This is a genomic window from Pseudomonas sp. KNUC1026 (genome assembly GCF_021650705.1).
Classification (GTDB): domain Bacteria; phylum Pseudomonadota; class Gammaproteobacteria; order Pseudomonadales; family Pseudomonadaceae; genus Aquipseudomonas.
In genome coordinates, this window is sequence record NZ_CP087138.1 from 3379846 (window position 1) to 3436531 (window position 56686).

The 56686-nt window shown below is 63.1% G+C and carries 52 protein-coding genes, 1 other RNA gene and 9 pseudogenes (1 of these 62 cut by a window edge); 15 read left to right on the forward strand and 47 right to left on the reverse strand.

What is annotated here, in order from left to right; genetic code table 11:
• The 10 genes and pseudogenes from murD to rsmI all read right to left on the reverse strand — a co-directional run.
• A protein-coding gene (gene murD / locus LN139_RS15715; RefSeq protein ID WP_236355146.1) for a UDP-N-acetylmuramoyl-L-alanine--D-glutamate ligase crosses the window boundary here: on the reverse strand, nt 1–571 show its 5' end (the start). It extends 776 nt beyond the left edge of the window; the window shows 571 of its 1347 coding nt (coding positions 1–571); the start codon lies at nt 569–571; the stop codon falls past the left edge of the window.
• 5 nt (nt 572–576) lie between these two features.
• Entirely contained in the window at nt 577–1659 is a 1083-nt protein-coding gene (mraY, locus tag LN139_RS15720) for a phospho-N-acetylmuramoyl-pentapeptide-transferase (RefSeq protein WP_442964328.1), read from the reverse strand.
• Between the two features lie 10 nt (nt 1660–1669).
• Nucleotides 1670–3025 (reverse strand): annotated as a pseudogene (locus LN139_RS15730) (UDP-N-acetylmuramoyl-tripeptide--D-alanyl-D-alanine ligase); the annotation flags it as partial.
• Nucleotides 3018–4480, reverse strand: a pseudogene (locus LN139_RS15735) (UDP-N-acetylmuramoyl-L-alanyl-D-glutamate--2,6-diaminopimelate ligase). The pseudogenes LN139_RS15730 and LN139_RS15735, both read right to left, overlap by 8 nt.
• Nucleotides 4480–6222: a peptidoglycan D,D-transpeptidase FtsI family protein gene (locus LN139_RS15740; protein ID WP_236355147.1), complete on the reverse strand. Its 1743-nt coding sequence runs from the start codon at nt 6220–6222 to the stop codon at nt 4480–4482. The pseudogene LN139_RS15735 and the gene LN139_RS15740 overlap by 1 nt, the downstream one beginning before the upstream one ends.
• The gene (gene ftsL / locus LN139_RS15745; RefSeq protein ID WP_236355148.1) at nt 6219–6512 is read right to left on the reverse strand and encodes a cell division protein FtsL; all 294 of its coding nucleotides are present in this window, start codon (nt 6510–6512) and stop codon (nt 6219–6221) included. Before ftsL ends, LN139_RS15740 begins: the two co-directional genes overlap by 4 nt.
• Nucleotides 6509–7456, reverse strand: coding sequence for a 16S rRNA (cytosine(1402)-N(4))-methyltransferase RsmH (rsmH, locus tag LN139_RS15750; protein ID WP_236355149.1), 948 nt, complete (start codon nt 7454–7456; stop codon nt 6509–6511). The genes ftsL and rsmH overlap by 4 nt, the downstream gene beginning before the upstream one ends.
• Entirely contained in the window at nt 7453–7908 is a 456-nt protein-coding gene (gene mraZ, locus LN139_RS15755; protein ID WP_236360459.1) for a division/cell wall cluster transcriptional repressor MraZ, read from the reverse strand. Before mraZ ends, rsmH begins: the two co-directional genes overlap by 4 nt.
• 309 nt (nt 7909–8217) lie before the next feature.
• An RNA gene (gene rnpB, locus LN139_RS15760) (RNase P RNA component class A) lies at nt 8218–8577 on the reverse strand.
• Nucleotides 8578–8633: 56 nt separating this feature from the next.
• Nucleotides 8634–9500 carry a 16S rRNA (cytidine(1402)-2'-O)-methyltransferase gene (gene rsmI, locus LN139_RS15765; protein WP_236355150.1) on the reverse strand — a complete coding sequence of 289 codons (867 nt, stop codon included), beginning with the start codon at nt 9498–9500 and terminating at the stop codon, nt 8634–8636.
• 139 nt (nt 9501–9639) lie between these two features.
• On the opposite strand from rsmI, the gene LN139_RS15770 reads away from it, so the two are divergent.
• The 5 genes from LN139_RS15770 (at nt 9640) to LN139_RS15790 (ending at nt 14637) form a co-directional block, all read left to right on the forward strand.
• Entirely contained in the window at nt 9640–11412 is a 1773-nt protein-coding gene (locus LN139_RS15770; RefSeq protein WP_236355151.1) for a penicillin-binding protein activator, read from the forward strand.
• Nucleotides 11409–11783 carry a YraN family protein gene (locus LN139_RS15775; RefSeq protein ID WP_236355152.1) on the forward strand — a complete coding sequence of 125 codons (375 nt, stop codon included), beginning with the start codon at nt 11409–11411 and terminating at the stop codon, nt 11781–11783. The genes LN139_RS15770 and LN139_RS15775 overlap by 4 nt, the downstream gene beginning before the upstream one ends.
• A 95-nt stretch (nt 11784–11878) precedes the next feature.
• Nucleotides 11879–12472, forward strand: coding sequence for a phosphoheptose isomerase (locus LN139_RS15780; RefSeq protein ID WP_236355153.1), 594 nt, complete (start codon nt 11879–11881; stop codon nt 12470–12472).
• The gene (locus LN139_RS15785; RefSeq protein WP_236355154.1) at nt 12469–13047 is read left to right on the forward strand and encodes a BON domain-containing protein; all 579 of its coding nucleotides are present in this window, start codon (nt 12469–12471) and stop codon (nt 13045–13047) included. Before LN139_RS15780 ends, LN139_RS15785 begins: the two co-directional genes overlap by 4 nt.
• A gap of 288 nt (nt 13048–13335) precedes the next feature.
• Complete coding sequence (locus LN139_RS15790; RefSeq protein WP_236355155.1) at nt 13336–14637, forward strand: helix-turn-helix domain-containing protein; 1302 nt, start codon at nt 13336–13338, stop codon at nt 14635–14637.
• A 68-nt stretch (nt 14638–14705) separates the two neighbouring features.
• Here LN139_RS15790 and LN139_RS15795 read toward each other — a convergent pair whose 3' ends face one another.
• The 6 genes and pseudogenes from LN139_RS15795 to rplM all read right to left on the reverse strand — a co-directional run bounded on the left by LN139_RS15795 (nt 14706) and on the right by rplM (nt 19000).
• Nucleotides 14706–15338, reverse strand: a complete 633-nt coding sequence (locus LN139_RS15795; protein ID WP_236355156.1) for a nitroreductase family protein — start codon at nt 15336–15338, stop codon at nt 14706–14708.
• A 98-nt stretch (nt 15339–15436) separates the two neighbouring features.
• A complete protein-coding gene (locus LN139_RS15800) occupies nt 15437–16420 on the reverse strand; it encodes a sterol desaturase family protein (protein WP_236355157.1) in 984 nt (327 codons plus the stop codon).
• Nucleotides 16421–16926: 506 nt separating this feature from the next.
• On the reverse strand, nt 16927–17355 hold the full coding sequence (locus LN139_RS15805; RefSeq protein WP_236355158.1) for a ClpXP protease specificity-enhancing factor: 429 nt from the start codon (nt 17353–17355) through the stop codon (nt 16927–16929).
• Nucleotides 17356–17369: 14 nt separating this feature from the next.
• Nucleotides 17370–17987, reverse strand: coding sequence for a glutathione S-transferase N-terminal domain-containing protein (locus LN139_RS15810; protein WP_236355159.1), 618 nt, complete (start codon nt 17985–17987; stop codon nt 17370–17372).
• Nucleotides 17988–18163: 176 nt separating this feature from the next.
• Entirely contained in the window at nt 18164–18556 is a 393-nt protein-coding gene (gene rpsI, locus LN139_RS15815) for a 30S ribosomal protein S9 (RefSeq protein WP_097088885.1), read from the reverse strand.
• 14 nt (nt 18557–18570) lie between these two features.
• A pseudogene (gene rplM / locus LN139_RS15820) lies at nt 18571–19000 on the reverse strand (50S ribosomal protein L13).
• 296 nt (nt 19001–19296) lie between these two features.
• On the opposite strand from rplM, the pseudogene LN139_RS15825 reads away from it, so the two are divergent.
• Nucleotides 19297–20294: pseudogene (locus LN139_RS15825) on the forward strand (GlxA family transcriptional regulator).
• Nucleotides 20295–20306: 12 nt separating this feature from the next.
• Here the strand turns inward: LN139_RS15825 and zapE are convergent.
• From zapE to LN139_RS15840, 3 pseudogenes are all read right to left on the reverse strand, one after another.
• Nucleotides 20307–21393 (reverse strand): annotated as a pseudogene (zapE, locus tag LN139_RS15830) (cell division protein ZapE); the annotation flags it as partial.
• A 92-nt stretch (nt 21394–21485) separates the two neighbouring features.
• A pseudogene (locus LN139_RS15835) lies at nt 21486–22832 on the reverse strand (tryptophan--tRNA ligase).
• A 15-nt stretch (nt 22833–22847) separates the two neighbouring features.
• Nucleotides 22848–23484, reverse strand: a pseudogene (locus LN139_RS15840) (alpha/beta hydrolase).
• Between the two features lie 149 nt (nt 23485–23633).
• Here LN139_RS15840 and LN139_RS15845 point away from each other — a divergent pair.
• On the forward strand, nt 23634–24074 hold the full coding sequence (locus LN139_RS15845) for a YhcB family protein (RefSeq protein WP_236355161.1): 441 nt from the start codon (nt 23634–23636) through the stop codon (nt 24072–24074).
• A 113-nt stretch (nt 24075–24187) separates the two neighbouring features.
• Here LN139_RS15845 and cysN read toward each other — a convergent pair whose 3' ends face one another.
• The 4 genes from cysN to LN139_RS15865 form a co-directional block, all read right to left on the reverse strand.
• Nucleotides 24188–26089 carry a sulfate adenylyltransferase subunit CysN gene (cysN, locus tag LN139_RS15850; protein WP_236355162.1) on the reverse strand — a complete coding sequence of 634 codons (1902 nt, stop codon included), beginning with the start codon at nt 26087–26089 and terminating at the stop codon, nt 24188–24190.
• Between the two features lie 52 nt (nt 26090–26141).
• Nucleotides 26142–26483: a four helix bundle protein gene (locus tag LN139_RS15855; RefSeq protein WP_236355163.1), complete on the reverse strand. Its 342-nt coding sequence runs from the start codon at nt 26481–26483 to the stop codon at nt 26142–26144.
• A gap of 96 nt (nt 26484–26579) precedes the next feature.
• Nucleotides 26580–27497 (reverse strand): sulfate adenylyltransferase subunit CysD, encoded by a 918-nt coding sequence (gene cysD / locus LN139_RS15860; RefSeq protein ID WP_097088872.1) that lies wholly within the window; start codon nt 27495–27497, stop codon nt 26580–26582.
• Between the two features lie 139 nt (nt 27498–27636).
• Nucleotides 27637–28395, reverse strand: coding sequence for a Nif3-like dinuclear metal center hexameric protein (locus tag LN139_RS15865; RefSeq protein ID WP_236355164.1), 759 nt, complete (start codon nt 28393–28395; stop codon nt 27637–27639).
• Nucleotides 28396–28501: 106 nt separating this feature from the next.
• On the opposite strand from LN139_RS15865, the gene algW reads away from it, so the two are divergent.
• On the forward strand, nt 28502–29698 hold the full coding sequence (algW, locus tag LN139_RS15870) for a Do family serine endopeptidase AlgW (RefSeq protein WP_236355165.1): 1197 nt from the start codon (nt 28502–28504) through the stop codon (nt 29696–29698).
• Between the two features lie 31 nt (nt 29699–29729).
• Here the strand turns inward: algW and pdxJ are convergent, their stop codons facing one another.
• The 11 genes from pdxJ to rpoE form a co-directional block, all read right to left on the reverse strand.
• The gene (gene pdxJ, locus LN139_RS15875; RefSeq protein WP_236355166.1) at nt 29730–30479 is read right to left on the reverse strand and encodes a pyridoxine 5'-phosphate synthase; all 750 of its coding nucleotides are present in this window, start codon (nt 30477–30479) and stop codon (nt 29730–29732) included.
• Between the two features lie 33 nt (nt 30480–30512).
• Nucleotides 30513–31196 carry a DNA repair protein RecO gene (gene recO, locus LN139_RS15880; RefSeq protein WP_236355167.1) on the reverse strand — a complete coding sequence of 228 codons (684 nt, stop codon included), beginning with the start codon at nt 31194–31196 and terminating at the stop codon, nt 30513–30515.
• 12 nt (nt 31197–31208) lie between these two features.
• Nucleotides 31209–32105: a GTPase Era gene (gene era, locus LN139_RS15885; RefSeq protein ID WP_236355168.1), complete on the reverse strand. Its 897-nt coding sequence runs from the start codon at nt 32103–32105 to the stop codon at nt 31209–31211.
• Nucleotides 32098–32790, reverse strand: coding sequence for a ribonuclease III (gene rnc / locus LN139_RS15890; RefSeq protein WP_236355169.1), 693 nt, complete (start codon nt 32788–32790; stop codon nt 32098–32100). The genes era and rnc overlap by 8 nt, the downstream gene beginning before the upstream one ends.
• A complete protein-coding gene (locus tag LN139_RS15895) occupies nt 32787–33164 on the reverse strand; it encodes a DUF4845 domain-containing protein (RefSeq protein WP_236355170.1) in 378 nt (125 codons plus the stop codon). The genes rnc and LN139_RS15895 overlap by 4 nt, the downstream gene beginning before the upstream one ends.
• Before the next feature lie 28 nt (nt 33165–33192).
• Nucleotides 33193–34047 (reverse strand): signal peptidase I, encoded by an 855-nt coding sequence (lepB, locus tag LN139_RS15900; protein WP_236355171.1) that lies wholly within the window; start codon nt 34045–34047, stop codon nt 33193–33195.
• Between the two features lie 9 nt (nt 34048–34056).
• Nucleotides 34057–35853, reverse strand: a complete 1797-nt coding sequence (gene lepA, locus LN139_RS15905) for a translation elongation factor 4 (RefSeq protein WP_236355172.1) — start codon at nt 35851–35853, stop codon at nt 34057–34059.
• Between the two features lie 162 nt (nt 35854–36015).
• A complete protein-coding gene (locus tag LN139_RS15910; protein WP_236355173.1) occupies nt 36016–37434 on the reverse strand; it encodes a DegQ family serine endoprotease in 1419 nt (472 codons plus the stop codon).
• Between the two features lie 178 nt (nt 37435–37612).
• On the reverse strand, nt 37613–38578 hold the full coding sequence (locus LN139_RS15915; RefSeq protein ID WP_236355174.1) for a MucB/RseB C-terminal domain-containing protein: 966 nt from the start codon (nt 38576–38578) through the stop codon (nt 37613–37615).
• A gap of 9 nt (nt 38579–38587) precedes the next feature.
• Complete coding sequence (locus tag LN139_RS15920; protein ID WP_236355175.1) at nt 38588–39181, reverse strand: sigma-E factor negative regulatory protein; 594 nt, start codon at nt 39179–39181, stop codon at nt 38588–38590.
• 31 nt (nt 39182–39212) lie between these two features.
• Complete coding sequence (rpoE, locus tag LN139_RS15925; RefSeq protein WP_003252049.1) at nt 39213–39794, reverse strand: RNA polymerase sigma factor RpoE; 582 nt, start codon at nt 39792–39794, stop codon at nt 39213–39215.
• A gap of 530 nt (nt 39795–40324) precedes the next feature.
• On the opposite strand from rpoE, the gene nadB reads away from it, so the two are divergent.
• Nucleotides 40325–41929 (forward strand): L-aspartate oxidase, encoded by a 1605-nt coding sequence (gene nadB, locus LN139_RS15930; protein WP_236355176.1) that lies wholly within the window; start codon nt 40325–40327, stop codon nt 41927–41929.
• A 3-nt stretch (nt 41930–41932) separates the two neighbouring features.
• Here nadB and LN139_RS15935 read toward each other — a convergent pair whose 3' ends face one another.
• The 4 genes from LN139_RS15935 to LN139_RS15950 all read right to left on the reverse strand — a co-directional run bounded on the left by LN139_RS15935 (nt 41933) and on the right by LN139_RS15950 (nt 44322).
• On the reverse strand, nt 41933–42637 hold the full coding sequence (locus LN139_RS15935) for an SDR family oxidoreductase (RefSeq protein ID WP_236355177.1): 705 nt from the start codon (nt 42635–42637) through the stop codon (nt 41933–41935).
• Between the two features lie 87 nt (nt 42638–42724).
• Nucleotides 42725–43633 (reverse strand): LysR substrate-binding domain-containing protein, encoded by a 909-nt coding sequence (locus LN139_RS15940; protein WP_236355178.1) that lies wholly within the window; start codon nt 43631–43633, stop codon nt 42725–42727.
• Nucleotides 43626–44084, reverse strand: coding sequence for a protein YgfX (locus tag LN139_RS15945; protein ID WP_236355179.1), 459 nt, complete (start codon nt 44082–44084; stop codon nt 43626–43628). Before LN139_RS15945 ends, LN139_RS15940 begins: the two co-directional genes overlap by 8 nt.
• Complete coding sequence (locus LN139_RS15950) at nt 44068–44322, reverse strand: FAD assembly factor SdhE (protein WP_236355180.1); 255 nt, start codon at nt 44320–44322, stop codon at nt 44068–44070. The genes LN139_RS15945 and LN139_RS15950 overlap by 17 nt, the downstream gene beginning before the upstream one ends.
• Nucleotides 44323–44479: 157 nt before the next feature.
• Between LN139_RS15950 and ygfZ the strand changes: the two genes are divergently transcribed.
• Both ygfZ and LN139_RS15960 read left to right on the forward strand, forming a co-directional pair.
• Nucleotides 44480–45421, forward strand: coding sequence for a CAF17-like 4Fe-4S cluster assembly/insertion protein YgfZ (ygfZ, locus tag LN139_RS15955; RefSeq protein WP_236355181.1), 942 nt, complete (start codon nt 44480–44482; stop codon nt 45419–45421).
• Between the two features lie 41 nt (nt 45422–45462).
• Complete coding sequence (locus LN139_RS15960) at nt 45463–46278, forward strand: HDOD domain-containing protein (RefSeq protein WP_442964329.1); 816 nt, start codon at nt 45463–45465, stop codon at nt 46276–46278.
• Here LN139_RS15960 and LN139_RS15965 read toward each other — a convergent pair whose 3' ends face one another.
• Both LN139_RS15965 and LN139_RS15970 read right to left on the reverse strand, forming a co-directional pair.
• Complete coding sequence (locus LN139_RS15965) at nt 46279–47652, reverse strand: sensor histidine kinase (RefSeq protein ID WP_236355182.1); 1374 nt, start codon at nt 47650–47652, stop codon at nt 46279–46281.
• Nucleotides 47645–48313, reverse strand: a complete 669-nt coding sequence (locus LN139_RS15970) for a response regulator (protein WP_236355183.1) — start codon at nt 48311–48313, stop codon at nt 47645–47647. The genes LN139_RS15965 and LN139_RS15970 overlap by 8 nt, the downstream gene beginning before the upstream one ends.
• Before the next feature lie 193 nt (nt 48314–48506).
• Between LN139_RS15970 and LN139_RS15975 the strand changes: the two genes are divergently transcribed.
• The 4 genes and pseudogenes from LN139_RS15975 to LN139_RS15990 all read left to right on the forward strand — a co-directional run bounded on the left by LN139_RS15975 (nt 48507) and on the right by LN139_RS15990 (nt 52544).
• Nucleotides 48507–49493 carry a Bug family tripartite tricarboxylate transporter substrate binding protein gene (locus LN139_RS15975; RefSeq protein WP_236355184.1) on the forward strand — a complete coding sequence of 329 codons (987 nt, stop codon included), beginning with the start codon at nt 48507–48509 and terminating at the stop codon, nt 49491–49493.
• A gap of 48 nt (nt 49494–49541) precedes the next feature.
• Entirely contained in the window at nt 49542–50000 is a 459-nt protein-coding gene (locus tag LN139_RS15980) for a tripartite tricarboxylate transporter TctB family protein (RefSeq protein WP_236355185.1), read from the forward strand.
• A 2-nt stretch (nt 50001–50002) separates the two neighbouring features.
• Nucleotides 50003–51517, forward strand: coding sequence for a tripartite tricarboxylate transporter permease (locus LN139_RS15985; RefSeq protein WP_236355186.1), 1515 nt, complete (start codon nt 50003–50005; stop codon nt 51515–51517).
• Nucleotides 51510–52544 (forward strand): annotated as a pseudogene (locus LN139_RS15990) (AbrB family transcriptional regulator). The gene LN139_RS15985 and the pseudogene LN139_RS15990 overlap by 8 nt, the downstream one beginning before the upstream one ends.
• Here LN139_RS15990 and ung read toward each other — a convergent pair.
• The 7 genes and pseudogenes from ung to adk form a co-directional block, all read right to left on the reverse strand.
• Nucleotides 52523–53233 (reverse strand): uracil-DNA glycosylase, encoded by a 711-nt coding sequence (gene ung, locus LN139_RS15995; RefSeq protein ID WP_236355187.1) that lies wholly within the window; start codon nt 53231–53233, stop codon nt 52523–52525. The pseudogene LN139_RS15990 and the gene ung overlap by 22 nt on opposite strands.
• Before the next feature lie 69 nt (nt 53234–53302).
• Complete coding sequence (locus LN139_RS16000; RefSeq protein WP_236355188.1) at nt 53303–53752, reverse strand: hypothetical protein; 450 nt, start codon at nt 53750–53752, stop codon at nt 53303–53305.
• A gap of 162 nt (nt 53753–53914) precedes the next feature.
• Nucleotides 53915–54184: a DUF72 domain-containing protein gene (locus LN139_RS25225; protein ID WP_442964445.1), complete on the reverse strand. Its 270-nt coding sequence runs from the start codon at nt 54182–54184 to the stop codon at nt 53915–53917.
• The gene (locus tag LN139_RS25780; RefSeq protein WP_442964330.1) at nt 54097–54774 is read right to left on the reverse strand and encodes a DUF72 domain-containing protein; all 678 of its coding nucleotides are present in this window, start codon (nt 54772–54774) and stop codon (nt 54097–54099) included. Before LN139_RS25780 ends, LN139_RS25225 begins: the two co-directional genes overlap by 88 nt.
• Entirely contained in the window at nt 54771–55103 is a 333-nt protein-coding gene (locus tag LN139_RS16010) for a hypothetical protein (RefSeq protein ID WP_236355189.1), read from the reverse strand. Before LN139_RS16010 ends, LN139_RS25780 begins: the two co-directional genes overlap by 4 nt.
• A 181-nt stretch (nt 55104–55284) precedes the next feature.
• Nucleotides 55285–55949 (reverse strand): annotated as a pseudogene (tsaB, locus tag LN139_RS16015) (tRNA (adenosine(37)-N6)-threonylcarbamoyltransferase complex dimerization subunit type 1 TsaB).
• A gap of 84 nt (nt 55950–56033) precedes the next feature.
• Nucleotides 56034–56681 (reverse strand): adenylate kinase, encoded by a 648-nt coding sequence (adk, locus tag LN139_RS16020; RefSeq protein ID WP_236355190.1) that lies wholly within the window; start codon nt 56679–56681, stop codon nt 56034–56036.
• Between the last annotated feature and the right edge of the window lie 5 nt (nt 56682–56686).

Consider the following 56686-nt stretch of genomic DNA (forward strand, 5'->3'; position numbering starts at 1 on the left):
GGTCCATGTGGTCTTCACTGACATTCAGCACAGTGGCGACTTCAGCATTGAGCTGGTGAGTGGTTTCGAGCTGGAAGCTGGACAGCTCCATCACGTACAGCTCAATGTCGTCGGCCAGCAGATCCAGCGCCGGCGTACCCAGGTTGCCACCGACGGCAACACGTTTGCCCGCCGCAACGGCCATGTCGCCAACCAGAGTCGTGACAGTGCTCTTGGCGTTGGAACCGGTGATAGCCACGATCGGCGCCTTGGCATGGCGCGCGAACAGGTCGATGTCGCCAGACATCACCACACCCCGTGCTGCCGCTTCCTGCAAGGCAGGAGTAGCCAGGGCCAGGCCCGGGCTGACATACAGCTCGCTGGCCCTGCAGAGGAATTCGACATCCAGGGCGCCGCAGCGCACTTCCACCTGTGGATAGTCACGGCGCAGCGTCTCGAGCTCCGGCGGGTTCTCGCGGGTGTCGGCCACGGCAAAGCGCACGCCCTGGTTCGCCAGGAAACGAACCAGGGACATGCCGCTCTTGCCGAGGCCGACAACGATGCGGAACTGGTCAGAAGCGATCAGGGACACGATGCCTACCTCAGCTTCAACGTGGCAAGGCCGATCAGCACCAGCACCACGGTGATGATCCAGAAACGGACGATCACACGCGGCTCGGGCCAGCCTTTGAGTTCGAAATGGTGGTGGATCGGCGCCATGCGAAACACGCGGCGGCCGGTCAATTTGAACGAAGCGACCTGGATCACGACCGACAGGGTTTCCATCACGAACACGCCGCCCATGATGAACAGCACGATTTCCTGGCGAACGATCACAGCGATGGTGCCCAGGGCCGCGCCCAGCGCCAGCGCGCCGACATCGCCCATGAACACCTGTGCGGGGTAGGTGTTGAACCACAGAAACCCGAGGCCGGCGCCGATCAGCGCGCCACAGAACACGATCAGCTCACCTGCCCCGGGCACGTAGGGAATCAGCAGGTATTCGGCGAATTTCACGTTACCCGACAGGTAGCAGAAGATGCCCAGCGCGCCGCCCACCATCACCGTCGGCATGATCGCCAGGCCGTCGAGGCCATCGGTGAGGTTGACCGCGTTGCTGGAGCCGACGATCACCAGGTACGCCAGGATCATGAAACCGGCGCCCAACGGGATGCTGGCGTCCTTGAGCATGGGGATGATCAAAGTGGTGTCGATCGGGTTGTTGGCGGTCTTGTACAGAAAGATCGCAGCGCCCAGGCCGAATACCGACTGCCAGAAGTATTTCCAGCGGCTCGGCAGGCCGCGCGAGTTTTTCTCGATCACCTTGCGGTAGTCGTCGACCCAGCCGATGGCCCCGAACAGGAAGGTCACCACCAGCACCACCCACACGAAGCGGTTGGACAGGTCAGCCCACAGCAGCGTGCTGATGCCGATGGCCGAAAGAATCAGCGCGCCGCCCATGGTCGGGGTGCCGGATTTGGACAGGTGCGACTGCGGCCCGTCGTTGCGCACCGCCTGGCCGATCTGGCGAATTTGCAGGGTACGGATCATCCACGGCCCCAGCCACAGTGCCAGGATCAACGCGGTCAGCACACCCAGAATCCCGCGCAGGGTCAGGTACTGGAAGACCGCGAAGCCCTTGTAGAACTGTTGAAGGAATTCGGCCAACAGCAACAACATCAGTGTTTCTCCCGCCGGCACCGCACAAGCCCGCCACGATGTTTTCCATCGCAGCGCTGCGCGAGCCTTTGATCAATAGAGTGGTTTGGCTGCCAAGCTCGGCCTTCAGGGCCTCGATCAGCGCAGCCTGATTATCGTAATGGCGGGCTTGCGGGCCGAACGCGGCAACGGCGTTGGCCATCAATGGGCCGACTGCGTAGAGCGCGTCGACTTTCCCTTGGGCATAGGCGCCGACCTGGCGATGGCCTTCGGCCGCCCAGTCGCCCAGTTCGCCGATATCTCCGAGCACGAGGACCGTGCGGCCGGAAAAGCCGGCGAGTATATCAACCGCTGCACAGACCGAGGAGGGGTTGGCGTTGTAGCTGTCGTCGATCACCCGAGCGCCTTCGGCGGTGAGTTGGGCAACGGTGCGGCCCTTGACCGGCTGCACGGCGTTCAGCCCGCGAGCGATGATTGCCAGCGGCACGCCCATGGCGCTGGCGGCAGCTGCTGCCGCTGCTGCGTTGAGCACGTTATGGCGGCCCAGCAGGTTCAGTTGCACCTGAGCCTCGCCTTGCGCGCATACCAGGGTAAAGGCTGGGCAACCGCGCTCGTCTGCATGGATGTCGATGGCGCGGAAGTCCGCTTCCGGGTTCTCCAGCGAAAAGCTCAGAACAGTGTGGCTGCCGGCGCGAGCGCGCCAGGTGCCGAATGCCTTGTCGTCAAGGTTGAGCACGGCAGTACCGCCCTGCCCCAACCCTTCGAGAATCTCGCCCTTGGCTTCGATGATCTTGTCCGGGCCGCCGAACTCGCCCACATGGGCAGTGCCGGCGTTGTTGATCAGCACCACCTGCGGTTGAGCCAGGCCCACGGTGTAGCGGATTTCGCCGAGGCGCGAGGCGCCCAGCTCGATCACGGCCGCCTGATGCTCGGGCGCAAGCTCCAGCAAGGTCAGCGGCGCGCCCAGATCGTTGTTCAGATTGCCGCGCGTTGCCAGTGTCGGGCCTTGCTCACGCAGGATAGCGGCGAGCATCTCCTTGACAGTGGTCTTGCCACTGGAACCCGTGATAGCAGCGACCGGCCCTTTGAACGCGCTGCGGTTGATCGCGCCCAATTGGCCAAGAGCCAGGCGGGTATCGGCCACCACGAGCTGCGGCAGTGGAGCGCCGGGCACTTCTTTCTGTACCAGTGCGGCAACCGCACCCTTGGCTGCAACATCGGCCAGGTAATCATGGCCATCGAAGCGCGGCCCGGTCAGGGCGACGAACAACTGGCCGGCGCCAATGGCACGGCTGTCGATGCTGACGCCACTGAACTGCGCGTCGGCATCGACCAGGCGGCCTTGCAAGGGGCCGGCGACCTCACTCAGGGCAAGGGCTTCAAGCATGATCGGCCTCCCACGCTGCCAGTGCCTGGCGCGCCTGCTGCACATCGGAAAGGGGTGGCGCACGTTGTCGATTTCCTGGTAGTCCTCGTGGCCCTTGCCGGCGATTACCAGCAGGTCGCCCGCCGACGCGTGGCCAATGGCCTGGGCGATGGCTTCGCCGCGGCCCGGCACGAATGCCACGGCGCCAGCGTCGGTGAAGCCGGCGCGGATATCGTCGAAAATGCCTTGGGACGACTCGGTGCGCGGGTTGTCGTCGGTTACCACTACCCGGTCAGCCAGGCGCTCGGCGATGGCGGCCATTTCCGGGCGCTTGCCGCGGTCGCGATCACCGCCGCAACCGAACACGCACACCAATTGGCCCTGCGCATGTGGGCGCAGCGCTTCAAGAATCTTTTCCAGAGCATCGGGGGTATGGGAGTAGTCCACCACCACACGTGGCAAGCCATTGCCACCGAGCTGCTGAACACGCCCTTCCGGGCCGCGGAAATTGGCCACGACGCGCAGGACTTCATCCAGCGGATGGCCCAGCGCAATGAGCACACCGACCGCTGCCAGCACGTTGCTCAGGTTGAAGCGCCCAAGCAATGGGCTGCGCAGGGTGTGCTGGCCATAAGGGGTGACCAGCAGCGCCTTGACGCCGTGGTCGCCGAAATCGGCGTTGCGGCACATCAGCGTGGCGCTTTCGTGCTCCAGGCTGTAGGTAATCAGTCTGGATTCATGCGCCCGGCCGGCCAGCTCACGGCCGAACGCGTCATCCAGGTTGATCACACGGTGCGCCAGCTCAGGGCGCGCGAACAGTTGCGCCTTGGCTTCGCCGTAAGCCTGTAGCGTGCCGTGGTAGTCGAGGTGATCGCGGGTCAGGTTGGTGAACACTGCCACGTCGAACGGCAACGCTGCCACACGGTGCTGATCCAGTGCGTGTGAAGACACCTCCATCGCCACCGCACGAGCGCCGGCCTTGCGCAGGTCCGCCAGGTAAGCCTGTACCGTGACCGCATCGGGAGTGGTGAGCTTGCCGCCCTTGATTGCACCGACAAAACCACAGCCCAGGGTGCCCAGCGTGCCACAGCGGGTGCCGAGTGCATCCAGCCCCTGCGCGATCAGCTGGGTGATGGTGGTCTTGCCATTGGTGCCGGTCACCCCGATCAGGTCGAGGTGGCGGCCAGGTTCGTTATAAAAGCTGCCAGCGATGGCCGACAACTGCGCTGCCAGCCCCTTGACCGGGATCAGCGGCACGTTGGTCAGCGGCAGCACGGTTGCGCCTTCGCTTTCATAGGCGACGGCAGCCGCGCCATGGGCGAGCGCTTCTTCTATATGGTTACGGCCATCGACGCGCGCACCGGGCACGGCCAGGAACAGGTCGCCAGGGCGCACCTGGCGGCTGTCGAGGGTCAGCTCACGGATCAGAGGATCCTGGCTCGCCTGGGTGAACAGGTGGGTCAATTGCTGGCTCATCAGCCACGCCCTCCCTTGGCAGCGGGTGCAGGGGTGTTCACCGCTTGCTGAGGCGGAACCGGCTGCAGGTTGTCCGGCGGCACGTTCATCAGGCGCAGCGTGCCGGACATCACTTTGCTGAACACCGGCGCCGAAACCAGGCCACCGAAATAACCGCCCGCACTGGGCTCATCGATCACGATCACGATGGCGTAGCGCGGATCACTCATCGGGCCAAAGCCCGCGAACAGCGAGCGATAGGCGTTTTCGGTGTAACCGCGCGAGCCGACGGTCGCCTTGCGCGCGGTACCGCTCTTGCCCGCTACGTGGTAGCCCGGCACCTGAGCGCGATAGACGCCGCGAGGCGCTTCGATCACCTGTTGCAGCATGCCTTGAATGGTGTCGGCGACCTTTTCCGGAATCACCTGCGTGCTGGCCGGGTCCTTGTCGACCTTGAGGATCGAGAGCGGCACAAGGCGGCCGTGGTTGGCCAACGTCGCGTAGGCATGTACCAGTTGCAGCGCAGTGACCGAGAGGCCATAGCCATAGGACAAGGTCGCGGTTTCGGCCTTGTGCCATTCGCGGTGGTTGGGCAGGTTGCCCACACGCTCACCGGGGAAGCCCAGGCCCGAATACTGGCCGAGGCCAACCGCTGCCATCACGCGATAGATGTTTTCACCGCCCACGTCGAACGCCACCTTGCTCATGCCGACGTTGGAGGAGTTGATCAGGATGCCGGTCAGGTCGAGCACCGGGCCTTCGGTCTTGGAAACGTCCTTGATGGTGTAGCGGCCCAGCTGCAGCGAACCGGGGTACACCTCGACCTTGTCCGAAGGCTTCCAGCGGCCGGTTTCCAGCGCAGCGCTCATCGACAGCGGCTTCATGGTCGAGCCAGGCTCGAACACGTCGATGATGGCGCGGTTGCGCATGGCTGCCGGCACCATGGTCCGGCGGTTGTTGGGGTTGTAGGTGGGCATGTTCACCATCGCCAGCACCTCGCCAGACTTCACGTCCATGATCACCAGGCTACCGGCCTTGGCCTGGTTTTCCTGGATCGCCTTGCGCAGCTCGCGAGTGGCGAGGTACTGCAGGCGCAGATCAATGGACAAGGCCAGGGTTTTCCCGGCCTTGGCGTTCTTGGTGACCTGCACGTCGCGGATCAGGTGGCCACGCCGGTCCTTGATGACCTGGCGCCGGCCCGGCACGCCGGCAAGCCAATCTTCATAGGCCAGTTCCACGCCTTCGCGGCCATGGTCGTCCAGGTCGGTGAAGCCGACCATGTGCGCGGTGGTGTCGCCAGCAGGATAGAAACGGCGAAATTCCTCGATGCTGTAGACACCGGGGATTTTCAGGTCCATTACCGACTGGCCTTGCTCGGGCGTCAGGCCACGCACCAGATAGATGAACTCCTTGCCGGCATTGGCTTCGAGCCGCTCACTCAGCTGGGCAGGGTTCTGCCCAAGCGCACGAGCCAGATCAGGCCAGCGATTCTTGTCGCCCTGCATTTCCTTGGGGTTTGCCCACAGGGTGCTGACAGGGGTACTGACCGCCAAAGGCTCGCCGTTGCGATCAGTGACCAGGCCGCGGTGAGCCGGGATGGGAATGTGGCGCAGGCTGCGAGCATCGCCCTGCCCTTTGAGGAAATCGTGGTCGATCAGTTGCAGGTTGACGATCTGCGCGCTGATCGCAAGCACCATCACACCCAACAGGCCCAGGACGATGCGAAACCGCCAGGGATAAAGTGCGCCTTCAAGCTTCATCATGGCGACACCATCCGGATTTCGGCAGCGTCAGGCACACGCATCTTGAGCTGGTCGGTCGCCAGGGTCTCGATGCGGCTGTTGGCGGTCCAGGTGCTTTGCTCCAGGATCAACCGGCCCCATTCGGCCTGGGCCTTGTCGCGGTCGTTGAGCTGGGTATAGAGGGTGTTCAGCAACTGGCGATTGAGGTGTGCGCTGTAGGCCACCGCTATGGACGATGCCAATACGCCAATGAACAGCAACAGCATCAGCCCGCTGCCGCCGGGTAGAGGCTTGTCGAAGCGCTTGCTCATCGCAGCTTCTCCGCGACGCGCATCACCGCGCTGCGCGCACGGGGATTGGCGGCCAGCTCCGTGTCGGAGGCGAACCGGGCCTTGCCCAACGTACGCAGCACCGGCTCGAAAGGCACGACACGCACCGGCAGATTGCGGGGCAGATTGTCGGCCTCGCCCTTTTCCTGGCGGCGCATGAACAGCTTGACGATACGGTCTTCCAGCGAATGGAAGCTGATCACCACCAGCCGCCCGCCGACCTCAAGGGCATCGAGCGCAGCCTGAAGGCCGGCCTCCAGATCACCCAGCTCGTTGTTCACATGAATGCGCAGCCCTTGAAAGGCACGGGTTGCGGGGTGTTTGTTCTTTTCCCAGGCAGGGTTGGCATCCTTGAGCACCTGTGCGAGGTCGGCGGTGCGTTCGAAAGGCTGCACTTCCCGGCGCTGCACGACCGCGCGCGCCATGCGCTTGGCGAAGCGCTCTTCGCCGTACTCCTTGAATACACGGGCGATTTCGTCTTCGCCGGCGGTGGCGATGAACTGTGCGGCGCTCACACCCTCGGAAGGGTTCATGCGCATGTCCAATGGGCCGTCATTCAGGAAGCTGAAGCCACGTAATGGATCGTCGAGCTGCGGCGACGAGACGCCAAGATCGAGCAGGATGCCGCTGACCTTGCCGCCCAGCTCCAGCTCCGCTGCAACTGCAGCCAACTCGGCGAAACTGCGCTGCACAATGACGAAGCGGCCATCTTCGGCCGCCAGCGCTTGCCCGGTGGCAATGGCCTGAGGGTCTTTGTCGAACCCGACCAGCCGCCCCTCGGGCCCGAGCTGCGCCAGCACCGCGCGGCTATGGCCGCCACGGCCGAAGGTACCGTCCATATAGCAGCCGCCCGCATGCACGGCCAAGGCCTCTACGGCCTCGCCCAACAGGACAGTGACATGGGTAAAGCTGCTATCGGTGTTCACAGGATCAGATCACGCAAGTCGTCGGGTATGCCACCCGGTTGTTGAATCGCCTCGAGGTCGGCCGCGGAAACTGCGTTCCATGCATCCTCGTCCCACAGTTGAAACTTGTTCAGTTGCCCCACGAGCATGGCCCGTTTGTCGAGCCTGGCGTGCTCACGCAAGCGCGGTGGCACCAGGAAACGGCCACTGCCGTCGAGTTCCAGGTCCACCGCGTTGCCGATCAACAAACGCTGCAGGCGCTTGACGTCGTCACGCAAGGACGGAAGCGCTCGCAGTTTGGTCTCGATGATTTCCCACTCATCGAGTGGGTACACGTTGAGGCAGGGGTCGACGGTATCGATGGTGATGATCAACTGCCCGGAACTGCGCGAATTGAGCTCGTCACGATACCGGCTCGGCATGGCTAGCCGCCCCTTGGCATCGAGACTGATCGCATTCGCTCCGCGAAACACTGTTGATTTACCCCGTTCGAGTTCCCGTTGCGCCCATTTTTCCCACTTCGTGCCACTTTCCGCCACTGGCGCACACTATAGGAACCCACTCCCTGCAACGTCAAGGCGCGCACAAGGGGAAAACCCTTATAGATCGGTGATTTAGCGTGCAAAAAAGAGATAAACGGTCGGTAACGGAGGGCTATTGACTCGCGCAAGCTTCGCAAGTCAATGAATTCCGGGGGAAACTTAAAGTAATACGTGAGGTTCAAGAATGTTTCGGAATTAAAACGAATGTTTCTGCTACCGATCGAGCAGAAGAGGAAGGAGGTGAAGAGTCGATCTGTAAGCCGGGTTCTGTCGAGGACAGTCATTCCTCTACGGTGGCCATCACTGGACACCTTTAGCAACCTACCCGGTTCCGGCGCGGGCCACGCCTAATGGAACCCTATTTGGTCTTGCTCCGAGTGGGGTTTACCTTGACCACGGACTGTTGCCAGCCGTGCGGTGCGCTCTTACCGCACCTTTTCACCCTTACCGGCGCCGAAGCGCTTAGGCGGTTATTTTCTGTGGCACTTTCCGTAGGCTCACGCCCCCAGGTGTTACCTGGCACTCTGCCCTGCGGAGCCCGGACTTTCCTCCCCCGCCTGTTGCGGAACAAAAGGCGGCAGCGACTGTCCGATCGACTCTTCAGGGCGCAAGGTTACGGGAATGCTCGCCGTCGTTCAACCGCAACCGCCGGATTGTCAGCTTTTGCGCTCGAGCCCTGCCTGGTACAGAGCGTTCTTGCGCACCCCGGTAATGCTCGCTGCCAATGCAGCTGCACGCTTGAGCGGCATCTCCTGCAACAGCAGGTCAAGCACACGCAGCGCCTCGGCACTCACTGCCTCTTCACCCTCCGGCGCGGTGTGGCCACCTACCAGCACTACGCATTCCCCTCGCTGCTGATTGCTGTCTGCTTCGACGAAAGCACACAGTTCCGACAAAGGCAGGCCCTTGAGGGTTTCGAAGGTTTTCGTGAGCTCACGGGCAAGCACTGCCGGGCGGTCGGCACCGAACACATCGGCCATGTCCTTGAGCGACTCCAGAATGCGATGCGGCGCTTCATAGAAAATAAGCGTGCGCGGCTCTTCTACCAACGCCTGCAGGCGAGTACGCCGCCCGACGGCCTTGGCTGGCAGGAACCCTTCGAAAATGAATCGATCCGACGGCAGCCCCGCAGCCGACAGCGCAGCGATGACTGCACACGCGCCGGGCACAGGCACCACCTTGATACCCGCCTCACGCGCCTGTCGCACCAGGTGATAGCCAGGGTCGGAAATGAGCGGGGTACCCGCGTCGGAGACCAGCGCCACGTCGTCACCCGCCGACAAGCGCGCAAGAAACCGGCCGCCTTCATCGCGCTCGTTGTGGTCGTGGCAGGCGGCGAGCGGAGTCTGAATACCGAAGTGCTGCAGGAGCCGCATGCTGTGGCGAGTGTCCTCGGCCGCGATCAGCGCGACGTCCTTGAGCACTTTCAGTGCCCGCGCACTGATGTCGTCGAGATTACCAATGGGCGTGGCGACCACATAAAGTGTGCCTGAAGTTGAATCCGCGGGCGCTGAAGCAGTCACATCCACACCTTGAAGCCAGGAAAAGCCGGCATTGTAGCAGCGCCAGGCAATGGCCGCGCCTTCATGTCGCCGCCATCGCGCCAGGCCCGCCCCTTGGTTACAATTCCCGTTCAATCGCCCACGTATCAGGAAGATGTTCATGACAGCTTGTTTGCGGCCGATCTGGGCCTTGTGCCTCGCAGTACTACTGGCCGCGTGCGCCAGCTCGCCCTCGTCGCAGCTCGGCGAGCTGCCCCGCACTCCGGACGCCAGCGTCGAGCAACTGCTGCAGCAGGCCAGTACGGCCAGCAGCCCCGAAGCCGCCGCGCTGCTTCGCCTTTCTGCCGCCGACAAAGCGCTGCAGCAAAAAGACAACGCCCGCGCCACCCAGATTCTGGGGCAGGTCGACATCGCGTCGCTCAAACCGGCGCAGCAGGTGTTCGCCAGCACGCTGGTCGCCGAGGCTGCATTGGCACGTGGCGACGCGAAAGGCGCCTTGGCCGCTTTGCAACACCCCAGCCTGCAGCACCTGGGTGAATTGCCGATCGACCAGCAGATCCGCACAGGCAAGGTTCATGCTCAGGCGTTCGAAGCCGACAACCAGCCGCTGGCTGCGGCACGCGAGCGTATCTTCATCGGCCCGATGCTGAGCCCACAGGACGCGAGCGCCAACAACGAGGCCATCTGGGCCTTGATGATGGCCTTGCCCGCTGACCAGCTTCAGCCCACCGGTAACGACGACCTGGCCGGTTGGCAGAGCCTTGCGCTGGCGACCAAAACCCCGGGCACGCTCGATCAGCAGAAGGCTGCGATCCAGGCCTGGCAGGCGCAACACTCCAACCACCCCGCTGCCCACGCCCTGCCGCAGGCACTTCAGCAATTGATGGCGCTGAACAGCCAGCCGATCACCAAGATCGCGCTTTATCTGCCGCAACAAGGCCAACTGGCCAGCGTGGCACGCGCCCTGCGCGATGGCCTCATGGCTGCGCACTTCCAGGCACGCCAGGCTGGCCAGCAGGTTCCTGCCATCGAGGTGTTCGACAGCTCGCGGCTTACCAACATCGACGATTTCTACCGCCAGGCACAGGCAGCCGGCGCGCAGCTGGTGATCGGCCCGCTGGAGAAGAACCTCGTCAAACAGATCAGCAGCCGCCCGCAACTGCCCATCACTACCCTTGCACTCAACTACAGCGATTCCGCTCAGGCGGGGCCAGCTCAGCTGTTCCAGTTCGGGCTGGCTGCCGAGGATGAGGCCCACGAAGTCGCTCGCCGCGCGAAAGCCGACGGCTACACCCGCGCCGTGGCGCTGGTGCCCGAAGGTGAGTTCGGTGACCGTGTGCTCGCCGCCTTCCAGCAGGCCTGGGCTGCCGAAGGCGGCACGCTGGTGGGCTATGACCATATCGACCAGCCTGTGGCCATGGCAGGCCAGATCGCCCAGTTGCTTCAGGTTCGCCAGTCCGGCAATGGCCAGGGCACCCACCGCCAGGACGTCGACTTCGTCTACCTCACCGCCACGCCGCAGCAAGCCCAGCAGATCAAGCCGACCCTGAACTACCAGTTCGCGGCCAACCTGCCGGTGTACGCCACCTCACACGTCTACAGCGCCAGCGGTGATACCGCGCAGTACAACGACCTGAACGGCGTGCGCTTCTGCGAAACGCCTTGGCTTCTGGACAACAACGACCCGTTGCGCCAGGCCGTCGCCAAGCAGTGGCCGCAGGCTGCCGGCAGCCTTGGCCGGCTCTATGCCATGGGTGCCGATGCCTACGCGCTGGCCTCTCGCCTGGATCAGCTCAAGGCCCTGCCGGACAACCGCCTGCAAGGCGAGTCGGGCAGCCTGAGCATGAATGCCAATCGGCGCATCGAGCGCCAGTTGCCCTGGGCCGAGTTCAGCAATGGCCAGGTCAACCGGCTGCCGGATACGCCTCGTTGACCGCAGGCCAGGACCGCCAACGCCACGGCAAGGAAGCCGAGGCGCATGCACAGGCGCTGCTGGCCGGGCATGGCCTGGCCCCGATCACTCGTAACTGGCACTGCCGTGGCGGCGAATTGGATCTGGTCATGCTAGATGGCGATACAGTAGTATTCGTCGAAGTACGCTATCGCCAGCACAGGCAATGGGGTGGTGCGCTGGAAAGCATCGACGCACGCAAACGCCAACGCGTAGTGCTGGCCGCCGAGCACTTCCTCCATCGGCACCCTCAGTGGGCCGAGCACCCTTGCCGCTTCGATGTCGTCGCCGTGGAAGGTAACCAACCCACCCGCCCCGGCACGCACTGGATCAAGAATGCCTTCGATAGCTGAACATCGCTTGCGGCCAGGCGCCGCCACTTTCCGCATCACGCTCCATGGCTGGCCGGCCGGGTTCGCCCGCCTGCCCTGCTCTCAAGGTTAATCTGATGGACATGCAATCCCGTATCCGCCGGCTGTTTCAGGCCAGTATCGACACCAAGCTCCAGGCCATGGACGTACTGGCTCCCCACATCGAGCAGGCAAGCCAGGTGATGGTCAACGCGATGCTCTGCGACGGCAAGGTGCTGGCCTGCGGCAACGGTGGTTCGGCAGCCGATGCACAGCACTTTTCCTCGGAGATGCTCAACCGCTTCGAGCGCGAGCGCCCGGGCCTGCCCGCCATCACGCTCACCGCCGACACCTCCACGCTGTCCTCGATCGCCAACGACTACAGCTACAACGAAGTGTTTTCCAAACAGATCCGCGCGCTGGGCCATGCCGGCGATGTGCTGCTTGCGATCTCCACCAGCGGTAATTCCGCCAACGTCATCCAGGCCATCCAGGCGGCACACGATCGTGACATGACCGTAGTCGCACTCACCGGCCGCGACGGCGGCGGCATGGCCTCGCTGCTGTTGCCAGAAGACGTGGAAATCCGTGTACCCTCTCAAGTGACGGCTCGCATCCAGGAAGTCCACCTGCTGGCGATCCACTGCCTCTGTCACCTGATCGACAGTCAATTGTTCGGGAGTGAAGAATGACCCCTAGCCGTATTGGCCTGCTGGCCATCGCCCTATGCGCCGCGTTGAGCGGTTGCACCTCGGTACTGACCGCAACTCGCGACGACAGCATCAATGACAACCGTGGCACCCGCACCCTGGGCAGCAAGATCGATGATTCGCTCATCGAAACGAAAGTCGGCGTGAATATTTCCAAGGCTAACCCCGACCTGGCCGAGGGCTCGCACATCGTGGTCAGCAGCTACAACGGAGTGGTGCTGGTCGCCGGGCAAACCCCGCGTGAAGACCTCAAGCAGATGGCAGGGCAAGTCGCCGGGCAAGTGCAGAAGGTCAAGACCGTACATAATGAGCTGCAAGTTACGCAGCCATCGTCCCTGCTGGCGCGCAACAACGATGCCTGGCTTACCACCAAGATCAAATCCCAGATGTTTGCCGACAACAGCATCCCTGGCTCACGCATCAAGGTGATCACCGAAAACGGTATTGTCTACCTGCTCGGCCTGGTCACCCAGCAGGAAGCCACCCGCGCCACCAACCTGGTACAAGGCGTGAGCGGTGTGCAGCGCATCGTGAAGCTGTTCGAATACATCAACTGATCAGCAAAGCTGAACTTCGAAAAATCGATCCGACGTCAATGCCAGTCAGCCTAGCTGACTGGCATTTTCATTTTGGGCAGCGCCTTTTGCTGCCCGCCACTTCTTGCCTTCTGGAACGAAGGCCCAGTCCATCAAGGTGTTGCATGGACATCCGCCCCCATGTCGCAAAAGGTTGTGGCGCAAAGGCTCGGCTCAATGCCAATTTGGGATACGAAAGCGAGCCACCTGCCGCCTATGCTTGGGTCGGCCTCGGCGACGCGAAGGCCACCGATGCAGTGAGGATGGGAAATGGACGAGTCTCAGGAAGTCGACGAGCAACATCGGATCGCGGCGCACGCCCAACGGCTTTTGGCCAGTGGTGCGCTCGGTAAGTCGCGGCAGACCATTCGCCTTTTCGAGTTTCTTCTCGAACGATCACTGGTGGCCGCCGCAACCAAGGAGATCGAGATTGCACAGGTGGTGTTCGGTCGATCCACCGACTCCGACCTTTCAGCCGATGCGACGGTTCGAGTACACATCCACCGGCTAAGGAAGAAACTCGAGGCGGTTCCGGCCGATGAGTACGGTGAGCGGCTTATCCTGCCGCGTGGCGAATATCGCCTGGTTATCGTGGGACCTGCCAAGCAGGATCAATATCCTGCCCCTGAGCGCCGCCGCCTCCTTGATTGGCGGTATGTTGCCGCCGCGGTGCTTTTCCTGGCACTCAACGCTACGTGCTGGTTTTGGCTGGCAGGGAGGCCAGCCAGTGATTCACGCGCCGAGAGCATTCTCTGGAGTGGCGTGAGCAACAGGCCAACGCCGCTATTGGTGGTGTCCGGCGATTTTTATGTGTTCGGCGAACAAGGCACTGACGGCTCCATCGCTCGCGTGATCGCTGATCCCGCCATTGCCTCCAGTATGGACCTCAGCCAATACAAGCAGCGGATGCCCGAGGCCGGCCAGAGGTATATCGATGTAAACGCCTATCACCTGCCAAGCGGGCTCGCATCGGCACTGGTATCGTTGGCACCCATCGTGGCAGCAACCAGGCCCGGCCATTCAGGCCAGATCAAGGATGTAACGACATCCCGCTTCACCAATGGGATGCTGAGCGGCAACGATATTGTCTATGTCGGTTTGCTCGACACCTTGGGCGATCTTCAAGAGCCGTTCCTTGACCTGTCCGGTTTTTCGCTGTCAGCCAGCGGCGATACCCTTGTAGATCGGGTGAGCGCAAAGCAATTTCAATCGGATTGGGGCGAGCCCTCTACCGAAAGAATCATGCGCCATGACTATGCGTATCTGGCTCGCTTTCCAGGGCCGGCAGGCAATCAGATCGTCGTGGTTGCCGGCATCATGGACCCAGGGCTCATAGAGGCCGCGAAGCTGGCATCGGACAGTTCCGAGTTGAGCCGCCTGAAGGCCCGGCTGGGTAACAGCGAGGCGTTCGAGGCACTGTACGAAGTGCGTACGTTCGGCCCATCGAATGTCTCGGCAGAGTTGGTGACCGCACGGCAGCTGGACGTCAGCCAGATGTGGCGCGCGCGAGCGGCGCCTCTCAAGAACGAGGCCGTACCGAGCCTGCAAAAGCCTGAAACAGGCGCTCAGTAGAGAAGCTGAGCGCCTGCAGGTGTCCGGCAACGGCTGCCAGGCCGATCGGCCAAACAAGGCTCGCTCCCCTACACGATCTCCACGAACAGATCTGCCTTGTCACGCCGGACTTTTTCGAGCTTCACCAACCAGTCGGTTTCGGCATCCCGATAGCCCAGAGCCAGCAGCACGGAGCTGTTCAATCCCTGCTCGGGCAGTTTCAGTAGCGCGTTGACCGCCTGATTATCGAAGCCCTCCATTGGCGTGGCATCGACGCCAGCCTCCGCCGCCGCCAGCAGTGCAAACCCCAAAGCGATATAGCATTGCCTGGACGCATGGAAATACTGCTGCTCCCTGCTCATGCCGCCAAAAGAATCGAGCAGCGATAGTCGGTAATCGTCAGTGACGCTGGAAGGCAGATTACGTATTGCGTTGCTGTATTCAAAAAAGGCGTTGATCCGCTGAGGCGTGTATTGATCCCAGGCAGCGAAAATCAGCAGGTGGGACGATTGAGTGATTTGCTGCTGGTTGCAGCACAGCGGCTGCAACTGCGCCTTCAATTCGGGGTTGCTTATGATGATGACCTTGAAAGGTTGCAGCCCCGAGCTGCTGGGGGCGAAGCGGATGGCCTCGAGTATCGTGTCGATCTTGCGCTGTTCTACCTGGGCGCCGTTATAGCTTTTGGTTGCATAGCGCCAATGGAGCAGGTCGTTCAATGCCATGGTGAGATCCTTTGATCGAACTGAGGCCGCAACGCCTGCGTGCCTCGAGTTCATTGATAAGAACGTGTGCTGATCGTGTTGCAAGCCTGCTTGCCGCACTAGGGATTCGGGCTCTCTCCATCCTTCAGATGGCGCCAGAAGGTGACGAAGGGATCGATATAGAAGCCCCTCAGGGTTTTATGCGGGTTGTTGTCTCCATACTCTTCGTCGTTGCATCCCCAACGCCAGGTCTCGCCCTTGCTGGGAAGATAGAGCGTTCCGAACATCCAGTCCCAAAGAGTCAAGATGACCGCGTTGTTCTTGTCCCAGTGGTGAGGCTCCATGCTGTGGTGGAGGTTGTGCATCACAGGCGCAAGGACGATCCGGTTCAGCCACCCATAAGAGATCGGCATATGCACATGGGAGAACACATCGATCACAAAGAAGGCGATATAGGCCGTCGTAGTGACCGCAGCTATCGTGCCGGGATGAATCTCGCTCCCCGTTGCATAGAGCACCAGCCCGGTGAACGCCCCACCACAGATGGCCGGAATGATGTTCAGCCCGAAGAACTCGATAGGGTGCTGCCGAAAGAGCGTCCACGGTGTCAGGGTTTCAGCAGTATGGTGGGGTTTGTGCAGATGCCAGAGCAGCGCATTGGTGTGGCACCAGCGATGCACCCAATATCCGACAAAGTCGACGCTGAGGAAGTAGACCAGAAACTGCACGCACACCAGCAGCCAGGTCGAAGCAATCAAGGGTTCCCGGGCGCCGAACTCGGCGTTCAGGTAAGCGCCTGCATTGTCAGCAATGGCGATGCCATTGATTGCGATGACGCCGACCAGAGGAAACCCGAGCAGCAACAGGATGATGCCGTTCCACATGTCGACGCGCGATGAGGCGTGGTCGTACTGGTCTTTAGGGAAAGCTGCATTTTTCAGAGCGCGCAGGCTCAGCGGGCTTTGCCACTTTTGCGAGATGATGAACATCACCGCGATGACCGTAACGAATAGAGGAAGCCCGAAGGCCCATAGGCTTATTATTTCGATTGTAGGCTCATAGAACCCGACAATGGATTCCCAGATGTTTTGCATCGTCATCATGAGTGCCTCGCCATTTATTGTCTTGTTATTGTTTTGAGGCCATGGGTAGCCTCGCTTTTTTCATTGTCTCCGTGCAGGCCCACTTGGACTTTTTTTGAGCGGGCTATAGGGATACTGCTCACCACGCGACACCCGCCACAAGTTGGATAACGGTTGGTTAACGGTACGTAACGGGTTACCTTCAGCGAACAGTTGGCAGAAAATTGCATACGAATCATATAGATAGATTCGTTAAGGATACGATCTGGCCAGCCGGGGCGCGCTCAGCAAAACGTTCGCAAAGGCGATCATTCCAGCGTTACTTCCAGGGTTAACGGTGTTCGTTACTTGCAACTCTGGCCAGGCTCGACGTTGCAGCCTGGAAAATCGTTGTTACCGGGCGAATTCATGGAGGAGCAAAAGCGCAGGCAATAAAAAGTCCGATGCTCGTTTCCAGGCATCGGACTCGGGGATAAAACTCAATGCGTCAGTTTCAACTGACTAGCATCGATCCTGGAGTTGGCTTTTCACTTCACCACTTTCAGGCTCGGCTTGCCGTTGGGGCGAGGCGGCTGGGGTGGGGTTGGCTCGTCATCATCGGAACCTTGCGGCTCATCGCCCGCCACCTGCTCGTCGTCATCAAGCGCGGGCTCCAGCTCGAACACCATGCCCTGGCCATTCTCACGGGCATAGATGCCCATGATGGCTTCAACCGGCACGAACAGGCTATGGGTAACGCCACCGAAGCTCCCTTCGAAGCTGACAGCCTTATTGTCCATATGCAGGTGGCGGATTGCTGTAGGTGAAACGTTCAGGACGATCTGGCCGTCGCTGCCGTAGCCTTTGGGCACCTGAACCTGGGGATGCTCGGTGGTGACCAGAAGGTGCGGTGTGCACTCGTTGTCGACAATCCACTCATACAGCGCGCGGACCAGATAAGGGCGACTTGAATTCATAACGGCTCCAGAAATTAGCGCATTTCTCGCTCAGCTGCGGACAGGCTGGCCCGGAAGGCCTCGCGAGCGAACTGGCGGTCCATATAGTCGAGCAACGGTTTCGCCGGGCGCGGCAGCTCGATACCCATCACCGGCAAACGCCACAAAATGGGCAGCAGGCAGCAATCCACCAGGCTGAAGTCGTCGCTCAGAAAGAAGGGCTTGTCGGCGAACAGCGGGGAAACCCCGGTAAGGCTTTCGCGCAGCTGCTTGCGCAGGTCGGCCCTGGCCTTCTCAGGTGTACGGGCATCGAGCAGCGGGTCGACCAACGAACACCAGTCACGCTGGATACGATGCATCAGCAAGCGGCTGTTGCCGCGTGCAACCGGGTACACCGGCAGCAAAGGTGGGTGAGGGTAACGCTCGTCCAGATACTCCATCACCACCGTCGGCTCATACAGCGCGAGGTCGCGATCGACAAGAGTCGGCACCCCACCATAGGGGTTGGCCTCAGCCAGCGCCGTCGGCAGGCGCCCTGGTACCACATCGATGATTTCGGCACCGACCTGCTTCTCGGCCAGCACGATGCGCACACGGTGAGAATAATGATCTGCAGGGTCGGAGAAACAGGCTAACCGGTTGGTCGCGCCCATGCGGCCCTCCACGATGAACATTTGAACGAAAGCGCCCTGAGGCGCAGGCAATAACGGCGAATCTTACACTATTGCGCGCTCGGCCGCTTCAATGCACCGCCAGCCAGGCCGAAAACGCAGAAACCCGGCACGAAGGCCGGGTTTCTGTACAAGCCGAAAGGCTCGAAGGCAGCGAATTAACGCTTGGAGTATTGCGGACGCTTACGCGCTTTACGCAGACCGACCTTCTTACGCTCGACTTCACGGGAGTCGCGGGTGACGTAGCCAGCAACGCGCAGAGCTTTGCGCAGGGACTCGTCGTACGCCATCAGCGCGCGAGTGATACCGTGACGGATTGCACCGGCCTGGCCGCTTACACCGCCGCCAGCTACGGTAACGTAGATGTCGAACTTTTCGGTGTTTTCAGTCAGTTCCAGAGGCTGGCGGACCACCATACGAGCGGTCTCGCGACCGAAGAAGGTGTCCAGCGGACGGTTGTTGATCGAGATCTTGCCAGTGCCTGGGCGCAGGAAGACGCGAGCGGTTGCGGTCTTGCGACGGCCAGTGCCGTAATTTTGAGTCGCCGACATAGTGAACTATTCCGTTAAATCTTCAGTTCTTGGGGCTGCTGAGCGGTGTGCGGGTGGTTGGCACCTGCGTAGACCTTCAGCTTACGGTACATGTCGCGACCCAGCGGGTTCTTCAGGCAGCATGCCTTTGACCGCGGTTTCGATAACACGCTCAGGGGCCTTGTCGATCAACTTCTCGAAGTTGATTTCCTTGATACCGCCCGGGAAGCCGGAGTGGGAGTAGTACATCTTGTCGGAAGACTTGGCACCAGTGACGCGCACTTGCTCGGCATTGATCACGACGATGTAGTCGCCGGTGTCAACGTGAGGAGTGTACTCAGCCTTGTGCTTGCCGCGCAGGCGACGTGCGATTTCGGTGGACAGACGACCCAGGGTCTGGCCAGCGGCGTCGACGACGAACCAGTCGCGCTTTACTGTTTCCGGTTTAGCAGTAAAAGTTTTCATTCTTTATAGCCTCAGGGGCCGCCCTGCAAAAATAGACGGCGGAGCTTACTGAATAGTGCTTGCTTTGACAAGTCAAAGGCAGCCGAAGCCAGACGCAATTTTGGGGGCTCGGGTCGGTGCGTCGACGTACGGCGTCTCTTACCGGGGGTGCATCACTTCCGCCCATAAAGAGCTGGCGAATTATCCGGATTTTTCTGCAAATGGCAAGCCTTGCGCCGGATCACTGGACAACCTTGCGCAAACATAAGACGATCTGGCCGCAACGTGACCACTATCACCTACAAGAACAATAGCCAATGACCACCCTCTCCCCCACGCTGCGCCGGATCAGCATCCTGGCCACCGACAAGGTTTTCGCCTCGACCCTGATGCAGGCCAAGGATTTCTTCCACCTGGCGGCCTTGCGCCACAGCCTGCAACTGGACCAGGGCCTCAAGCCCGCCTTCGATATTCTCCTGTGCAGCCCCGACGGCCATCCGGTGGACACGTTCAGCGGCGTGCGCGTGGACGTCGACGGCGGCCTGGGTGACACCGACGTGATCATCCTGCCCGCGTTCTGGGAGAGCTTCGAGAAGCTGCTGGAGCGCTACCCGCAAGTGGTGCCCTGGCTGCAAGCCCAGCATGCCCGCGGGGCGGTATTCTGCGGCGAGGCCAGCGGTGTGTTCTGGCTGGCCGAGGCCGGCCTGCTCGACGACCGCGAAGCCACCACCTACTGGCGCTTCTTCGACAGCTTCAGCCAGCGCTTCCCCAAGGTGAAGCTCAACCCCGACAAGCACCTGACCGACGCCGGCAACCTGTACTGCGCCGCCGGCATGACGTCGGCCAGCGACCTGTACATTCACCTGATCGAGCGCTTTTGCGGCTTGCGCGTGGCGCAAGGCGTGGCCCGCGACATTCTCTTCGAGGTGCAGCGCAACTACTCACCGGGGCGCATCGGCTTCGGTGGCCAGAAGCTGCACCATGACCCGGCGATCCTGCAGATCCAGCATTGGCTGGAAGACCACTATTCGGAGAAATTCCGTTTCGAGGACGTGGCGCGCGACCATGGCATGAGCATCCGCAACTTCATGCGGCGCTTCCACACCGCAACCGGCGACAAGCCCCTGCATTACCTGCAACGCCTGCGCATCGAGACAGCCCGCGGCTTGCTCTCGACCACCCGGCGCAGCGTCAAGGCGATCAGCTATGAAGTGGGCTACGACGACGCCAGCTTCTTCGCCCGGCTGTTTCGCCAGCACACCGGCCTCACCCCCACGCCTACCGCCAGCAACTGATACCGGCGGGCGCGGCCTGAGAGGCGATCGGGTCAGGGCTTGTGAGCCCTGGCCAGGAACTCGTGGGACTGCATTTCCAACAGGCGGCTCAGGGTGCGCTGGAACTCGAAGTTCAGGCGCCCACCGGAGTACAGGTCCTTGAGCTCAACCTCGGCAGAGATGATGAGCTTGACGTTACGGTCGTAGAACTCGTCGACCATGTTGATGAAGCGCCGGGCGATGTCGTCAGTGGTGACGCTCATCTGTTCGACCTGGCTGAGCAGCACCGCGTGGTAGATCTTGCCCAGTTCGATGTAGTCGTTCTGGCTGCGCGGGCCATCGCACAAGGCCCTGAACTCGAACCAGGCAACGTCGTCGCAGGTGCGCAGCGCCTTGATCTCGCGGTTCTCGATCATCAGCACGTCGTTTTCGACGACCTTCTTCGAGTCGGCGGTCAGCGCCCGGAAGCTCTCGCGCATGCTGTGCTCGGCCGCCTCGCCCAGCGGATAGTGGAACAGCTCCGCCTGCTCGAGGTGGCGCAGCCGGTAATCGACGCCGCTGTCGACGTTAACCACTTCGGTGTTCTGCTTGATCAGCACGATGGCAGGCAAAAAGCGCGCACGCTGCAGGCCGTCCTTGTAGAGACCGTCCGGCACGATGTTGGAGGTAGCTACCAGCGTGACACCGTGCTTGAACAACTCTTCCATCAGAGTGCCGAGGATCATCGCATCGGTGATGTCGGAGACGAAGAATTCATCGAAACAGATCACGCGCGATTCTTGAGCGAAGCGCTTGGCAATCACGGTGAGGGGTTCTTTTCGCCACCCAGGGTCTTGAGCTCCTCGTGCACGCGCTTCATGAAGCGGTGAAAGTGCGTGCGGGTCTTTTCCTGGAAAGGCAGTGCGTCGAAGAAGGTGTCGACCAGGTAGGTTTTGCCGCGGCCTACGCCGCCCCAGAAGTACAGGCCCTTGACCGGCGCTGCGTCTTTTTCCCGAACAGCTTTCCGAACAGGCCGGCCTTGGCCGATTGAGCAGCGATCAAGTCATCGTAAAGCCGCTGCAGGTGGCGAACGGCCTGTTCCTGAGCAGCATCATGGAAGAAATCAGGACGCTTGAGGTCCTCTTGGTATCGTTCTGGGGGGTCATATTCTTGAGCAAGGCGATCGGAACCGGGGCCGCCACTTTAAAGGCGCCCCGGGCTGCGCGCAATCACGCGTGCGGCAAGTCGTCGCGTCAGGCCTGCGGGGCCAGCGCCTCGCGCAGGTTCTGGATGCCGGCATCGCGCGCCGGCTCGTCGGCGAACGCAGGGCTGGTGGCGACGCACTCCCCTCCAGCCACAGGCCAAAGGCCAGGCCGTCGATACGCACATCCAGCTCCGTACCCTGCTGCAATTGCTTGCTGGCAGCGCCCGCCGCCTTGCCATCGGCAAAACTGCGCGAGAGCAGCAGTTGCGAGCCATCGGCAGCCAGCAGGCGGAAACGGAAGCTGCCGTCTTCGTCGCGAAAGCTCACGAAGCGAGCAGCCTTTCCGGCCTTCTTCTTCTCGCCTGCCACAACCGCGACCTGGCCTTTGAACGAGCGAAGGCCCACGGCCTCGCGCAGGGTTTGCAGGAACGGTGTCGCACTCTTGCGCGCCTTGGCAGCGCCCTGCTGCAGAATGTCTTCGAGCTCGTCGGGGCGCGCCATCAGCTGGTTGTAGCGCTCGCGTGGCTCGGCGAGCTCCGCCTCGAGCACGTCGAACAGGCGCTGCTTGGCATCGCCCCAACCCAGGCCATCGACCAGCTCGGCACGAAACGCTGCCGCCTGCTCGCGGCTGGCGAAGGCGCTGTAGAGCGTGAACAGGTGCGATGCTTCAGGGTCTTTCAGGCTCGCCAGGCAGGCGCGAGTCGGTGACGATGCGCGCGATGCTGTCCTTGAGTTGCCTGGCGCCTGCGAACAACGGGATGGTGTTGTCGTAGCTTTTGGACATCTTGCGGCCATCCAGGCCCGGCAAGGTGGCGACGCTTTCTTCGATCAGCGCCTCGGGCATTGCGAAGAAATCCTTGCCATTGCCGAACAGGTGATTGAAGCGGGCGCCGATGTCACGGGCCATCTCCACGTGCTGGATCTGGTCGCGGCCGACCGGGATCTTGTGGGCGTTGAACATGAGAATGTCGGCGGCCATCAGCACCGGGTAGCTGAACAGCCCCATCGTGACGCCAGCGTCGGGCTCCTCGCCCTGCTCCACGTTCCTGTCGACCGAAGCCTTGTAGGCGTGCGCACGGTTGAGCAGGCCCTTGCCGGCTACACAGGTGAGTAGCCAGGTCAGCTCGGTGATTTCCGGGATGTCGGACTGGCGATAGAAGGTGACGCGTTCGACGTCCAGGCCCGCTGCCAGCCAGGTGGCGGCGATCTCCTGCCGCGAACGCAGGATACGCGCCGGGTCGTCGCACTTGATCAGTGCGTGGTAGTCGGCCAGGAAGTAGAAAGAGTCCGCGCCGCTCTGGCGGCTGGCGACGATGGCCGGGCGGATGGCGCCAGCGTAGTTGCCCAGGTGCGGGGTGCCGGTGGTGGTGATGCCGGTGAGAATACGGGTGGTCATGGTCGAATCGATCGTTCAGGAAGCCAGGCGGGGCAAGACCAGATCCTTCAGATCCGTCAGCTTGCCATGAAAGAAGTGGCCGCATTCTGCCACTTTCAGCAGCTCATGGGGGCGAGAAAGCTGTGCAGACCAGTCGTAGACCGCTTGCGGCTCGACCACTTCGTCGGCATCAGGCTGGATCACCGTCATGGGAACACGCTCAGGCAGCACGTGCTCGGCCCCTGAACCGCATCACTGCGGGGGCGCACATGAACAGGTGCGCAAGGTGCGCGTTACTGCGCTCAAGCCGCCCGGCGAGGGCGGCCGCGACGAAACCTCCGAAGGAGAAGCCCAGCAGTGTCAGCGGCAGCCCAGGGTGCTTGATGCGCAGCCAGTTGGCGGCGGCCTGTGCGTCGTCGACCTCGCCATTGCCCATGTCGTGGCTGCCGGCGCTGCTGCCGGTGCCACGGTAATTGAAACGAAGTGTGATAAAGCCGGCATCACGGGCGGTGCGCTGCAGGGTCGACACCACCTTGTTGAGCATCGTCCCGCCCTGTACGGGATTGGGATGGCACAACAGTGCAACGCCACGGGCCTCGGGCACTTCCAGGTACAAGGCTTCGAGCTGGCCCACAGGGCCATCGAGCATCAAGGGGTTTTCGCGGATCAACAAGGGGGGAGCTCCGTGACCCTTTGTGGGGTCTATTCGTCTAGCTGTTGGATTATGCCTGGCATATCTGCCAACCTATTGCCGGCCCTGCCGTGTACAGGCCCGGCGCAAGCCGTTAACGTAAAGCAAAGCCGTTTATAGAGGAAGGACTCGTGGATCTCTCGCTTTTAGTTTGGTTGCTCCCGACGCTGGCCTTGGTGGTGGGTGTCGTGATCGGTTTCCTCATTGCCCGCCTCGCCCCGAACGCCGTGCCCAGCAGTACCCAACGGCAACTGGATGACATCCAGGAGAAGTTCGACAACTACCAGCATGAGGTGGTGACCCACTTCAACAGCACCGCGATCCTGGTCAAGAAGCTCACTCAGAGCTACCAGGAAGTCCAGGAGCACCTGGCCGAAGGCGCCGACCGCCTGGCCACCGACGACCTGACCCGCCAGCGCCTGCTCGCCGCCCTGCACCCCGAAGCGGCGCCTGTGCGTGACCGTGAGCGCCTGACCCGCCCGCTCAGCGACGAAGCGCCCAAGGATTACGCGCCCAAGTCTTCTGACTCCCCCGGCATGCTCGATGAGCAGTACGGTTTGAAGCGCAAATGAAAACGGGGCCGAAAGGCCCCGTTCTTGTTCATGCTTTGTTCATGCTTGTCGCGCGGCAAGCCGCCCTCCCACGATCTGAAGTGAGAGGGCGGCTCGCCACGCGACGGCGGTCGTCAAACCGCCCCGCGCTGGCGCAATACCTCCAGCACCGCCTTCACACCCTCTTCCACGCTCACCGACTGAGTATCGATGACCACGTCCGCATCGAGCGGCACGTCGTAAGGGAAGGACTCGCCCGGAATATTGTCACCCCCGGCAGCGTACAGCCCCTGTGGATCGCGCTGGGCGCAGATCGAAGGTGAGGCCTGAACGTAAACCGTCACCACCCGCTCAGGGCCGATCAGTACACGTGCCTGCTCACGGCCTTCGGCATCCGGCGCAACGAATGCAGCCAGCGTGATCAGCCCAGCCTCGTTGAACTGGCGCGCCACATGGGCGGCGCGACGCCAGTTCTCGGTACGGCCGGCGCGGTCCTGCGGCAAGCCCTTGTTCAGGTCATGGCGCAGGTTCTGGCCATCGAGCACATAGACGCCACGGCCCATGTCGAACAGGCGGCGCTCCAACGCATAGGCCAGCGTGCTCTTGCCTGCGCCCGACAAGCCGGTGAACAGCACGGTCGCAGGCTGCTGGCCAAAACGCAGCGCACGCTCGCCAGTGGACACATGCGCGCCCTTGCCATGGCCCGCCGCCGTGCCATGTGGCACCACCGGCGGAGCAATGATCATGCCGGCACCGACGGTGCCATTGGTAAGGCGATCAATCACGATGAACGCACCCGTTGTGCGGTTGCTCTCGTAGCCGTCCAGGGCGATGGCTGCATCGAGGCTGACCTTGACCCGGCCGATCTCGTTGAGCTTGAGCTGGCTGGCCTGGCCCTTTTCCAGCGTGTTCACATCCACCTGGTGGACGATGCCCGCAATGGAGCCCGGCACGTAGCTGGTGGCGCGCTTGATGTCGTATTTCTTGCCCGGCAGCAGCGGCTCTTCAGCCATCCACACCAGCATGGCTTCGAACTGGTCGGCCACCGGCGGCACGTTGTCGGCATGCACCAGCAGGTCGCCACGGGAGATGTCGATTTCATCTTCCATGGTCAGCGTAACGGCCTGGCCGGGGCCGGCCTGTTCCAGCTCGCCTTCGAAAGTGACGATCGACTTGACCCGGCTGCTCTTGCCGGACGGCAGCACCACGACCTCGTCGCCCTTGTGTACCACGCCGCTGGCCAGGGTGCCGGCGAAGCCGCGGAAATTCAGGTTCGGGCGGTTGACGTACTGCACGGGAAAACGCAGGTCGGTCAGGTTGCGGTCAGCTGCGACTTCGACGGTTTCAAGGATGTCCATCAACGTCGGGCCTTCGTACCACGGCGAACGCTCGCTGCGGTTGACCACGTTGTCGCCCTTGAGCGCCGACATCGGCACGAAGTGCAAGGTGGTCGGCACCAGGCCGATCGCTTCGGCGAAGGCCAGGTAGTCGGCCTGGATGGCATCGAACACACCCTGATCGAAGCCCTTGAGATCCATCTTGTTGATGGCAACCACGATGTGCTTGATCCCCAGCAGGCTGGCGATGTAGCTGTGGCGACGGGTCTGCGTCTGCACGCCATAGCGAGCATCGACCAGGATGATCGCCAGGTCGCAGGTGGATGCTCCGGTGGCCATGTTGCGGGTATATTGCTCATGGCCGGGGGTGTCGGCAATGATGAACTTGCGGCGCGCCGTGGAGAAATAACGGTAGGCCACGTCGATGGTGATGCCCTGCTCGCGCTCGGCCTGCAGGCCATCGACCAGCAGTGCCAGGTCGACTTCTTCACCGGTGGTGCCGGATTTTTTCGAATCGCGGGTGATGGCTTCGAGGTGGTCCTCGTAGATCATCTTGGAGTCGTGCAGCAGGCGCCCGATCAGGGTGCTCTTGCCGTCGTCGACGTTGCCACAGGTGAGAAAGCGCAGCAGCTCTTTACGCTCGTGCTGGGCCAGATAAGCGAGGATGTCTTCGCTGATCAGATCGGATTGATGACTCATAATTTTCAAGCTCCAAGCTGCAAGCCTCAAGCGATGTGCGCGTCGGCGGCAGCTAGTCAGAAATCGCTTTTATCAACCCGGCCAGCATTTTTGAAAGCTCCCGGGTTTCCGTAATCCATTGGCGGCCTGGCTCATCGGCCAAATAGCCTAGCTCCAGGCCTATGAGCAACTGCGTTCTCAACTCCCCGCACGACGCTTTCGCGATCCAGAGAAACTGTGCTTTTTCCCGGCTGCCGCGCCGCTCCATACCTTCGGCAATATTGGAGGGCACTGACAGTACCGAACGCCTCACCTGATCGCGAAAACCGAAATCCCTGCAGGGTTCCAGCCCTTTGAAAACATCAACCGCCAACACTTTGCTTCGTTGCCAGACCTTCAACCTTTCGAACTCCATACAGCCCCCATCCCTGGTAGCTGCACCGCTGCAGCCGCACCGGGCACCCTAACCAAAGGCACCCCCACTTGCAGCTTGCAGCTTGTAACTCGAAGCTTAAAAGTAGCCTTGACGTTTCTTGTCTTCCATCGAGCCTGCAGCGTCGTGGTCGATGACCCGGCCCTGGCGCTCGGAAGTCCGCGTCAGCAGCATTTCCTGGATGATGTCGGTCAGGGTGTCGGCTTCGGACTCCACCGCGCCGGTCAGCGGGTAGCAGCCCAAGGTACGGAAGCGGACCTTCTTGTTGACGATGCGGGCCTTTTCTTCATCGCTCAGGTATTCGAGGATGCGGTCGTCGTCGATCATCAGCAGGGTGCCGTTCTTTTCGATCACCGGGCGCTCGGCGGCGAAGTACAGCGGCACGATCGGGATACCTTCGAGGTAGATGTATTGCCAGATGTCCAGCTCGGTCCAGTTCGACAGCGGGAACACGCGGATCGACTCGCCCTTGTTGACCTTGCCGTTGTAGATATTCCACAACTCCGGGCGCTGGTTCTTGGGGTCCCAACGGTGCTTGCTGTCGCGGAAGGAATACACGCGCTCCTTGGCGCGGGACTTCTCTTCGTCACGGCGCGCGCCGCCGAAGGCAGCGTCGAAGCCGTACTTGTCCAGCGCCTGCTTCAGGCCCTGGGTTTTCATGATGTCGGTGTGTTTGGAACTGCCATGAGTGAACGGGTTGACGTTCTGCTCGACCCCTTCGGGGTTGATGTGGACCAGCAGGTCCAGGTTCATGTCCTTGACCATCTGGTCGCGGAACTTGTACATCTCCTGGAATTTCCAGCGGGTATCGACGTGAAGCACCGGGAAGGGCAGCTTGCCTGGAAAGAAGGCCTTGCGTGCCAGGTGCAGCATCACGGCCGAATCCTTGCCGATCGAATACAGCATCACAGGGTTGTCGAACTCGGCGGCCACTTCACGGATGATGTGGATGCTTTCCGCCTCCAACTGTTTGAGGTGCGTCAGTTTATCGACCATGGCTACTCACGGGTAAAGGCTTTACGTTATGACGGCCGGCGGGCCGTGTTCGAACGGCGCACTTTAGCACAGGCCTTGTTTATATCGAGGCGGCTTGTTAGACCGGAAAGGCATTAGCATATGCCGGCAAGTTCTGCCTTCAAACCGGGTTGGGGCAATCGATGAACAGGTGTTCGACTGCAAAGCGCCTGGCCAGGTAATCGCCCAGCGCCTGCACGCCGTAGCGCTCGGTGGCATGGTGGCCGGCGGCAATGAACGACACACCGTTTTCCCGGGCGCTGTGGTAGGTCTGCTCAGAGGCTTCACCGGTGAGATAAAGGTCGACGCCCGCAGCGATGGCCTGGTCGATGTAGCCCTGCCCGCCCCCGCTGCACCAACCGATGCGCTGTACCGAACGCTCACCTTCCACCAGCAATGGGGCGCGGCCCAGCACCTGCTCCACGCGGGCGGCGAATTCACGCGCGCTGACCGGCTCGGGCAAGGCACCGGCCAGGCCCACAACGCGAGGGTTGGCCGGGTCCAGCGGGCCCTCGATTTCGATGCCCAGGCGCAGGGCGAGCTGCGCGTTGTTGCCCACCTCCGGGTGCACATCCAGCGGCAGGTGGTAAGCCAGCAGGCTGATGTCGTGGCGCAGCAGCGCCTTGAGGCGGCGCTGCTTCATACCGGTGATGCAAGGGTTTTCGCCCTTCCAGAAATACCCATGGTGCACCAGCAGCACATCGGCGCGCGCCTCGATCGCAGCATCCACCAGCGCCTGGCTGGCGGTCACGCCGCTGACGATACGCATTACCTGGGGCCGGCCTTCGACCTGCAAACCGTTGGGGCAGTAGTCCTGAATGCTCGCGGCCTTGAGGTAGCGGTCCGCTTCCTGAACCAGGGTATCGAGTGCAACGGCCATCGGGATTCTCCGGAAAAAGGCTCTGCCAGGGGCGTGAAGCGCCCGTATAATGCCGGCCATTATGCGGCGCCAACGCCCCGCCCCGCCAACCCTTCGGAACCGCTCCATGTTCAAGGCATTACGCTATCTTGGCTGGCCACTGCTCACGGGCGTGCTGTTCGCGCTACTGATCATCTTCCGCTTCCCGCAGTGGGTCGGGCTGCCCAGCCAGGATGTGAACCTGCAGCAGGCGCCGCAAGCCGCGACAGTGACTCAGGGCCCCGTCTCCTATGCCGACGCGGTCGCTGCAGCGGCGCCGGCGGTGGCCAACCTCTACACCACCAAGCAGGTCAACAAAACCGCACACCCGCTGTTCGAAGACCCGCAGTTCCGCCGTTTCTTCGGCGACAACATGCCGCGCCAGCGCCGTTGGGAGTCGAGCCTGGGTTCGGCGGTGATCATGAGCCCGGAGGGCTACCTGCTGACCAACAACCACGTCACCAGTGGCGCGGAGCAGATCGTGGTAGCGCTCAAGGACGGCCGTGAAACCCTGGCGCGGGTGATCGGCAGCGACCCGGAAACCGACCTGGCAGTGTTGAAGATCGACCTCAAAAATCTGCCCTCGATCACCATCGGCAGCTCCGACAGCATCCGCATCGGCGATGTGGCCCTGGCGATCGGCAACCCCTTCGGCGTCGGCCAAACCGTCACCATGGGCATCATCAGCGCCACCGGCCGCAACCAGCTGGGCCTGAACACCTACGAAGACTTCATCCAGACCGACGCGGCCATCAACCCGGGCAACTCCGGCGGCGCGCTGGTCGATGCCAACGGCAACCTTACCGGCATCAACACCGCGATCTTCTCCAAGTCCGGCGGCTCACAGGGCATCGGTTTCGCCATCCCGACCAAGCTTGCGCTGGAGGTGATGAAGTCGATCATCGAGCATGGCCAGGTGATTCGTGGCTGGTTGGGCATCGAAGTGCAGCCGCTCACCCCGGACCTTGCGCAGTCCTATGGCATGAAGGACAAGCCGGGCATCGTGGTGTCGGGTGTATTCAAGGGCGGCCCGGCGCAAAAGGCAGGCCTGCAGCAGGGCGATGTGATCGTGGCAATCAACGGCGAGCCGGCCGCCGATGGGCGCAAGTCGATGAATCAGGTGGCGCGCACCCACCCGGGTGAGCGCATCGGCATCGAGGTGCTTCGCAACGGCAAGTCGGTGAAGCTCACAGCTGAAATCGGCCTGCGGCCCCCGCCGGCGCCGGCGGCCAACCCTGAGCAGAATCAGGATCAGAACCAGGACCAAAGCCGCGGTCAGAACTGACTGCCAGAACGCAGGCCAAGGCCTGCGTGGCTTAGCCCCGAGCAGCCGCCGCAGCGACGATCAGCGCTTTCATCTCGGCTACCGCTGCCGGGAAACCTACGAACAGCGCGTGAGCCACGAGGGCGTGGCCGATGTTCAATTCGTTGATGCCCGGGATCGCCGCCACAGCTTCGACGTTATGGTAGTGCAGGCCATGGCCCGCGTTGACGATCAGCCCCTGCTCCAGGCCAAAGGCAACACCGTCTGCGATGCGCTTGAGCTCGGCAGCCTGTTCGCCTGGAGTGTGCGCATCGGCGTAGCGGCCCGTGTGCAGCTCGATCGCCGGCGCCCCCACCTGGCGGGAGGCTTCGATCTGCCGCGGGTCGGCATCGATGAACAGCGAGACCTCACTCCCTACCGCACTCAGGCGTTGCACTGCAGCCTCGATGCGCGCCATCTGCCCGGCCACATCAAGCCCGCCCTCGGTGGTCAGCTCCTGGCGGGTCTCAGGCACCAGGCACACATGCGCCGGGCGCAGCCGCTCGGCAAAGGCAAGCATCTCCTCGGTCACGCCCATCTCGAAGTTCATGCGGGTTTGCAGCACATCCTTGAGCAGCAATACGTCGCGATCCTGAATGTGCCGACGGTCTTCGCGCAGGTGTACGGTGATGCCATCGGCGCCGGCCTGCTCGGCGTCCAGAGCTGCCTTGACCGGGTCGGGATAGCGGGTGCCGCGGGCCTGGCGCAGGGTGGCGACGTGATCGATGTTCACGCCCAGCAGGATGCGATTGGTGTTGGTCACGACGGGTCTCCTGTGTGTAGGGCGCACAGGATATCAGGGCTTGCGGAACAGTTCGCGGCTCACCAGCGGGCGCCCACCCAGGTGTGCGGCCAAGGCCTGGCGCATCAGACGCTTGGCGGCCGCGAGCGCGCCAGGTGCTTGCCAGTCCACTTCAGCCATCGCGAGCAAATGTTGCCCATCGAATACGCCCGGCTGAAACGCCGGAACCGGTTCGAGCCCTGCCTCGGGCCGCAGGCGATACAATCGCCCCGCCTCGATGGGCTGCCCATGAATATCCTGGTCCAGGGCGAAGGCGTACCCCAGTTCGTCCAGCAACCGCCATTCGAAGCTGCGCAACAGCGGCTCCAGGCCACGCCCCTCGGCCAACGCTTGCAGCGTCAGGCAGTAATGCTCATACAGCGCCGGGTGCGCGACCTCAGCCGGCAGCAGGCGCAGGAGCAGCTCGTTCAGGTACAAGCCGCTGAACAGCGCTTCCCCCATCAACCAGTGGCCGGTGCCCATCGGCTCAACGCGGCCCACGGTGCGCAATTCGCCGCGCCCGCGCAGCTCTACCTCAAGTGGCACGAACGGGCGTGCGAGGCTGCCGACCTTTCCGCGCGCATTGCGCAGCACACCACGCACAACGCCCTGAGCCGACAGAAAGTCGACCAGGGCGCTGGTTTCACGGTAAGGGCGGGTGTGCAGCACATACGCCTGGCGAGTATCGACAAGGCTCATGCGCGCGGGCGATCAGTCGGTGTAGCCCAGCGAGCGCAGGGCGCGCTCGTCGTCGGACCAGCCACCCTTGACCTTCACCCACAGGTTGAGCATCACCTTGGCGTCGAACAGGGTTTCCATGTCCTTGCGTGCTTCGGTACCCAGGCGTTTGATGCGTTCGCCTTTGTCACCGATGATGATTTTCTTCTGGCCGTCGCGCTCGACGAGGATCAATGCGTGGATGTGCAAGGTGCGCCCCTGCAGCTTGAATTCCTCGATCTCGACGGTGATCTGATACGGCAGCTCCGCACCGAGCTGGCGCATGATCTTCTCGCGCACCAGCTCGGCCGCGAGAAAGCGGCTGCTGCGGTCGGTGATCTGATCTTCGGGAAAGAAGTGTTCGCTCTCAGGCAGCAGGTTGCCAATCACGGCTTCGAGGCTGGTGAGGTTATGCCCCTGCTGGGCCGAGATAGGCACCACCTGCGCCTTGGGCAACTGCTCCTGCAGCCACTGCAGGTGAGGGATAAGGTCGGCCTTGTCGTCCATCCGGTCGACCTTGTTCACCGCCACGATCAGGGGGCCTTCGACGTACTGGACGCGTTCGAGCACCAGTTGGTCCTCGTCGGTCCAGCGTGTGCGGTCAACCACGAAGATCACCACATCGACGTCCTTCAGGGCGGCCGAGGCGGTCTTGTTCATGTAGCGGTTCAAGGCCTTGTCATTGGACTTGTGCATGCCGGGAGTGTCAACGTACACCGCCTGCACCGCGCCTTCGGTCTTGATGCCGAGCATGGTGTGGCGGGTGGTCTGCGGCTTGCGCGAGGTGATCGCCAGTTTCTGCCCCAGAATATGGTTGAGCAAGGTGGACTTGCCCACGTTCGGCCGGCCGACGATGGCGACGTAGCCACAACGGGTTGGGGTATCACTCATGGTTGCCATTCTCCACGCCCAGGGCGATCAGCGCCGATGCGGCGGCCACTTGTTCGGCGATGCGCCGGCTGGCGCCCTGGCCGCGGCTTTTTTCGTTGAGCAGCGCCACTTCGCATTCGACGAAGAACGTGCGGCAGTGAGGCTCGCCCTGGATATCGACCACCTCGTATTTGGGCAGGTCGCAGCCACGCGATTGCAGAAATTCCTGCAGCCGCGTCTTGGGGTCCTTGTTGGTGTCCACCAGGGTAAGGCGCTCGAACTCGCCCGCCAGCCAGGCCAGCACACGCGTACGCGCCACGTCCATACCAGCGTCCAGATAGATGGCGCCGATCAGGGCTTCCAGGGCGTCGGCCAGGATCGACTCGCGGCGAAACCCGCCGCTCTTGAGCTCACCGGAGCCCAGACGCAGGTAGTCGCCCAGCTCGAAGCCACGCGCCAGCACTGCCAGCGTTTCGCCCTTGACCAGCCGTGCGCGCAGCCGTGAAAGCTGGCCCTCACGGGCCTGCGGGAAACGCTCGTACAGCGCCTCCCCCACCACGAAGTTGAGGATTGCATCGCCCAGAAACTCCAGGCGCTCATTGTTACGCCCGGCAAAACTGCGGTGCGTCAGGGCAAGGACCATCTGGTCCTGATCCTGGAAGGTGTGGCCGAGCTGTCGCTCGAGCCGGCTCAACGAAACACTCACTGGGTGGTCACGCTCGTATCGTGCTTGAACACCAGGACCAGGTCGATATTACCCGCCAGGTGTTCACGCTTTTCATAATTGAGATGGGCGTTGATTACGCCACCTTGTTCTTCGACGACCAGCGCCTTGCGCAGGTCCAGGCCGGAAATGCTGTTGACCGTCAGCCCGCGTTGGACGTGAGCGACGAAATCATCAGCACCCTGCAAACGCTCGTCCTTGCTGGCTGCTGCGTTGTCCATCACCTTCTTCAGGGACCAGAAGTCCATGTAGTGTGGCACCACCTTGAGCCCGACGCTGAATGCGAAAGCCAGCACCGCCAGGGTGAACAGCCAGCCGATCAGGGAAAGCCCTCGTTGACGCGCGACGCTGTTCATCCTTGCCTCCGTGGCGCCAGAGCGCCGATCACTTGATCATGCCGACTCGCGAGAATGACGGGAAATGGCTGAACACAGGGCTCGGCCAGCTCATCCATACCGCGAACGCCTTGCCGACGATGTTCCCGTCCGGGACCATGCCCTGCATGTCCCTTGGAATGCTCGGGTCATCCCAGTAACGGCTGTCGTTGGAGTTGTCGCGGTTGTCGCCCATCATGAAGTAATGCCCGGCCGGCACCGTCCACTGGCTGCCCGCACGCGTCGGACGGATAGCCTTGTGAATCAGGTGCTCGACATCTCCGATGCGCTCCTTGTACACGGCAATGTCACCCAACTCCGGGTCGTACGCCGTGGACAACTGCTGATCGGTGATCAACTGGCCATTGACGTACAGGTGCTTGTCGTCAGTGTAGCGAATGGTGTCGCCCGGCAAGCCGATCACGCGCTTGATGTAGTTCACGCTCGGGTCGGACGGGTAGCGGAACACCATTACGTCGCCCCGCGCGGGCTGCCCCACCTCGATGACCTTCTTGTCGATCACCGGCAGGCGAATACCGTAGGCGAACTTGTTCACCAGGATGTAATCACCCACTTCCAGCGTCGGGATCATCGAGCCCGACGGAATCTGGAACGGCTCGACCAGGAACGAGCGCAGCACGAACACGATGAACAGCACCGGGAAGAACGACTTGCCGTACTCCACCAGCACCGGCTCCTTGCCGAGCTTTTCAAGCACCTGCGGCTCGGGCTCGGCGACGCTGCCTTCATAGCGAGCGATCGCAGCCCGGCGCCGCGGCGCCAGATAAACCAGGTCGAGCAGGCCGAGCACGCCACAGACGGCCACGGCAATCACAAGCAACAGCGGTAGATTCAATGACGACATAGGACCTGATCATTCCAACCTGAGCACTGCAAGGAAGGCTTCTTGTGGGATTTCCACGTTGCCGACCTGCTTCATGCGTTTCTTACCGGCCTTCTGCTTTTCGAGCAGTTTGCGTTTACGGCTGACGTCGCCGCCGTAGCACTTGGCCAATACGTTCTTCCTGAGGGCCTTGACAGTGGTCCGGGCGATCACCTGGCCGCCAATGGCTGCCTGGATGGCGACGTCGAACATCTGCCGAGGAATCAGCTCTTTCATCTTCTCGGTCAAGGCACGCCCTTTGTAGTGGGCGTTGTCACGGTGAACGATCAATGCAAGGGCATCGACCTTGTCGCCGTTGATCAACACGTCCAGGCGCACCAGATTGGCCGACTGGTAACGATCGAAATGGTAGTCGAGCGAGGCGTAACCACGGCTGGTGGACTTGAGCCGGTCGAAGAAATCCAGCACCACTTCGTTCATCGGCAGGTCGTAGCGCACCTGCACCTGGCTGCCGAGGAACTGCATGTCGCGCTGCACGCCGCGCTTTTCGATGCACAGCGTGATCACGTTGCCCAGGTGTTCCTGCGGCACCAGGATGGTGGCTTGCACGATCGGCTCGCGGAAGTCCTCGACCGAGGAAACATCCGGCAGCTTCGACGGGTTATCGACGTAAATGGTTTCGCCGGTCTTGAGCTTGAGCTCGTAGATCACGCTCGGGGCGGTGGTGATCAGGTCTAGGTCGTATTCGCGCTCCAGGCGCTCCTGGATGATTTCCATGTGCAGCATGCCGAGGAAACCGCAGCGGAAACCGAAGCCCAGCGCGTCGGAACTCTCTGGCGCGTATTGCAGCGAGGAGTCGTTGAGAGTGAGCTTTTGCAGCGCCTCGCGGAAGTCCTCGAAGTCGTCGGAGCTGGTGGGGAACAAGCCGGCATAGACCTGCGGCTGGATACGCTTGAAGCCCGGCAGCACGGCCACTTCAGGAGTGCTGGAGAGCGTCAGGGTATCACCCACCGGCGCGCCGCCGATGTCCTTGATGCTGGCGATGATGAAGCCCACTTCACCGGCCTTGAGCTCGGCAGTACTGGTGTGCTTGGGCGTGAACACACCGACCGAGTCGACCAGGTGCATCTTGCCGGTGGACTTGACCAGGATCTTGTCGCCTTTTTTCACCCGGCCCTGGCGCACACGCACCAGCGAGACCACGCCCAGGTAGTTGTCGAACCAGGAGTCGATGATCAGCGCCTGCAGGGGTGCGTCGATCTCGCCGGTGGGTGCAGGGATGACCTTGACCAGTTGCTCGAGCACCTCGATCACGCCCATGCCGCTCTTGGCGCTGCAGGGCACGGCGTCGGTGGCATCGATGCCGATGATCTTCTCGATTTCGTCCTTGACCCGTTCAGGCTCGGCCTGGGGCAGGTCCATCTTGTTGAGCACCGGCATCACTTCAAGGCCCTGCTCGATGGCGGTGTAGCAGTTGGCGACCGACTGAGCCTCGACCCCCTGCCCTGCATCGACTACCAGCAACGCACCTTCACACGCAGCCAGCGAACGGCTGACCTCATAGGTGAAGTCGACGTGGCCGGGCGTATCGATGAAGTTCAGCTGGTAGACCTTACCGTCTTGCGCCTTGTAGTTGAGCGTGACGCTGTGGGCCTTGATGGTGATGCCACGTTCGCGCTCCAGGTCCATGGAGTCGAGCACCTGGGCTTCCATCTCGCGATCGGCCAGGCCACCGCACAGCTGGATGAAGCGGTCAGCCAGCGTCGACTTGCCATGGTCGATGTGGGCAATGATGGAAAAATTGCGGATATGGCTCAAATCACTCACGGATCAGCACTCGAAATGGCTTGGGGCCGGGCGCCCGACGAAAATAGCCGGGCATTGTAGCAGCTCCAAGCTGCAAGCTTCTAGCCGCAAGCTCCAAGCTCCAAGCTCCAAGCTCCAAGCTCCAGGCTTAAGCCCGCTTGGAGCTTGAGGCTCGCAGCTTCTTTATTGCGCCAGCTTGAAGGTGATGAAGCTGGCACGGCCCTGGCGAACCACGCGCATCGACACCGAGCGGTTCTTCGGCAGCGCCTTGGCGACATCGGTGAACTGCTTGGCCGAGGTAACGGCCTGGTTGTTCAGGTGAGTGATGACATCGCCTGGCTGCAGGCCGATGAGCGCGGCAGGGCCGTCCTGAACGTCCTTGATCAGCACGCCATTTTGCACGTCGAGCTGTTTTTTCTGATCGGCGGTCAGTTCGGAGACCGAAACGCCCAGGCGATTGCTGTCTCGCTGAATCTCGCCATCAGGGCCGGCGCTGGCGCCTTCGTCACCGTCTTCATCCGGCAAAGCGCCCACCGTCGCCTCGATGGTGCGGTGCTTGCCTTCACGGACCACGTCCAGGCTGGCCTTGGCACCGGCCTTCAGGCCTCCGACCAGATGAGGCAGGTCGGCCGACATGCTGATTGGCTGGCCATTGAGGCTGAGGATCACATCACCTACCTGCAGGCCCGCCTTGGCGGCCGGGCCGTCGGGCATTACCTGGGCGACCAGCGCACCGGCAGGCTTGTCGAGGCCGAAGGATTCGGCCAGGTCACGGTTGACCTCTTGGATGACTACACCCAGCCAGCCGCGGTTGACCTTGCCGGTTTTCTTGATCTGATCGGCCACATCCAGCGCAACATCGATCGGGATGGCGAAGGAGAGCCCCATGAAGCCGCCCGAGCGCGTGAAGATCTGCGAGTTGATGCCCACCACCTCGCCATTCATGTTGAACAGCGGGCCGCCAGAGTTGCCGGGGTTGATAGCGACGTCGGTCTGGATGAACGGCACGTAGGAGTCGTTGGGCAGGGTGCGGCCCTTGGCGCTGACGATGCCTTTGGTCACGGAATGGTCGAAACCGAAGGGTGAGCCGATGGCCAGTACCCATTCACCGACCTTGAGCTTATCGGAATCGCCCAGTTTGACGGTAGGCAGGTCCTTGCCGTCGATCTTGAGCAGGGCCACGTCGGTGCGCGGATCGGTGCCGACCAGCTTGGCCTTGAGCTCGCTGCGGTCGGACAGGCGAACGACGATCTCGTCAGCGTCCTGGATTACGTGGTTGTTGGTCAGCACATAGCCATCGGGGGAAATGATGAAACCCGAGCCCAGCGACTGTGCCTCGCGCTGGCGGTCGCCACGGGGCGAGCGGTTGCGCGGCATGTTGCGTTCGAAGAACTCCCGGAACATCGGCGGCAAGCCTTCGAGGTCTGGCATCTGGCTGGAGGCTACGCCGCGATCAGGCAGCTTTTGCGTGGTACTGATGTTGACCACCGCTGGGGAGGCCTGCTCGACGAGCGTGGTGAAATCCGGAAGCGCCTCGGCGTGAGCGGTGGACAGCTGGCCCAGCATCAGCACGGCGGCGAACAGTGAAAGGTAGTGTTTCATGCGAGGTATCGACATACGGCTCCCGTGCACACGAGCGTGATTGAGCGTCGGGGCCGCGGCCCCGCACGCATTGACCTAAAAAACAGGAGAGTTTGCAACAATAGCTTCGCACCTTTCATTTGGTGTTTTGCAACATGAAATGAATTTAAGGCCACGAAGCCCCGCCAGGGCCTGGCAATCATTGCCGCGCCTGAGCCTCGAGCGGGTGCATGGACAGCGCAATGCGCTCGGCGGTGCCCAATGGCACTTCGCCGACCACTGTCACCATCACATCGCCCTTGGGCGTAGGTTGCCGGCGGGAGACGGCGGCGGTCGGCCCCAGCTGCGTGCGAGCATCATTCGCCTCGCCCTCCACCGGCTCCAGGAACACCGACACGCGGGCCAGGCCATCGCTGTAGAGCAGATGGGTAACCGGCACGTGGCTGCCCGCCTCACGCCGGACGTTGCTAGCCGTCAACTCGAACCCGGCCGGCAACCAGTCGGGGCGCCAGCCCAGCGACGCTGCGGTGGCCACCTGCGCTGCAGGGGGCGAACCGCCCGGGAGCGCCGTGCAGTCGGCGCTGGGTGACAAGTCTTCGGCACTTGGCGGGCGCGGGTCGAAACGGGTGTACTGGAAGCGCTCGAGCAATTGGCCTCGCTCGTTGAGCAGCAATGACTTCAGGGGCAAACCGGTCTGCTGATCGAGATGCAGCTCGAAGGCGTAGCGGTTGGGGTCGCGCGGCGTGAGAGTGATGATCACGGCCGGACGGCCGGCCACGCGTGAGTAACCGGCAACCTTGAGGTCATACCAGCTCATCAGTGTAAGAGGGTCGGAGAGCGCACTTGAGGTGTCGGGCGAGGTGTTGACACCCTGCAACAGGTTGCCGCTGATACAGCGGGTTGCCCCGCCTACACGCAGCACTTCCTGCGCCGAGCCGTCGAGTTGAAGGATGCGCTCGGTCACACCTGCCGGGGAGGCACGGTGCCAGATATCGTGGGTAGAAAAACTGCCGCTTCGCTCGTAGACGAAGGTACCTTGGTAACTCTGCTTAAGCTCGGCCTGGTCCAGCCGTTCGAGCCATTGCGAGGCATCGGTCGCTGCCTGGGCACTGAGCACCAGGCAGCTTGCGATCAACAAACCAGAGAGAGGAGGCAGCGCGCGCAAGGCTGATCCTTAGCGGTTTTCCGTGCTCGCAGCGCGGGCGTACGGCAGGGCGGACTCCGCACCCTTCATGGCAGCTTCCTGAGCGTGCTGGCGCAGGTAGCCCGGCATTTTCTCGCCTTGCCAGCCGGCCTGGTTCTGCAGCGCACCGTTGCTCATCGGGCCTTTGGCAGGCTCGGCGCTCTCGGTGTAGTTGGCCAGTACCGCAGGCCCCTGGGCCTGAGGCGCCACAACCGACGGTTGAGCCGATTGCTGTTGAGCCAGTTGCGCACCGTTGATTTCGTCCTGGTTGTACAGCCGAACACCGGCCAGTACCGCAAAGGTCACCGAAGCAGCGACGGCCATGCGGCCCAGGCTGCGCCAGCGGCGCGGCGCCGACTTGGCAGGCTCAGCTTCATCAGCCAGCGCAGCGGACACGGCAACGGCCAGGTCCAGGCGCGGGTTGAGCAACTCTTTGTGCATTGCAGCGCGGGCGATCTGATAGCGCGACCAAGTGGCGCGGGTTTCTTGATCGTCGATAGCGTTCAATACACGACGTAATTCCAATTCGTCCGCTTCGTTATCCATCACCGCGGACAGCGATTCCTGCAATGCTTCACGACTCATAGCGGTTCCTCTCTTGGCTGTCGCCGCTGTCTCAGGTTTCCTGCAGCAAGGGCTGCAAGGCTTTGTCGATGGCTTCCCGAGCGCGGAAAATCCGAGAACGCACGGTACCCACCGGACACTGCATCACACTGGCAATGTCCTCGTAACTCAAACCGTCGAACTCACGCAGCGTCAACGCCGTACGCAGGTCCTCGGGCAGCTGCTGGATGGTGCGATGGACAGTGCCTTCGATCTCATCCCGCAACAACGACCGCTCCGGAGACTCGAGATCTTTCAGGCCATGGTCGCCGTCGTAGAACTCCGCATCCTCAGAACTTACATCGCTATCCGGAGGCCTGCGTCCACGAGACACCAGATAGTTCTTCGCCGTGTTGATGGCGATACGGTAAAGCCACGTGTAGAACGCGCTGTCACCGCGGAAGTTGCCCAGCGCTCTGTACGCCTTGATGAACGCTTCCTGCGCGACGTCCTGAGCCTCATGGGTATCGTGCACAAAACGCACGATCAACCCGAGTATCTTGTGCTGATACTTCAGCACCAACAGATCGAACGCTCTGCGGTCGCCGCGCTGCACGCGCTCGACCAGCTGCTGATCTTCTTCCTGGGTTAGCATGAACACTCCTCGTTGTGCTCGCTGGAGCACTGCAAAGGCCGCGTATCAAGCTTGCAAACATAGACTCGGGCTTTTCGCAAAAGTTCTCCCCTCCAGCAAGTTTCCGTCGCCGCCACTGCGAGGCTGCACGGAAAACGCAGCACCGCATTCGGCGGCCTGCGCTCTGTCTTTATAGTGACGCTCCACCCCGCACTGAAGCTGATCGCGGGGCGGGCGCTGCGTCCGTTCGATAGCGCAACCCACTATGGATTGCGATGCCTCAAAAAAGTTCCGACACCTTTGTAGCCAATTTCCTACACCGCAAGTGCGATACCCAGCCTGTGGCCAGCGGTTTTAAAGTGGCGGCGCAAGGGGCGGCACTGCTATAAAGGGCCGCATTTTGCGGGGCCCCTTGATTCCACGGTGCCACTAGGGCGCGGGCCCGTATTCTGCCGTCAGCTTGCCTGGCAAGCCAGTGCCAATTCGCCAAGGTGTGGTGCCTGTCAATAAGAAGCTGCCTAATTCATACGGCGGCCCTACGGAACACGAGCATGAGCCAACATTTGCAATTCGATGTGCTGATCATCGGCAGCGGCGCTGCCGGCTTGAGCGTGGCCCTGACCCTCCCCGACCACCTGCGTGTGGCGGTGCTGAGCAAAGGCGACCTGGCCAACGGCTCCACCTATCGCGCCCAGGGTGGTGTAGCTGCGGTGCTGGATGACCGCGACACGGTCGACTCCCATGTGCAGGACACGCTGGTGGCAGGCGGCGGGCTGTGCAACGAAGCCGCTGTGCGTTTTACCGTCGAGCACAGCCGCGAGGCCATCGAATGGCTGATCGCCCAAGGTGTGCCCTTTACCCGCGACGAAGACACCGCCCCGCAAGAGCGCCATTTCGAATTCCACCTGACCCGCGAAGGCGGCCATAGCCAACGGCGCATCATCCATGCCGCCGACGCTACCGGCGCTGCGATCTTCGACACCCTGCTGGCGCGCGCTCGGCAACGCCGCAACATCTGCCTGTTGGAGCAACGCGTGGCGGTGGACCTGATCACCGCGCCCCGCCTGGGCCTGGAAGGCGAGCGCTGCCTGGGCGCCTACGTGCTGGACCGCGCCAGTGGCCAGGTCGATACCCTGGCTGCGCGCTTCACCGTGCTCGCCACCGGTGGCGCGGCGAAGGTTTACCTTTACACCAGCAACCCGGACAGCGCCTGTGGCGACGGCATCGCCATGGCGTGGCGGGCAGGCTGCCGGGTCGGCAACCTGGAGTTCAACCAGTTCCACCCCACCTGCCTGTATCACCCTCAAGCCAAGAATTTTTTGATCACCGAAGCACTGCGCGGTGAAGGCGCCGTGCTGCGCCTGCCCAATGGCGAGCGCTTCATGCCGCGCTTCGACGCCCGCGAAGAGCTCGCGCCACGGGACGTGGTGGCCCGCGCCATTGACCACGAGATGAAACGCCTGGGGCTGGACTGCGTGTACCTGGACATCACCCACAAGAGCCCCGAGTTCATCAAGGGGCACTTCCCCATGGTGTACGAACGCTGCCTGGGTTTCGGCATCGACATCACCTGCCAGCCGATTCCGGTGGTGCCGGCGGCGCACTACACCTGCGGCGGCGTGCTGGTCGACGCTGATGGCCGCACCGACGTGCCTGGCCTGTATGCGGTGGGCGAAACCAGTTTCACCGGCCTGCACGGCGCCAATCGCATGGCCAGCAACTCACTGCTGGAATGTTTCGTCTATGCACGCTCCGCCGCGCTGCACATCGAGCATCACCTGCCAGAGGTGCCACCACCCCCTGCCCTGCCCGGCTGGGATGCAAGCCAGGTCACCGATTCGGACGAAGACGTGATCATCGCCCACAACTGGGATGAACTGCGGCGCTTCATGTGGGACTACGTGGGCATCGTGCGCACCACCAAGCGCCTGCAACGGGCCGCGCACCGGGTGAAGTTGCTGCTGGATGAGATCGATGAGTTCTACAGCAACTACAAGGTCAGCCGCGACCTGATCGAACTGCGCAACCTGGCTTGCGTGGCAGACCTGATGATTCGCTCGGCGTTGCAGCGCAAGGAGTCGAGGGGGTTGCACTATATGCTCGACTACCCCCAGCAACTTCCCCAGGCCTGCGACACGGTACTGATCCCTGGTTAACCGTCACACACCCCGGGTCACGCCGCCATCGACCTTGATGTTCTGCCCGGTGATATAGGCAGCACCTTCGCTGGCCAGAAATGCAATCGTGGCAGCGATTTCGTCGCTGTGGCCATAGCGCCCCAGCGGCACGCTGTCGCGGCGCTGCTCAGTGGCGGGCAGGCTGTCGATCCAGCCGGGCAATACGTTGTTGATGCGGATGTTGTCCTTGGCGTAGGTGTCGGCAAAAATCTTGCTGAACGCCGCCAGGCCGCTGCGAAACACCGCTGAGGTGGGGAACAGGTCGACCGGCTCGAACGCCCAGGCGGTGGAGATATTGATGATCGCGCCGCCGCCCTGGCGCTGCATGATCGGCGTGACCAGCCGCGCCGGGCGGATCACGTTGAGCAGGTAGGTTTCCATGCCCAGGTGCCAGTCTTCGTCGGTGATGTCCAGAATCGGCGCGCGCGGGCCGTGGCCCGCGCTGTTGACCAGCACATCCACCCGCCCCCATCTGGCCATCACCTCATCCACCAGGCGCTGAAGATCCTCGACCGAACGATTGCTGCCGGTAACACCCACGCCACCGAGTTCACCGGCCAGCGCCTCGCCCTTGCCCGACGATGACAGCACTGCCACCTCGAAACCATCGGCGGCCAGGCGCCGCACCGTTGCAGCCCCCATGCCACTGCCTGCGGCGGTGATGATCGCGACCTTTTTCTCTGCCATGGTTGCCTCCCGAAATTGCATTGGCTGGAATACCGGGCAAGAGCGTAGCAGCGTGCGGCTGTATGCAGAGAGGCAGCCAGGACTGGCTTAAACGATAGAAAAACTACTGCCTTGGGCAGCTTGCTGGCGTAGCCACTGCCTGACCTGCGCCAGTGCCTGGGGCGGGTGAGCCTTGCGCGGCCAGGCGAGATAGAAGTGCTTGTCGATCACCATGGCCTGATCGAATACCTGCACCAGGCGCCCACTGCGCAGGTCTTCGCGCACGAACAGCTCGGTGGCGAGCGCAACGCCCTGCCCGGCCAGTGCCGCCTCGATGGCCAGCGCGGTCTGGTTGAAGCGCAGGTTGCGCGGCGAGGCCTGTGCCTGGCCAAACAGCTGGGCGATATAGCCTGGCCAGAAATGGTGGGCATCGTGCAACAGCACCCACTCTTGCAAGCGTTCAAGGCCAGGCGGCTCTTTGGAAACGGCCAGCAACGCCGGGCTGGCAACAGCGATCACACGCTGCTCGAACAACAGCTCGACCTCGATGCCCGGCCCGAATGGGGGGCTGCCATAGCGCACGGCGATGTCCACGCCATCTGCGTGAAACCGGGACAACCGATCGGTGGCCAGCACCCGCAGGTCGACTCCGGGATGGGCCTGGGTGAAGGCGCCCAGGCGTGGAATCAGCCATTTGGAGGCGAACGTCGGGGTTACGCTGATCGTCAGGCTGGCGGGCTGCGGGCGCAGCGCTTCGGTCGCCTCCTGCAACCTCGCCAGCGCATCGCGCACACCTGCGCTGTAGCGGTGGCCAGGGTCGGTCAGGCCCAGGCCCCGCGGCAATCGGTCGAACAGCTTCACGGCCAGTGAGGCTTCAAGGCTGCGTATCTGTTGCGCCACGGCGGCCTGGGTCACGCCCAACTCGTCGGCGGCCAGGCGAAAATTCAGGTGCCGCGCCACCACCTCGAACACTCGCAGAGCATTGAGGGACGGCAACCCGGCGAACCCTTCAGGCACTGCTCGGCACCGCCCAGCGCCGGCGACCGAAACGCAGGTGTACCCTCAGGCGCCGATGGGCATCGGCAGGCAAACTGTCGGGCATCACGCAGGCGCTGTGTACACGCCCCTGCCCGCCCACTCGATAGCGCACCAGCACCAGGCCGCGCAGGGCGATGGAATCTCGGCACAACTGCACCGGGTGCCAGCCGCGGGCCCGGCTGTACAGCCACCAGCCGCGTGAATCATGGCGCAGGCCGGTGGGTGCCTGCGGATGGGAAAGCAGCACGTGGCGCGGCAAACTCCAGGCGGCGTAGCCGACGCACGCGAGCAGGCTCAAGCCCTTGAGGGGAAACGGCAGGGCCAGGCTCAGGCTGGCCAGCAACGCGAGCGCCAGCAGCAGAAGGCTGGCGTGCAACAGCCGTGGCGAAGGCCGCCAGCGGCAGGTGAACGGCTCACTTGGGCTGGACACGGTCCAGGATCATGCGAACCATGCGTTGCAGCTCAGGGTCGGGCGACTCGCCGCGCTCCATGAACCAGACGAACATGTCCTGGTCTTCGCATTCCAGCAGGCGACGGTAAAGATCGCGGTCGACCTCGTTGAGCTGGGCATACACCTCCTGGACGAACGGCACCAGCAGCACGTCAAGCTCGAGCATGCCGCGGCGGCTGTGCCAGTACAGGCGGTTGAGTTCTACGCTGTCGACCATAGGGCCCTCCTCGGAAAGGCGGGCAGTATAGCGCCGCCAGCCGGCGGCAGCACACCGGCGGCGGCATCGAGCGGTAACATTGTTCATCCGCGGCCGGTAGGTTTTTTGCCCAGCGGGCCGTATCATGGCCGCCAGTCATTACGAGTGCCACGTGTCCATGGCCGATTCCGCTTTCTTCTGCCCGCTGCCTCATGAAGGCGTGCTCGCCGTTCGCGGCTCCGACGCACGCAAGTTCCTTCAAGGCCAGCTGACCTGCAACCTCAACTACCTCGACGAGCACACCGCCGGCCTCGGCGCACGCTGCACGCCCAAGGGGCGCATGCAATCGAGCTTCCGCATCCTGTTGCAAGGCGACGGCTGCCTGCTGGCCATGGCCAGCGAGCTGCTGGCGCCGCAACTGGCGGACCTGAAAAAGTACGCGGTGTTTTCCAAGGCCACCCTCACCGATGAAAGCGCTCAGTGGCAGCGCTACGGCGTGCAGGGTGGTGAAGCTGCACTGGCAGCGCTGGGCCTGGTGCTGGGCGACGGCGAGCATGCCGTCGCGCGTGCAGAGGGGCGCATCGCCGTGCGCGCCAGTGCCGGCCGCACCGAACTCTGGGTGCCGGCCGACCAGGCGAGTGCTACCGCCGAGGTACTGGCCGAGCACCTGGCACAGGGCACGCTCGACGCGTGGCTGCTGGGCCAGGTACGCGCCGGGCTCGGCCAGGTGTTCGAGGCCACCCGCGAGCTGTTCATCCCGCAGATGATCAACCTGCAGGCCGTGGGCGGCGTCAGCTTCAAGAAGGGCTGCTACACAGGCCAGGAAATCGTCGCGCGCATGCAATACCTGGGCAAGCTCAAACGCCGCCAGTATCGCCTGCGCCTGGAGGGCAGCGCCCTGCCTGCACCGGGCACGCCGCTGTTTTCACCGGTACATGCCAGTGCGGTGGGCGAAGTGGTTCTGGCCGCACCGGCAGAAGGCGGCATCGAACTGCTGGGCGTGTTGCAGGCCGACGCCGCCGAAAGCGGTGAAGTGTATCTGGGCGAAGCAGGTGCCAACCCGCTGGTGCTGCTGGGCCTGCCTTACGAACTGGATCGCGACCGCGAAATCCAGCGCTGAGCACTGCGGCAATCCAGCCCTGGGGGCATAGGTTAGAGTTGATGATCATTCCGCTGGCTGAAACGGTTCAAAACGATCTGCTCGAAGCCATCGAGCAGGACACCCTCACCTTGCCCACGCTGCCGGAAGTGGCCCTGGACATTCGCCGCGCCGCCGAGGACAGCGAGATCAGCGTCAGTGCGCTGAGCCGCGTGATCAGCCGCGATACCGCACTCAGCGCGCGGCTGATCAAAGTGGTCAACAGCCCTTTGCTGCGCGGCCACAGCGAAGTGACCAGCCTGCACACCGCCATTACCCGCCTGGGCGTGAACTACACCTCCAACCTCGCCACGGGGTTGGTGATCGAGCAGATCTTCAACGCCCGCTCTCAGGTGGTCGAGCGCAAGATGCGCGATTGCTGGGCCACCAGCGTTGCAGTGGCAGGCCTGGGCTACGAGCTGTGCCGGCGCACTCACAAGCTCAAGCCCGACCAGGCGGCACTGGCCGGCATGGTGCACCTGATCGGTGTGCTGCCCATCCTCACCTACGCCGAAGACCACAACGACCTGCTGTCGGACCCGGTGTGCCTGAACCACATCATCGAAAACATCCATCCGTTGATCGGCAGCAGGATCCTGCGCAGCTGGGAGTTCCCGCGGGCGCTTGCGGATGTGCCGCTGTTCCACCTGGACTGCCAGCGCGAGCAGCCCACCGCCGACTATGCCGACGTGGTGCAGATCGCCTCTCTGCTCAACCGCCCGCTGGAGAGCCGCCCCAGCCTGAACAAGCTGCCGGCCTGGCAGCGCCTGGGCATGGACAACCTCGACCCGCCAATGATGAGCAGCGACGTGCAGGAAGCCAAGGCCCTGCTGGCCTGATCACGGGAACGTCACCCGCACCCGCAAGCCACCTTGGGCGCCATCGTGCAGGCTGATCCGCGCACGGTGAGCGCGGCAGATCTCGCCCACGATCGCCAGGCCCAGCCCAGTGCCTTGGCTGCTGCGCCGGTAGAAGCGCTCGAACACCCGCTCTCGGGCGTCGATGGGGATGCCAGGCCCGTCGTCCTCGACCTCCAGAATGCCTGGTGCCAACACCCTCAGGATCACGTTGCCCCCTGCCGGGGTGTGCGCCAGGGCGTTGTCCAGCAAATTGCTCAGCAGTTCGTGCAGCAGCGTCGCCTCGCCACGTATCTGTACCTGCACCTCAGCTTCCAGTGCCAGAGCGATGCCGCGAGCGTGCGCCAGCGCCGCCATGGCCAGGCCTTGTTCACGGGCCAACTCATCGAGCCGCAGCCACGCCACGCCGCCTTCGGCAATGGCTCGCGCGCCATGCTCCACCCGCGCCAGTGAAAGCAACTGGTTGGCCAGATGGGTGAGCCGGTCGGTCCCTTCGACGCTGTCCTGAAGCGTCGCCCGCCACTGCTCAGGGTCATCGCCACGCAGCCCAAGCTCCATCCGCGCTTCGAGCGCGGCCAGCGGCGTGCGCAGCTCGTGTGCGGCATCGGCGATGAACTGCGACTGGCGTTCGAACTGCTGGCGCAGCCGTTCGGTGAAATGGTCGATGGCCTCCACCAGCGGCTCCAGCTCACGCTGGGCGTCCACTCGTGGCAGCGGCTGCAGGTCGTCCGGCTGGCGTGCCTCGACCGCCGAGCGCAACCGCTCCAGCGGGCGCAAGGCGCCGCTGACGGTGATCCACACCAGCAACACCGCCCCTGCGCCGAGCATGCCCAGGCGCAGCAAGGTGTCGGCCATCAGCGCACGGGCCATGCGCACCCGGGCTTCCTCGGTCTCGGCGACGCGAATCTCCGCCATGCCGATCATGTTCGGCTCGCTCACGGCCTTGAGCAGGCTCACCACACGCACGTTCTGGCCTTGATAGCGGCCGTTGTAGAAGCGTGCCAAGGCTGGGTAGTCGTCGGTGCGGGGGGTGTCGGCGGGCGGTTCAGGGAGGTTTTCGTAGCCGGAAATCAGCCGCCGGTCGATGCCGTTGACCTGGTAGTAGATGCGCCCGGCGCTGTCGTAGGCGAAGGTGTCCAGCGCCACGTAGGGCACGTCCACGCTCAGGCTGCCGTCGCGCTGGGTCAGGTTGGCAGCGATGGTGCGTGCCGAGGCCAGCAGCGTGCGGTCGTAGGCGGTGTCGGCTGCCTCGCGGCCGTTCCAGTAGGCCGACAACCCACTGGCGAACATCAACAGGGTGAGCAGCGCCACCAGATTGCGCAGCAGCCGCCAGCGCAGGCTGCCTGCTTCACGCATCGCGCGCCTCCAGCAGGTAGCCCAGGCCACGGAAGGTCACGATCGCAACCGCCTGCCCCAGCTTCTTGCGCAGCCGGTGCACATAGATCTCGATGGCGTCGGCGCTGGCATCCTCGTCCAGGCCGAACACCTGGCTGGCCAGCTGCTCCTTGCTCATCACCCGCCCCGGCCGGGCGATCAGCGCAGCCAGCACCGCCTGCTCGCGGGAAGTGAGCACCAATGGCTGGCCTTGCAGGATGAACCGCCGGCTATCCACCTCATACACCAGCGGCCCGCAACGCTGGCTGCGCTCGCCGCCGAGCAAGGTACGGCGCAGCAGCGCCTTGACCCGCGCCTCCAGCTCGCTGAGCTCGAAAGGCTTGGCCAGGTAGTCGTCGGCGCCCAGGTTCAGCCCGTGAACGCGATCCTTGACGTCGCTGCGAGCCGTAAGCATCAGCACCGGCAGGTGTTGGCCGCGGTCACGCAGGCGTTGCAGCACCTGAAATCCGTCCAGCCGTGGCAGGCCGACATCGAGCACGGCCATGGCGTAGTCTTCGCTGGCCAAGGCGTGGTCGGCGGCCAGGCCATCGTTGAGCACATCGACAGTCAAACCCTCGCCCTTGAGCATCTGGGCCAGGGTCTCGGCCAGTTGGGGGTGGTCTTCGACCAGCAGCACGCGCATGTTTTTTCTCCGTTTTTATCAGCGGCTCGCTGGGCGAGTTTACCGGGCTGGCGGGCTACGCCAAGCCAGGCAGGCCGGGCATTTCCAAATATTTCAAGTTGAAAGCCTGGTGAAAGGTTGGTCGTTTAGCGTCATGTGACGGTCCCACATGGGCCGGCCGAACCTCACAAAAACAACAAGAGTCGGAGACGTCATGAAGACTTTTTTGCGCCCCCTCGCACTGGCACTCGGCTGCTCGGTGCTGGCCCCCTCACTGATGGCCGCTGAAGAACCCAAACGCCCTGAATGTATCGCCCCGGCCTCCCCAGGCGGCGGGTTCGACCTCACCTGCAAGTTGGCGCAAAGCGCGCTGGTCAACGAAAAGATCCTCAGCAAGCCCATGCGTGTGACTTACATGCCGGGCGGCGTAGGGGCGGTCGCCTATAACGCAGTGGTCGCCCAGCGCCCGGCCGACGCCGGCACACTGGTGGCCTGGTCGAGCGGCTCGCTGCTCAACCTCGCCCAAGGCAAGTTCGGGCGTTTCGATGAGAACGCCGTGCGCTGGCTTGCTGCGGTCGGCACCAGCTATGGCGCGATCGCGGTCAAGAAGGATTCGCCCTACAAGAACCTCGATGACCTGGTCCAGGCCCTGAAGAAAGACCCCGGCAGCATCGTGATCGGCTCCGGCGGCACCGTCGGCAGCCAGGACTGGATGCAGACCGCGCTGGTGGCGAAGGCGGCCGGCATCGACCCGCGCAAGCTGCGCTACGTGGCACTCGAAGGCGGCGGCGAGATCGCCACCGCCCTGCTCGGTGGCCACATCCAGGTAGGCAGCACCGATATCTCCGACTCCATGCCGCATATCGAGAGCGGCGACATGCGCATCCTGGCGGTGTTCTCCGACAAGCGCCTGGACGAACCGGCCATGAAGGACATTCCCACCGCCAAGGAACAGGGCTACGACATCGAGTGGCCCGTGGTACGCGGCTTCTACCTTGGGCCGAAGGTGACCGACGAAGAGTACGCATGGTGGAAAGCGTCCTTCGACAAGCTGCTGGCCTCCGACGAGTTCGCCAAGCTGCGTGACCAGCGCGAGCTGTTCCCCTTTGCCATGACCGGCCCGGAACTGGATGCCTACGTGAAGAAACAGGTGGCCCAGTACAAGTCGCTGGCTCAGGAATTCGGCCTCATCCAGCAGTGACCGCCCCTCGCGCCCGGGCCACCGGGCGCGCCTCTGGAGACACTTCCCATGCTTGTACAACGTGTGTTCGCTGCGGCCATGCTCGCCGTGTGCGCGGCGCTGGCGGTGATGGCCTGGCCATACCAGGCGCCGTTTTCCTATGAGCCGGTCGGCCCGCGCGCCTACCCCTTGCTGATGCTCGGGCTGATGGGCCTGGCGCTGCTTTATCTGTTGATCCGCCCTACCCCCATCGTCCACAGCGAAGATGAGCCACCGCTCGACGCGCCGACGCTGAAGAAGATCGCCGCCTGCATCGTGCTGCTGCTGGTGTTCGCCGGGTTGTTCGAGCCGCTGGGCTTCATCCTCTCGAGTGCCCTGATCGGCATTCCGATGGCCCGCCTGTACGGCGGTAAATGGCTGCCCAGCATCGTGATCGTCGGCGCCATGAGCGTGCTGCTGTACATCCTTTTCGACCGCGTCATGGACGTGCCGCTGCCGCTGGGCGTGCTCAGCGCCCTGGAGAACTGAACATGGACACTCTTGGATACCTGGGCCAGGGCTTCGGCGTGGCCTTGACCCCCTACAACCTGGTGACTGCGCTGAGCGGCACCTTGATCGGCACCGTGGTCGGCCTGCTGCCGGGCCTGGGGCCGATCAATGGCGTGGCGCTGCTGATTCCCATCGCCTTCGCCCTGGGCTTGCCTCCTGAGTCGGCGCTGATCCTGCTGGCGGCGGTGTACCTGGGTTGCGAGTACGGCGGGCGCATCAGCTCGATCCTGCTCAACATTCCTGGCGAAGCCTCCACCGTGATGACCACCCTGGACGGCTACCCCATGGCGCGCCAAGGCCTGGCCGGTGTGGCACTTTCGCTGTCGGCCTGGAGCTCGTTCATCGGTGCCTTGATCGCCACCTGCGGCATGGTGCTGTTTGCCCCGCTGCTAGCCAAATGGGCGATCGCCTTCGGCCCGGCGGAGTACTTCGTGCTGATGGTGTTCGCCATCGTCGCGCTGGCTGGCATGGCCGGCAACCGCCCGCTGAAAACCTTCATCGCCGCGCTGATCGGGCTGTTCCTCTCGGCGGTGGGCATCGATGCCAACAGCGGCGTGTACCGCTTCACCGGTGACAACATCCACCTGGCCGACGGCATTCAGTTCGTGGTGCTGGTGCTGGGGCTGTTCTCGATCAGCGAGATTTTCCTGCTGCTGGAGAAAACCCACCACGGCCACGCGGCGGTCAAGGCCACCGGGCGGATGATGTTCAACCTTAAAGAGGCGGCTTCGGTCGCCACGGTGAACCTGCGCTGCGGCCTGCTGGGCTTCGTGATGGGCGTGCTGCCCGGCGCCGGTGCAACGCTGGCCAGTGCGGTGGCCTACATGACCGAGAAACGCATCGCCGGCGACAGCGGCCGCTTCGGCCAGGGCGATGCCCGCGGCCTGGCAGCCCCTGAGACCGCCATCGGCGCCTCGGCCTGCGGCGCACTGGTGCCGATGCTGACCCTCGGCGTACCCGGCTCGGGCACCACGGCAGTGATGATCGGCGCCCTGACGCTTTACAACATCACTCCCGGCCCGCTGCTGTTCCAGCAACAGCCGGACATCGTCTGGGGCCTGATCGCCTCGCTGTTCATCGCCAACATCATGCTGGTGATCCTGAACATCCCGATGATCCGCATCTTCACCCGCATCCTGGCGGTGCCGAACTGGGCGCTGGTGCCCGTGATCGCGATCATCACCGGCATCGGTGTATACGCGGTGCACGCCACCACCTTCGACCTGTTCCTGATGGTCGGTATCGGCATCTTCGGCTACATCCTGCGCAAGCTCGACTTCCCGCTCTCGCCGCTGTTGCTGGGGTTCATCCTGGGTGGCCTGATGGAGCAGAACCTGCGCCGGGCGCTGTCGATCTCCAATGGCGAGATGAGCATCCTCTGGAGCAGCCCGATCAGCATGGGCGTGTGGGCGCTGGTGGTGGTGATGTTGTCGATGCCGCTGCTGCGCATCTGGCGCAAACGCAGCAAGGCACGCCGCGCGCCGGCCAATGCCTGAACTGCGAAACAGCTGGTACGCAACACCGCTGGTGGGCCTTGCCGGCGGGTGGCTGGCCAGCCTGATAGGCTGGCCACTGCCGTACATGATCGGGGCGTTGCTGGCGGTCATCCTGGTACGCTGCCTCACACCCTGGCAGCTTCAGGAAATTCCTCACGGCCGCAAGGCCGGCCAGTGGGTGGTAGGCATCGGCATTGGCCTGCACTTCACGCCCACCCTGATGGAACAGGTGCTGGCCCATTGGGGGCCAGTGCTGGCAGGAGCATTGATCACCACGGCCTCCAGCGTGCTGGGCGTGTGGCTGATGCTGCGCAGCGGCGAGGACCGGCCAACGGCTTTTTCGCCAGCATGCCTGGCGGCTCTGGCGAGATGGTCAACCTGGGCGCGCGCAATGGCGCCCAACTGGGCCAGGTGGCGGCCGCACAAAGCCTGCGGGTGTTGCTGGTGGTGCTGTGCGTGCCGGCGCTGTTCACATTCCTGCTCGGTGAAGGCACGCCATTGGCGCACGATTTGCCCCTGCGCTGGGGCTGGCTGGCGTTGCTGTTCCCCTTGGGCGGTTTGCTCGCCCTGGCCTGGCAACGCCTGGGCCAACCCAACCCCTGGCTGTTCGGCCCGTTGCTGGTGGCTGCCGCCGCAGGCGTCGCCTTCAACCCACTCACCCGCCTGCCGGAGGGCGCCAGTGCCTTCGGCCAATGGCTGATCGGCAGCGGGCTGGGCTGTCACTTCACGCGCCAGTTCTTTCGCAAGGCGCCGCTGTTCCTGGCTCGCACAATGGTGAGCACGGCACTGACGATGCTGCTCGCTGCGCTGGCCGCCTGGCTGCTGCACGGCCTCACGGGCCTGGACCTGCGCTCATTGACCCTGGGCATGATGCCCGGCGGCATCGCCGAGATCGAGCCTGACCGCCGAAACACTGGCCCTTTCGGTGCCGCTGGTGACGGCGATGCAGGTGATGCGGCTGTTTCTGGTGCTGTTTCTGGCCGAGCCGATCTACCGGCGCTGGGCTCAGGCCAAGGCGCCGGGCTGAGCCGGCAATGCCCAGTCCACTGGCTCACGGCCGTGGTCCTGCAAAAAGCGATTGGCCTGGCTGAAGTGGCCGTTACCGAGAAAACCCCGATAGGCCGACAACGGCGAAGGGTGCGCCGAGGCCAGGATCTTGTGCCGGGTGGTGTCGATCAGCTTGCGCTTGCTCTGGGCATGCGAGCCCCATAACAGGAACACCACCGGCTCGCTCTGCTCGCTGACCAGCTCGATGATGCGGTCGGTGAAGATGTCCCAACCGCGCTTGGCGTGGGATGCCGCCATGCCGCGTTCAACGGTCAGGGTGGTATTGAGCAGCAGCACGCCCTGGTCGGCCCAGTGCTGCAGGCAACCGTGATTGGGGATGGGCACGTTGAGGTCGCGTTGCAGCTCCTTGTAAATGTTCTGCAGGGACGGCGGCACCGCTACGCCCGGCTGCACAGAAAAGCACAGCCCGTGAGCCTGGCCGGGGCCGTGGTACGGGTCCTGGCCAAGGATCACCGCCTTGACCTGCTCGAGCGGCGTGGAGTTGAGCGCGTTGAAGATCAGCGGGCCGGGCGGGTAGACCTGCTTGCCGGCGGCCAGCTCCTGACGCAGGAACGCGCGCAGCTCCGCCATGTAGGGTTTGTCGAACTCGGCGCGAAGGGCCTGCTTCCAGCTGTCTTGCAGTTTGATGCGGTCGTCGTCGGTGGTCATGGGGCTTATTCGCAGAACGGTGCGGGCACGTTAGAAAGCCTGAGGGCAGCTGTCAATCGACAGCCGCCCTCAGAAGCCACCCTGAAACTCAGCGCCAGCCAGGCGGCGGGGGGCCACCGTGCCAACGCGGGCCGCCCGGCGGTGGCGGGCCGCCGTGCCAACCCGGGCCACCCGGTGGCGGGCCGCCACGCCAACCTGAGCCACCCGGCGGGCCCCAGCCAGGGCGTGGGCCACCTGGGCCGCCCCAGTTTGGCGGCGGTGGAGGTGGCGGCCGGTAGTACCCCGGCGCAGGCCTGTAGTAGACGGGGGGCGGCCGGTATAGACGGGTGGCGGCACGTAGTAACGCGGCGCCGGGCGTACGTAGTAGGCGCCGCCATAGTAGGTCGGCGGTGTCGAGTACACACCGGTGGTGTAGACCGTGCTGCTGGTATAGACCGCAGGGCTGTCGTACGCCGGGTCGTATGCACAGCCTGCAAGCGGCAGGCTGAGCAAGAGAATCTTCAACAGTTTTCGATACATGGCGGCCTCCTGAGACCGCTGAACGGGGCGCCGGCAAGTGGAGCACCGGCATAGGCTAAGACCGGCCAATCGTTGCCCAGTGCCCGTGTTTTCAAGGGTTTACACAACCTTTACCGAGGTGAAAAAACCGTGAGAGCCGCCGGCCGATGTTTGAGCAAGCGGTTACAAAAGCCCGAGCTGCTCTGTGGTTTCCGGTTCGCGCTCCGGCAGCGCAGGCAGGCCCGGCAAGCGCGCCATCAGCTTCTGGTGGAAGCTGCGCGCCAAGGCCGGCGCGTGGCGGTTATCGGCAGTGTGGAAGAACGTGTAGGGGTGGCGGCCTTCTTCGATCCACTGCGCGACCTTCTCTACCCAAGGCAACAGGAAGGGCTCATTCGGCGCAAGCTCCGGGTGGCCGATGAAGCGCACCTGCGGGGTTCTGCGTGAACGCTGCAGGGCGCACCGGCACCTTCGGCTTTTTGCCCTGAGCATGCAGCACCGCCGGCTCCTGCGACGTGCAACTGAACAACGCACGCGGGTCCAGGCAGATGCGCTTCACCCTCTTCGAGCAGCATTCGATTAAGCAGCCGCTCCTCCTGGCCACGAGCGAAGAAGGCACCATTGCGCACCTCGACCGCCACCGGCACGGGCATCTGTTCGAGGAAAGTGATCAGCTCGGCGAGGCGCGGCGCGCCGAAGCTCGCCGGCAGCTGCAGCCAGAACGGCGAAACGCGTGGGCCGAGTGGTGCGAGCAGGCGGATGAACTCATGGGCTGCCTCAAGGCGGTCACGCAGGTCGCCTTCATGGCTGATATCGCGGGGGAATTTGGCAGTGAAGCGAAAATCCTCGGGCATTGCCTCGGCCCAGCGTTCAACTGTGCTGGGCGCAGGGCGTGCGTAAAAGGTGGTGTTGCCTTCTACGGCATTGAACAACTGCGCGTAGTGAGCGAGAAACTCCGGGGGCCGCGCGTTGCTGGGGTAGAAGTCTTCACGCCAGGCCGCCTCGCTCCAGGAGGGGCAACCCAGGTGATAGGGCAAGGCTTTCAAATGCGAACGTCGAGCCCCAGCACTTCGCCATCCCACTCCACGAACGTCGCGGTGGTGAGGTAGCTGGACAGCGCCTCGGCGACCCGGCTGCTCATGGGCCGGCGCGAGTCGGCGAAGTTCTCGTCATCTTCGTTGCGCGCGCGCACCGGCATGCGGCTGACCGCACCGCCACGGCTGGCGCCAGCAGCACTTTGCCGTGCCGCCGGCTGTTCGACCTGCAAGTCCCCCTCTACCCCTTCGATGACAGTGTCGTCATCCAGGCGCACCAACCGCTTCTGTGGTTTGCGCTTGATGGGATAGGAATGCGAGGAAAATCCGTCTACGCGCATACACCACACTCATACACAGTGATGGCAATTTAGAAGCACTACCGTGTGCTTCGCAATTACCCAGGTAGCAACTGGACCACAAATACGACCAAAGGTTTGTACTTGGCTAGCCCCTACTGCGGAAAACGTCACAAAAATGCATCATCGCGCGACGAACGGGTAGAAAGCAGGCCAGATCGGCTCAGGTTCGCTTGGGCGTCGCAACGTTGTCCCGCAAGTAGACCGGCAATGCACTGGCCGCCTCCACTGCCTCACCTCGTGCCCAGGCAAAGCCTGCCAGTGCAAGCACATCCTGCGCGTGCGGCAAGGCGCTGGCGTCATGGCCCAGCGCAACTGCCGGCAAGCGCCCAGCATGGCCCCAGCCGGTACCCGCGCCGTACCACTGGCCTGCGGGCAGGCTCACGGACTCCGGCGCCAGCACTGCCTCGACGCCCTCGAGGCGCATCTCGCCTGCCTGTTCGCGATAGCAGCCCCAATCACCTCATCCATGCGCGCATCGATGGCGGCGGCGACTTGCGCCTTACCCTGCTCCCGCCAGGCGCCCTGCGCCAACGCCGCCAGGTTGGACACCGGCAGCACCGGCCGCTCCAGCGCAAATGCCAGGCCCTGGACCACGCCAACGGCGATGCGCACGCCGGTGAATGCACCCGGGCCACGGCCGAACGCAATGGCGTCCACGGCCGACAGCGGCACGCCCGCATCGCCCAGCAGCGTCTGGATCATCGGCAATATCTTTTGCGCGTGCAGCCGCGGGATCACCTCGTAGTGGCTGGTCACGCGGCCGTCGTGCAGCAGCGCGACGGAACAGGCTTCGGTGGCGGTGTCCAGGGCCAGCAAGGTGGTCATCGGGGCAGAACTCGGCGTTAAAAAAGGCGGCGATTATAAACGCGAAAAGGCCCGCATGCGGGCCTTTTCGTTGAACGGTGCAGCTTACTTGAGCGCTGCCAGCACCTTGGCAGTGATCTCGGCAACAGTGCCGACGCCTTCGATGTGGTCGAAGGCCGGCTTGCCTTCTTTGGCGTTCAGGTTCTGGTAGAAGCTCACCAGCGGCTTGGTCTGCTCGTGGTAGACCTTCAGGCGCTTGCGCACGGTTTCTTCGGTGTCGTCCAGGCGCTGCACCAGCGGTTCGCCGGTCACATCATCCTGGCCTGCGACTTTGGGCGGCTTGTTGGTGAGGTGGTAAACACGGCCCGAGGCTTCGTGTACGCGACGGCCGGCGATGCGCTGGACGATTTCCTCGTCGTCGACATGGATCTCGACCACGTGATCGAGCTGGATGCCGGCCTGCACCAGGGCCTCAGCCTGCGGGATCGTGCGCGGGAAGCCGTCGAACAGAAAGCCCTTGGCGCAATCGGCCTGAGCGATGCGTTCCTTGACCAGGCCGATGATCAGATCGTCGGAAACCAGGCCCCCTGCGTCCATGACGCTCTTGGCCTTCAGGCCCAGCTCGGTGCCCGCCTTGACCGCCGCGCGCAGCATGTCGCCGGTGGAAATCTGGGGAATACCGGAACTGCTCGGTGATGACTTGGGCTTGAGTACCTTCCCGGCTCCGGGAGCTCCCAGCAGAATGACGCGCATCGATG

Excerpts from the sequence above, each read along its gene's own strand:
- mraY (WP_442964328.1), bottom strand. The coding sequence starts at position 1,659 with ATGTTGTTGCTGTTGGCCGAATTCCTTCAACAGTTCTACAAGGGCTTC.
- LN139_RS15740 (WP_236355147.1), bottom strand. The coding sequence starts at position 6,222 with ATGATGAAGCTTGAAGGCGCACTTTATCCCTGGCGGTTTCGCATCGTC.
- ftsL (WP_236355148.1), bottom strand. The coding sequence starts at position 6,512 with ATGAGCAAGCGCTTCGACAAGCCTCTACCCGGCGGCAGCGGGCTGATG.
- LN139_RS15770 (WP_236355151.1), top strand. The coding sequence starts at position 9,640 with ATGACAGCTTGTTTGCGGCCGATCTGGGCCTTGTGCCTCGCAGTACTA.
- LN139_RS15780 (WP_236355153.1), top strand. The coding sequence starts at position 11,879 with ATGGACATGCAATCCCGTATCCGCCGGCTGTTTCAGGCCAGTATCGAC.
- LN139_RS15785 (WP_236355154.1), top strand. The coding sequence starts at position 12,469 with ATGACCCCTAGCCGTATTGGCCTGCTGGCCATCGCCCTATGCGCCGCG.
- LN139_RS15790 (WP_236355155.1), top strand. The coding sequence starts at position 13,336 with ATGGACGAGTCTCAGGAAGTCGACGAGCAACATCGGATCGCGGCGCAC.
- LN139_RS15795 (WP_236355156.1), bottom strand. The coding sequence starts at position 15,338 with ATGGCATTGAACGACCTGCTCCATTGGCGCTATGCAACCAAAAGCTAT.
- LN139_RS15800 (WP_236355157.1), bottom strand. The coding sequence starts at position 16,420 with ATGATGACGATGCAAAACATCTGGGAATCCATTGTCGGGTTCTATGAG.
- LN139_RS15805 (WP_236355158.1), bottom strand. The coding sequence starts at position 17,355 with ATGAATTCAAGTCGCCCTTATCTGGTCCGCGCGCTGTATGAGTGGATT.
- LN139_RS15810 (WP_236355159.1), bottom strand. The coding sequence starts at position 17,987 with ATGGGCGCGACCAACCGGTTAGCCTGTTTCTCCGACCCTGCAGATCAT.
- rpsI (WP_097088885.1), bottom strand. The coding sequence starts at position 18,556 with ATGTCGGCGACTCAAAATTACGGCACTGGCCGTCGCAAGACCGCAACC.
- cysN (WP_236355162.1), bottom strand. The coding sequence starts at position 26,089 with ATGAGTCATCAATCCGATCTGATCAGCGAAGACATCCTCGCTTATCTG.
- LN139_RS15855 (WP_236355163.1), bottom strand. The coding sequence starts at position 26,483 with ATGGAGTTCGAAAGGTTGAAGGTCTGGCAACGAAGCAAAGTGTTGGCG.
- cysD (WP_097088872.1), bottom strand. The coding sequence starts at position 27,497 with ATGGTCGATAAACTGACGCACCTCAAACAGTTGGAGGCGGAAAGCATC.
- LN139_RS15865 (WP_236355164.1), bottom strand. The coding sequence starts at position 28,395 with ATGGCCGTTGCACTCGATACCCTGGTTCAGGAAGCGGACCGCTACCTC.
- algW (WP_236355165.1), top strand. The coding sequence starts at position 28,502 with ATGTTCAAGGCATTACGCTATCTTGGCTGGCCACTGCTCACGGGCGTG.
- recO (WP_236355167.1), bottom strand. The coding sequence starts at position 31,196 with ATGAGCCTTGTCGATACTCGCCAGGCGTATGTGCTGCACACCCGCCCT.
- era (WP_236355168.1), bottom strand. The coding sequence starts at position 32,105 with ATGAGTGATACCCCAACCCGTTGTGGCTACGTCGCCATCGTCGGCCGG.
- LN139_RS15895 (WP_236355170.1), bottom strand. The coding sequence starts at position 33,164 with ATGAACAGCGTCGCGCGTCAACGAGGGCTTTCCCTGATCGGCTGGCTG.
- lepB (WP_236355171.1), bottom strand. The coding sequence starts at position 34,047 with ATGTCGTCATTGAATCTACCGCTGTTGCTTGTGATTGCCGTGGCCGTC.
- LN139_RS15910 (WP_236355173.1), bottom strand. The coding sequence starts at position 37,434 with ATGAAACACTACCTTTCACTGTTCGCCGCCGTGCTGATGCTGGGCCAG.
- LN139_RS15920 (WP_236355175.1), bottom strand. The coding sequence starts at position 39,181 with ATGAGTCGTGAAGCATTGCAGGAATCGCTGTCCGCGGTGATGGATAAC.
- rpoE (WP_003252049.1), bottom strand. The coding sequence starts at position 39,794 with ATGCTAACCCAGGAAGAAGATCAGCAGCTGGTCGAGCGCGTGCAGCGC.
- nadB (WP_236355176.1), top strand. The coding sequence starts at position 40,325 with ATGAGCCAACATTTGCAATTCGATGTGCTGATCATCGGCAGCGGCGCT.
- LN139_RS15935 (WP_236355177.1), bottom strand. The coding sequence starts at position 42,637 with ATGGCAGAGAAAAAGGTCGCGATCATCACCGCCGCAGGCAGTGGCATG.
- LN139_RS15950 (WP_236355180.1), bottom strand. The coding sequence starts at position 44,322 with ATGGTCGACAGCGTAGAACTCAACCGCCTGTACTGGCACAGCCGCCGC.
- ygfZ (WP_236355181.1), top strand. The coding sequence starts at position 44,480 with ATGGCCGATTCCGCTTTCTTCTGCCCGCTGCCTCATGAAGGCGTGCTC.
- LN139_RS15960 (WP_442964329.1), top strand. The coding sequence starts at position 45,463 with ATGATCATTCCGCTGGCTGAAACGGTTCAAAACGATCTGCTCGAAGCC.
- LN139_RS15965 (WP_236355182.1), bottom strand. The coding sequence starts at position 47,652 with ATGCGTGAAGCAGGCAGCCTGCGCTGGCGGCTGCTGCGCAATCTGGTG.
- LN139_RS15970 (WP_236355183.1), bottom strand. The coding sequence starts at position 48,313 with ATGCGCGTGCTGCTGGTCGAAGACCACCCCCAACTGGCCGAGACCCTG.
- LN139_RS15975 (WP_236355184.1), top strand. The coding sequence starts at position 48,507 with ATGAAGACTTTTTTGCGCCCCCTCGCACTGGCACTCGGCTGCTCGGTG.
- LN139_RS15980 (WP_236355185.1), top strand. The coding sequence starts at position 49,542 with ATGCTTGTACAACGTGTGTTCGCTGCGGCCATGCTCGCCGTGTGCGCG.
- LN139_RS15985 (WP_236355186.1), top strand. The coding sequence starts at position 50,003 with ATGGACACTCTTGGATACCTGGGCCAGGGCTTCGGCGTGGCCTTGACC.
- ung (WP_236355187.1), bottom strand. The coding sequence starts at position 53,233 with ATGACCACCGACGACGACCGCATCAAACTGCAAGACAGCTGGAAGCAG.
- LN139_RS16000 (WP_236355188.1), bottom strand. The coding sequence starts at position 53,752 with ATGTATCGAAAACTGTTGAAGATTCTCTTGCTCAGCCTGCCGCTTGCA.
- LN139_RS16010 (WP_236355189.1), bottom strand. The coding sequence starts at position 55,103 with ATGCGCGTAGACGGATTTTCCTCGCATTCCTATCCCATCAAGCGCAAA.
- adk (WP_236355190.1), bottom strand. The coding sequence starts at position 56,681 with ATGCGCGTCATTCTGCTGGGAGCTCCCGGAGCCGGGAAGGTACTCAAG.